The 57,146-nt window shown below is 71.3% G+C and carries 45 protein-coding genes and 1 pseudogene (1 of these 46 running past the window's edge); 25 read left to right on the top strand and 21 right to left on the bottom strand.

All coding sequences use genetic code 11. The annotated features are described in order from the left end of the window. On the bottom strand, nucleotides 1-398 hold the 5' portion of the coding sequence (locus ABH926_RS31365) for a TetR/AcrR family transcriptional regulator (protein ID WP_370369693.1). 163 nt of this gene lie to the left of the window's left edge; 398 of the gene's 561 nt are visible here — the first part of the coding sequence; its start codon is at nucleotides 396-398; the stop codon falls past the left edge of the window. A 120-nt stretch (nucleotides 399-518) separates the two neighbouring features. Here ABH926_RS31365 and ABH926_RS31360 point away from each other — a divergent pair, with 120 nt between their 5' ends. Continuing rightward, nucleotides 519-1,040 carry a hypothetical protein gene (locus tag ABH926_RS31360; protein WP_370369501.1) on the top strand — a complete coding sequence of 174 codons (522 nt, stop codon included), beginning with the start codon at nucleotides 519-521 and terminating at the stop codon, nucleotides 1,038-1,040. Nucleotides 1,041-1,061: 21 nt separating this feature from the next. Here ABH926_RS31360 and ABH926_RS31355 read toward each other — a convergent pair whose 3' ends face one another. From ABH926_RS31355 to ABH926_RS31340, 4 genes are all read right to left on the bottom strand, one after another. Further along, the gene (locus ABH926_RS31355) at nucleotides 1,062-1,562 is read right to left on the bottom strand and encodes an N-acetyltransferase family protein (protein ID WP_370369500.1); all 501 of its coding nucleotides are present in this window, start codon (nucleotides 1,560-1,562) and stop codon (nucleotides 1,062-1,064) included. A 5-nt stretch (nucleotides 1,563-1,567) separates the two neighbouring features. Further along, nucleotides 1,568-2,254 carry a class I SAM-dependent methyltransferase gene (locus ABH926_RS31350; RefSeq protein ID WP_370369499.1) on the bottom strand — a complete coding sequence of 229 codons (687 nt, stop codon included), beginning with the start codon at nucleotides 2,252-2,254 and terminating at the stop codon, nucleotides 1,568-1,570. Nucleotides 2,255-2,322: 68 nt separating this feature from the next. Further along, on the bottom strand, nucleotides 2,323-2,568 hold the full coding sequence (locus ABH926_RS31345) for a Smr/MutS family protein (protein ID WP_370369498.1): 246 nt from the start codon (nucleotides 2,566-2,568) through the stop codon (nucleotides 2,323-2,325). 104 nt (nucleotides 2,569-2,672) lie between these two features. Continuing rightward, the gene (locus ABH926_RS31340) at nucleotides 2,673-2,828 is read right to left on the bottom strand and encodes a hypothetical protein (RefSeq protein WP_370369497.1); all 156 of its coding nucleotides are present in this window, start codon (nucleotides 2,826-2,828) and stop codon (nucleotides 2,673-2,675) included. A gap of 319 nt (nucleotides 2,829-3,147) precedes the next feature. On the opposite strand from ABH926_RS31340, the gene ABH926_RS31335 reads away from it, so the two are divergent. Further along, a complete protein-coding gene (locus ABH926_RS31335; protein WP_370369496.1) occupies nucleotides 3,148-4,179 on the top strand; it encodes a glycosyl hydrolase family 18 protein in 1,032 nt (343 codons plus the stop codon). 116 nt (nucleotides 4,180-4,295) lie between these two features. Beyond that, complete coding sequence (locus ABH926_RS31330; protein WP_370369495.1) at nucleotides 4,296-4,991, top strand: type 1 glutamine amidotransferase domain-containing protein; 696 nt, start codon at nucleotides 4,296-4,298, stop codon at nucleotides 4,989-4,991. Nucleotides 4,992-5,036: 45 nt separating this feature from the next. Here the strand turns inward: ABH926_RS31330 and ABH926_RS31325 are convergent, their stop codons facing one another. The 4 genes from ABH926_RS31325 to ABH926_RS31310 all read right to left on the bottom strand — a co-directional run bounded on the left by ABH926_RS31325 (nucleotide 5,037) and on the right by ABH926_RS31310 (nucleotide 12,023). Next, nucleotides 5,037-8,063: a cell wall-binding repeat-containing protein gene (locus ABH926_RS31325; RefSeq protein WP_370369494.1), complete on the bottom strand. Its 3,027-nt coding sequence runs from the start codon at nucleotides 8,061-8,063 to the stop codon at nucleotides 5,037-5,039. Nucleotides 8,064-8,128: 65 nt separating this feature from the next. After that, complete coding sequence (locus ABH926_RS31320) at nucleotides 8,129-9,304, bottom strand: hypothetical protein (protein WP_370369493.1); 1,176 nt, start codon at nucleotides 9,302-9,304, stop codon at nucleotides 8,129-8,131. A gap of 111 nt (nucleotides 9,305-9,415) precedes the next feature. Further along, complete coding sequence (locus ABH926_RS31315) at nucleotides 9,416-9,640, bottom strand: hypothetical protein (protein WP_370369492.1); 225 nt, start codon at nucleotides 9,638-9,640, stop codon at nucleotides 9,416-9,418. A 34-nt stretch (nucleotides 9,641-9,674) separates the two neighbouring features. After that, a complete protein-coding gene (locus ABH926_RS31310; RefSeq protein ID WP_370369692.1) occupies nucleotides 9,675-12,023 on the bottom strand; it encodes an FdhF/YdeP family oxidoreductase in 2,349 nt (782 codons plus the stop codon). 189 nt (nucleotides 12,024-12,212) lie between these two features. Between ABH926_RS31310 and ABH926_RS31305 the strand changes: the two genes are divergently transcribed. Then, complete coding sequence (locus ABH926_RS31305) at nucleotides 12,213-13,556, top strand: DUF2254 domain-containing protein (protein WP_370369491.1); 1,344 nt, start codon at nucleotides 12,213-12,215, stop codon at nucleotides 13,554-13,556. A 73-nt stretch (nucleotides 13,557-13,629) separates the two neighbouring features. Here ABH926_RS31305 and ABH926_RS31300 read toward each other — a convergent pair whose 3' ends face one another. The 4 genes from ABH926_RS31300 to ABH926_RS31285 all read right to left on the bottom strand — a co-directional run bounded on the left by ABH926_RS31300 (nucleotide 13,630) and on the right by ABH926_RS31285 (nucleotide 18,967). Beyond that, nucleotides 13,630-15,924 (bottom strand): arabinofuranosidase catalytic domain-containing protein, encoded by a 2,295-nt coding sequence (locus ABH926_RS31300; protein ID WP_370369490.1) that lies wholly within the window; start codon nucleotides 15,922-15,924, stop codon nucleotides 13,630-13,632. 132 nt (nucleotides 15,925-16,056) lie between these two features. Continuing rightward, nucleotides 16,057-16,947, bottom strand: a complete 891-nt coding sequence (locus tag ABH926_RS31295) for a YwqG family protein (protein ID WP_370369489.1) — start codon at nucleotides 16,945-16,947, stop codon at nucleotides 16,057-16,059. 89 nt (nucleotides 16,948-17,036) lie between these two features. Then, on the bottom strand, nucleotides 17,037-17,786 hold the full coding sequence (locus ABH926_RS31290) for a response regulator (RefSeq protein ID WP_370369488.1): 750 nt from the start codon (nucleotides 17,784-17,786) through the stop codon (nucleotides 17,037-17,039). After that, nucleotides 17,783-18,967, bottom strand: coding sequence for a sensor histidine kinase (locus tag ABH926_RS31285; RefSeq protein ID WP_370369487.1), 1,185 nt, complete (start codon nucleotides 18,965-18,967; stop codon nucleotides 17,783-17,785). The genes ABH926_RS31290 and ABH926_RS31285 overlap by 4 nt, the downstream gene beginning before the upstream one ends. A gap of 156 nt (nucleotides 18,968-19,123) precedes the next feature. Here ABH926_RS31285 and ABH926_RS31280 point away from each other — a divergent pair, with 156 nt between their 5' ends. The 3 genes from ABH926_RS31280 (at nucleotide 19,124) to ABH926_RS31270 (ending at nucleotide 21,965) form a co-directional block, all read left to right on the top strand. After that, complete coding sequence (locus tag ABH926_RS31280) at nucleotides 19,124-19,474, top strand: DUF952 domain-containing protein (protein WP_370369486.1); 351 nt, start codon at nucleotides 19,124-19,126, stop codon at nucleotides 19,472-19,474. A 149-nt stretch (nucleotides 19,475-19,623) separates the two neighbouring features. Continuing rightward, a complete protein-coding gene (locus tag ABH926_RS31275) occupies nucleotides 19,624-20,694 on the top strand; it encodes a mannose-1-phosphate guanylyltransferase (protein ID WP_370369690.1) in 1,071 nt (356 codons plus the stop codon). A 41-nt stretch (nucleotides 20,695-20,735) separates the two neighbouring features. Then, entirely contained in the window at nucleotides 20,736-21,965 is a 1,230-nt protein-coding gene (locus ABH926_RS31270) for a cytochrome P450 (RefSeq protein ID WP_370369485.1), read from the top strand. A 25-nt stretch (nucleotides 21,966-21,990) separates the two neighbouring features. Here the strand turns inward: ABH926_RS31270 and ABH926_RS31265 are convergent, their stop codons facing one another. After that, entirely contained in the window at nucleotides 21,991-22,791 is an 801-nt protein-coding gene (locus ABH926_RS31265; protein WP_370369484.1) for an FHA domain-containing protein, read from the bottom strand. Nucleotides 22,792-22,929: 138 nt separating this feature from the next. On the opposite strand from ABH926_RS31265, the gene ABH926_RS31260 reads away from it, so the two are divergent. The 3 genes from ABH926_RS31260 (at nucleotide 22,930) to ABH926_RS31250 (ending at nucleotide 25,444) form a co-directional block, all read left to right on the top strand. Then, nucleotides 22,930-23,052 (top strand): hypothetical protein, encoded by a 123-nt coding sequence (locus ABH926_RS31260; protein WP_370369483.1) that lies wholly within the window; start codon nucleotides 22,930-22,932, stop codon nucleotides 23,050-23,052. 592 nt (nucleotides 23,053-23,644) lie between these two features. Continuing rightward, nucleotides 23,645-24,499: a C40 family peptidase gene (locus ABH926_RS31255; RefSeq protein WP_370369481.1), complete on the top strand. Its 855-nt coding sequence runs from the start codon at nucleotides 23,645-23,647 to the stop codon at nucleotides 24,497-24,499. Nucleotides 24,500-24,643: 144 nt separating this feature from the next. Continuing rightward, complete coding sequence (locus ABH926_RS31250) at nucleotides 24,644-25,444, top strand: class I SAM-dependent methyltransferase (RefSeq protein WP_370369480.1); 801 nt, start codon at nucleotides 24,644-24,646, stop codon at nucleotides 25,442-25,444. Here the strand turns inward: ABH926_RS31250 and ABH926_RS31245 are convergent. The 3 genes from ABH926_RS31245 to ABH926_RS31235 all read right to left on the bottom strand — a co-directional run bounded on the left by ABH926_RS31245 (nucleotide 25,428) and on the right by ABH926_RS31235 (nucleotide 27,874). Further along, the gene (locus ABH926_RS31245; protein WP_370369479.1) at nucleotides 25,428-26,279 is read right to left on the bottom strand and encodes a family 1 encapsulin nanocompartment shell protein; all 852 of its coding nucleotides are present in this window, start codon (nucleotides 26,277-26,279) and stop codon (nucleotides 25,428-25,430) included. The genes ABH926_RS31250 and ABH926_RS31245 overlap by 17 nt on opposite strands. A gap of 3 nt (nucleotides 26,280-26,282) precedes the next feature. After that, nucleotides 26,283-27,353, bottom strand: a complete 1,071-nt coding sequence (locus ABH926_RS31240; protein ID WP_370369478.1) for a Dyp-type peroxidase — start codon at nucleotides 27,351-27,353, stop codon at nucleotides 26,283-26,285. Between the two features lie 113 nt (nucleotides 27,354-27,466). Further along, nucleotides 27,467-27,874, bottom strand: a complete 408-nt coding sequence (locus ABH926_RS31235; protein WP_370369477.1) for a DUF4232 domain-containing protein — start codon at nucleotides 27,872-27,874, stop codon at nucleotides 27,467-27,469. On the opposite strand from ABH926_RS31235, the gene ABH926_RS31230 reads away from it, so the two are divergent. The 5 genes from ABH926_RS31230 (at nucleotide 27,873) to ABH926_RS31210 (ending at nucleotide 31,745) form a co-directional block, all read left to right on the top strand. Beyond that, nucleotides 27,873-28,277, top strand: coding sequence for a hypothetical protein (locus ABH926_RS31230; protein WP_370369476.1), 405 nt, complete (start codon nucleotides 27,873-27,875; stop codon nucleotides 28,275-28,277). The genes ABH926_RS31235 and ABH926_RS31230 overlap by 2 nt on opposite strands. A gap of 46 nt (nucleotides 28,278-28,323) precedes the next feature. Next, nucleotides 28,324-29,427, top strand: a complete 1,104-nt coding sequence (gene bioB / locus ABH926_RS31225) for a biotin synthase BioB (protein WP_370369475.1) — start codon at nucleotides 28,324-28,326, stop codon at nucleotides 29,425-29,427. Between the two features lie 97 nt (nucleotides 29,428-29,524). Beyond that, the gene (locus ABH926_RS31220) at nucleotides 29,525-29,746 is read left to right on the top strand and encodes a hypothetical protein (protein ID WP_370369474.1); all 222 of its coding nucleotides are present in this window, start codon (nucleotides 29,525-29,527) and stop codon (nucleotides 29,744-29,746) included. A gap of 181 nt (nucleotides 29,747-29,927) precedes the next feature. Beyond that, nucleotides 29,928-30,794 carry an LLM class F420-dependent oxidoreductase gene (locus ABH926_RS31215; protein ID WP_370369472.1) on the top strand — a complete coding sequence of 289 codons (867 nt, stop codon included), beginning with the start codon at nucleotides 29,928-29,930 and terminating at the stop codon, nucleotides 30,792-30,794. A 159-nt stretch (nucleotides 30,795-30,953) separates the two neighbouring features. Further along, a complete protein-coding gene (locus ABH926_RS31210; RefSeq protein WP_370369689.1) occupies nucleotides 30,954-31,745 on the top strand; it encodes a class I SAM-dependent methyltransferase in 792 nt (263 codons plus the stop codon). Nucleotides 31,746-32,165: 420 nt separating this feature from the next. On the opposite strand, the gene ABH926_RS31205 is transcribed toward ABH926_RS31210, so the two are convergent. Next, nucleotides 32,166-32,912 carry an ArsR/SmtB family transcription factor gene (locus tag ABH926_RS31205; protein WP_370369471.1) on the bottom strand — a complete coding sequence of 249 codons (747 nt, stop codon included), beginning with the start codon at nucleotides 32,910-32,912 and terminating at the stop codon, nucleotides 32,166-32,168. A gap of 101 nt (nucleotides 32,913-33,013) precedes the next feature. Between ABH926_RS31205 and ABH926_RS31200 the strand changes: the two genes are divergently transcribed. The 3 genes from ABH926_RS31200 (at nucleotide 33,014) to ABH926_RS31190 (ending at nucleotide 38,916) form a co-directional block, all read left to right on the top strand. After that, complete coding sequence (locus tag ABH926_RS31200) at nucleotides 33,014-33,280, top strand: hypothetical protein (RefSeq protein ID WP_370369470.1); 267 nt, start codon at nucleotides 33,014-33,016, stop codon at nucleotides 33,278-33,280. 390 nt (nucleotides 33,281-33,670) lie between these two features. Next, nucleotides 33,671-37,579, top strand: a complete 3,909-nt coding sequence (locus ABH926_RS31195) for a Pls/PosA family non-ribosomal peptide synthetase (protein WP_370369469.1) — start codon at nucleotides 33,671-33,673, stop codon at nucleotides 37,577-37,579. After that, nucleotides 37,576-38,916, top strand: a complete 1,341-nt coding sequence (locus ABH926_RS31190) for a M1 family metallopeptidase (RefSeq protein ID WP_370369468.1) — start codon at nucleotides 37,576-37,578, stop codon at nucleotides 38,914-38,916. Before ABH926_RS31195 ends, ABH926_RS31190 begins: the two co-directional genes overlap by 4 nt. 71 nt (nucleotides 38,917-38,987) lie before the next feature. On the opposite strand, the gene ABH926_RS31185 is transcribed toward ABH926_RS31190, so the two are convergent. After that, complete coding sequence (locus tag ABH926_RS31185) at nucleotides 38,988-39,839, bottom strand: hypothetical protein (protein WP_370369467.1); 852 nt, start codon at nucleotides 39,837-39,839, stop codon at nucleotides 38,988-38,990. A gap of 89 nt (nucleotides 39,840-39,928) precedes the next feature. Further along, complete coding sequence (locus ABH926_RS31180; protein ID WP_370369688.1) at nucleotides 39,929-41,026, bottom strand: class I SAM-dependent methyltransferase; 1,098 nt, start codon at nucleotides 41,024-41,026, stop codon at nucleotides 39,929-39,931. A gap of 228 nt (nucleotides 41,027-41,254) precedes the next feature. On the opposite strand from ABH926_RS31180, the gene ABH926_RS31175 reads away from it, so the two are divergent. The 5 genes from ABH926_RS31175 (at nucleotide 41,255) to ABH926_RS31155 (ending at nucleotide 55,302) form a co-directional block, all read left to right on the top strand. Next, nucleotides 41,255-48,334, top strand: a complete 7,080-nt coding sequence (locus ABH926_RS31175; RefSeq protein WP_370369465.1) for an SDR family NAD(P)-dependent oxidoreductase — start codon at nucleotides 41,255-41,257, stop codon at nucleotides 48,332-48,334. After that, on the top strand, nucleotides 48,328-52,851 hold the full coding sequence (locus ABH926_RS31170) for a beta-ketoacyl synthase N-terminal-like domain-containing protein (RefSeq protein WP_370369464.1): 4,524 nt from the start codon (nucleotides 48,328-48,330) through the stop codon (nucleotides 52,849-52,851). The genes ABH926_RS31175 and ABH926_RS31170 overlap by 7 nt, the downstream gene beginning before the upstream one ends. Nucleotides 52,852-52,865: 14 nt before the next feature. Further along, complete coding sequence (locus tag ABH926_RS31165) at nucleotides 52,866-53,177, top strand: acyl carrier protein (RefSeq protein ID WP_370369463.1); 312 nt, start codon at nucleotides 52,866-52,868, stop codon at nucleotides 53,175-53,177. 5 nt (nucleotides 53,178-53,182) lie between these two features. Further along, nucleotides 53,183-53,986: an alpha/beta fold hydrolase gene (locus tag ABH926_RS31160; RefSeq protein WP_370369462.1), complete on the top strand. Its 804-nt coding sequence runs from the start codon at nucleotides 53,183-53,185 to the stop codon at nucleotides 53,984-53,986. A gap of 77 nt (nucleotides 53,987-54,063) precedes the next feature. Beyond that, nucleotides 54,064-55,302 carry a glycosyltransferase gene (locus ABH926_RS31155; RefSeq protein WP_370369687.1) on the top strand — a complete coding sequence of 413 codons (1,239 nt, stop codon included), beginning with the start codon at nucleotides 54,064-54,066 and terminating at the stop codon, nucleotides 55,300-55,302. A gap of 67 nt (nucleotides 55,303-55,369) precedes the next feature. Here ABH926_RS31155 and ABH926_RS31150 read toward each other — a convergent pair whose 3' ends face one another. Then, nucleotides 55,370-56,050, bottom strand: a complete 681-nt coding sequence (locus ABH926_RS31150) for an HU family DNA-binding protein (protein WP_370369461.1) — start codon at nucleotides 56,048-56,050, stop codon at nucleotides 55,370-55,372. Nucleotides 56,051-56,234: 184 nt separating this feature from the next. On the opposite strand from ABH926_RS31150, the gene ABH926_RS31145 reads away from it, so the two are divergent. Continuing rightward, the gene (locus ABH926_RS31145; protein ID WP_370369459.1) at nucleotides 56,235-56,750 is read left to right on the top strand and encodes a pyridoxamine 5'-phosphate oxidase family protein; all 516 of its coding nucleotides are present in this window, start codon (nucleotides 56,235-56,237) and stop codon (nucleotides 56,748-56,750) included. Between the two features lie 216 nt (nucleotides 56,751-56,966). Then, nucleotides 56,967-57,146 (top strand): annotated as a pseudogene (locus tag ABH926_RS31140) (pirin family protein); the annotation flags it as partial.

Raw genomic sequence — 57,146 nt, 5'->3', positions numbered from 1 at the left:
CCGGTCGTCCCCGCGACCAGCTCCCACATCCCGGCGAAGCTCTCGCGCACCGCGTCGCGCACCTCCGGCTCGCTGGCCGCCGCGAACCCCTGCAACTGCAGCAGCAGCGCGGTGCGGTCGGCGAGCAGCGCGTCATAGGTCTGGCCCATCGCCGAGAGCGCAGCCAGGCCCGTGCTCTGTCCGGCGGCGTCGCGCATGGCCCCGGTGAGCTGTTCGAACGCTGATCGCACGACCTGGATGAAAAGGTTCTTCTTCGACCCGAACAGCCGGAAGACATACGCCTGCGTGATCCCGGCCCGCCGCGCGATCGTCTCGGTCGAGGTGCCGTGCAGGCCCCCGAGTGCGAACTCCTGCGCGGCGATCGCCAGGATCTGGGCGCGGCGCTCGTCGGCGGTCATCTTCGGCGGTGATGAGGGTGCCATGCAGGCATGTTACTACTCACTAACAAGTAACCACCAGGATGTGCGAAGCGGCGCGGGCGGGCGGAGGATGGGAGGTGGGACAAGCGGGGTGAGGCTATGCGAGCCCGGGTCATCGCACTGATCGCGGCGGTGGGATTCGCTGCCGCGGGGTGTGCCTCGTCGACGACCGGCACCGCCAGTCAGCCGAGTGCGCCGGCCTCGCCGTCGCCGACGTCGACGCAGTCCGCCGCACCGACGACGACGATCACCAAGATCGTGACACCCTCGACGGCGACCACCACGACCTCCGCGGCACCGGGCGTCACGCCCGCGGCCCAGGACCCGGCCTCGGTCGTCTCGGCGTTCTACGCGGCGATCAATGCGCAGGACTACGCCACAGCCTGGAAGCTGGGTGGCGACAACTTGGGCTCCAGCTACAGCGCGTTCGCGGCGGGCTTCGCGGGAACGGCACATGACTCCCTGACCATCACCGGTGTGCAAGGCGGCACGGTAGACGTCCACCTCGAAGCGCTCCAGATAGATGGTTCGACAAAGGTCTACGACGGCTTCTACCTGGTCAGCAACGGTCAGATCACCGAGGGGAGGCTGACGCAGACCGCGACTATCCCCGCCGCCTGACGACGGGGCGGGCCGACTCAGCTAGCCGAGCGCCTTGTGCATGACGATGCTCGGCCGCGCATGCGCGATATCGGCGCGCCGGTCGATCTCCTGCCAGCCGAGCGCGCTCCAGAACGCCAGCGCCGACGGGTTGTTCTCCAGCACCGCCAGCCGCAGCCCCTCGCGGCCCGCCGCGCGGTAGCGCTCCTCGACCAGGGCGGCCAGGCGGCGGCCGAGGCCCTGGCGGTGGCGCGCGCCGTGGACCAGCAGCAGGCCGATCCAGGGGTGGCCGTCGGTCGGGTGGCGGTCCAGCAGGCACAGGACGCCGACCGCCTCGCCGGACTCGTCGCGGGCGATCAGGACCTCGCTGCCGGCCGTGCCGACCTCGTCGCGCAGGTCGGCTTCGACCTCGGAGGCGAGGATGTGGTCGGGGTCGTAGTCGCCGGCCGCCCGGAAGTAGACCGGGTTGGTCCGGTAGACGGCGACGATCTCGGCCAGCTCGCCGGGGGTGAAGGTGAAGCCGGTGAGTGTCAGGGCCAGCATGCGCGTCATCCTAGCGGCGGGTGATCCACTGTGAGGTGCCGGGTCGCGGCGGTGTAGCCCTGCCGCAGTTCGATGGGGGCCCGGCCGGGCGCCGTCCACTCGATCAGGTAGCGCAGTTGCAGTGTCCTGTGCCAGCGCGCGCCGGGCAGTGCCTGCAGCGCGGTGTGCTTGGACTGGGACCAGGACGGAATGGCGTCGAAGCTCATCGGCATGCCGTCCGGGCCCGACTTGCCGCCGTGGGCGAGCCGGATGGTGTTCACCAGCGGGACCTGTGCGGCGGCGATCAGCCAGTCCACGGCCGAGCGGCTCATCGCCAGCCCGGCCACCACCAGCCGGCCTCCGGGCTCCAGCAGGGAGGCCATGGCCCGCAGCGCCTCCTCCGGGTCCATGTGGTGCAGGGCGGCGACGGAGGTGACGAAGCTGAACGAGTGCGGGGGGAGCACACCGTCGCGGACCGCGGCCAGGAAGTCGGCCTCGACCACCTCGACGTCCAGGCCGGCGGTGCGCAGGCGGGCCTGCTCGGCCATCGTCGGCGAGGCGTCCAGGGCCACGACCCACTTCGCGCGCGCGGTCAGCTTGCGCGCGAGCAGGCCGTCGCCGCAGCCGACGTCCAGCGCCGAGCGGCAGTTCGGCGGCATCGCGCGCACGATGCGGGCGTGGTGCGCGACGTTGTGGTTCCAGTAGTCCGTCACAACTGGTCAGACGCCGTGCGGCGGGGGAGCGGTTCGAGTTGTCGTGTAACAACCTGTAACAGCCGCCGTCACCGGAAGTGCACCAGAATCCGACCGGCGTTGTCCGGGTCTTCCTCGACCCGCGCGTAGAGGCGTCGCAGTTGCCGCTGTTCCAGGAAGGCCATGACCCGGTGCTTCAGGGTGCCCGAGCCGCGCCCGGGGATGATCTGCAGGACGTCGACGCCGGTCGCGGAGCAGCGGAACAGGGCCTGCTGGACTGTGCGGTAGATGGCGCGGTCGTCTCGGAAGACGCCATGCAGGTCGAGGGTCTCCATGCGGTGGCCTTCCTGGTGGTCGGTGCTCGCCGGGCGACCCCATCATCTCGCGACCGCTAGTCGTCGAGGACAGTGACGGACCAGACGGACTTCGGCGGAGTCGTTCAAGTACCTGTGGGAGAAGTGGGTGCAGGGTCGGTGCAGTCGCCGTCCGGAACGAAGATCATGGCCCCGCCCACGGTTCCCTGCACGGTCACCGTCTTGCCGCCCAGCGTGTGGCGGAAGCAGGCTTCGCCACGTCCGGTCGTCTGGTTCTCCATCGGGGCAGCTCGTCGGGCTGGACGATCGAGGTCAGCAGCTCCATCGGAACCGGCCGCCGCTCGCGCATCGCCGCCAGCCGGATCAGGGCTTTGCGGCCGGCGCCGATGGCGGCGTGGATCTCCTTGTCCCGGTCGGCCTCGCTGAACCTGCCGAGCCAACCCGCCGGCGGCGTCCGACGATACTGATTTCACACCCTCACCCTCAGGTCGAGCCTGACCCTGAAGCCGGACTTGAACCAGGGCCTTGACCTGGGGGCCTCGCGCGCCCTACTGTCCCGCATCAGTTAGTAATCCTTACTGACGAAAAAGCGGAGGGCCCGTGAAGCGCATCCGAACCACCCTCGCGACCGCCGTGGTCGCGCTGGCCACCGCCGCGTCGCTGACCGGCGCCACGGCGTCGGCCGACTGCCGGCAGCTGCCCAAGCACATCTTCGCGCCCTACTTCGAGGGCTACACCGCCGACAGCCCGGCCGCGCTGGCCGCCGCCTCCGGCAACAAGTATCTGACCCTGGCGTTCATCCAGACCCCGGCACCGGGCTCGTGCGACATCGACTGGAACGGGGACGCCGCCGCGCCGATCGCCTGGTCGCACTACGGGGCCGACATCGCGCGGATCCGGGCGGCCGGGGGAGACGTCGTGCCCTCCTTCGGCGGCTACAACGCCGACCACGGGCAGGAGGAGATCGCCGACAGCTGCACCGACGTGAACAAGATCGCGCAGGACTACGAGTCGGTCGTCACCACCTACGGCGTCACGCGCCTGGACTTCGACGTCGAGGACTACTCCGAGACCAACGCGGCCGGGGTGGACCGGCGGAACAAGGCGATCAAGATCGTCGAGGACTGGGCCGCGCGGACCGGGCGGCGGGTGCAGTTCGTCTACACGGTCGGCACCAACATGACCGGGCTGAACGTGCCGACCGGTGTCGGCGTGCTCCAGAACGCGGTCGCGAACCACGCGCGGATCGACATCGTCAACATCATGACCTTCGACTACTACGACGACCAGCCGCACGAGATGGCCGCCGACACCGCCACGGCCGCCGCCGCGGTAGTGCGGCAGCTGCGCGGCGTCTATCCGCACGAGTCCGACGCAGAGCTCTACCACCACCTCGGCGTCACCGAGATGATCGGCATCGACGACTTCGGCCCGCCGGAGGTCACCACCACCGCCGACGCCGTCGCCATCGAACGCTGGGCGGCGGACAAGGGGCTGGCGGAGCTGTCGTTCTGGGCCCTGGAGCGGGACAACGGCGGCTGCGTGGGGACGGCCGGCAGCGACAGCTGCTCGGGGATCGCGCAGAACACGTGGCAGTTCAGCAACACCTTCGAGGCGTTCACGAAGCGGTAGGCGGACACCGGCAGCCGGATCCGGGCAGGCACCGACACTGCCGGACGCCGGCGAGCGCGCTCACGCGGACGGCGCCGTGGAGTTGCCCACGGCGCCCCGCCTGCGAGCCTGGATCCATGTCCGAACAAGCTGCCGCCGCCGGCCGTCCCCGGGTCCTGTTCATCGTCAGCGCCGCGCACCAGCTGACGATGAAGGACGCCACCTTGCACACCACCGGCTTCTGGGCCGAGGAACTGCTCGTCCCCTACAAGGCGTTCACCGAGGCCGGGTTCGACGTCAAGTTCGCCACGCCGGTGGGCATGGTGCCGCAGGCGGACCCGCGCAGCCTGAACGCCCACGACGCCGCCGAACTCGACCACATCCCCGACCTGCGCACGCCGCTGGTCCTGGACGACGTCGAGGGCGGCGGCTACGAGGCGGTCTTCGTCCCCGGCGGCCACGCCCCGCTGGAGGACCTGGCCACCGACGAGGTCGCCGGCCGGCTGCTCACCGAGGCCCTGGCGGCCGGCAAGCCGGTCGGCGCCGTCTGCCACGGTCCGGCCGCGTTCCTGGCCGCCCGCCGCGACGACGGCACCCCGACCGTCGCCGGCTACCGCCTCACCGCCTTCACCGACTCCGAGGAGCGCCAGGGCGGCCTCGCCGACAACATGCGCTACCTGCTGGAGGACACGCTCGTCGCGCTCGGCGCCGACTTCGTCGAGGGGCCGGCGTTCCAGGCGCACACCGAGACCGACCGGAATCTGCACACCGGGCAGAATCCGCAGTCTTCGGCGCAGATCGCCGCGGACATGCTGGAGGCTTTGGGGAGGTAGGTGCCCGGCTGCCCGTCGCGGAGCAGCCGGGCCGGGCCGCGCTCCTCAGCTCACACGGTGCCCGTGGACCGTCTCCACCACCTGGTTCTCGACCGCGGTCGAGACCGCGTTCGGGCCGCCGAACAAGGTGATGCTCCGCAGCTGCGGCGCCAGCGCGGACAGCCGGGCGGCGATCACGGCGGGCAGCGTCTGCGGGTCGGTCAGCAGCAGCGGCTCGCCGGCATTGGCGGCGTACGCGCCGCCGGTGAGCGCGTCGGGGAAGTTCACGCCGCTGGCCATGGCCGCACCCGTCGGGGCGGGCTTGGCGATGGAGGCCAGGAAACCCGCGACATTGTTGGAGGTCTCATACCTGTTCAACCCGGACAGGGGCGTGATGCTCCGGCTCGGGATCTTGGCGTCCTGCTCCACGGCGTCCACGGCCTGGCCCCCGACTGCCTCGATCGCGGAGTGCCCGCTCACGAAGGCCGCGGTGTCCGCGTCCATGACCTTGTTGTCGGACAGCACGATCGGGGCGTCCTCGACCGCGCCGAGCGGACCGGCCGACAGCGCGTCGGCGAAGTCGGCGCCGGTCGCGACGATCACGTGCCTGGTCGGACCGAAGCTTTCGGCGACCTGGAGCGCGGTGGCGTAGCGGTCGGTGCCGCCGTAGCGGGTGATCTTGTAGCCCAGTCGCTGCACCGCCTGCTGGACACCGGGGCTGACCGCGCTGGTCCCGCCCATGATGTAGACGGTCTTGGAGTGGTCGGGGCCCAGGACGCGCTGGATCTCGGCGGAGACCTGCGGGTCCAGGGACGTCCCGTCGGTCAGCAGCAGCGGCCCGTGGTGGTGCGCGGCCAGCGGGACCCCGGACAGGGCGTCCGGGAAGTTCCCGCCCTTGGCCAGGACCACCGCGTCGGCCTTGCCGGCGGGCCACTGGCTCAGGGAGACGTTCACGCCGGTGCCGTACCGGTCCCCGCCGAAGATGCGCCCGACGGCCGGACCGCCGGCGCCCGGGTCCGGCGGAGGCGGCGGGGTCCCGCCACCGGACGGCGGCGGGTTCCCACCGCCCGGCGGGGGTGGGGTCACGACGGCGGCCTGCGGGACGGAGACGTACTTCGCGTCCTCGGTGATGATCGCCCCGGTGCCGTCGACCAGTCTGACCTCGACGGCATAGGTGCCCGGCGCGGTGTAGACGTGCCGGGCGGTGGCGGCGGTCTGGGTCGCCGTCGCCGAACCGTCTCCGAACTCGAACTGGTACGAGGCACCCGCGGGGAGGGTGGTGGCGTGACCGGTGACGTCGACCCCCAGCGTCTGGCCGGTTACCCCGACGGTGGAGAGCTGGACGTAGGTGCCTGCGTTACCGCCCACCGAGTAGAACTGGTACATGCCCTGGCTCGACTGATGCCCGGCCTTGTCGATGGCGATGACCGACACGTACTGACTGCCCCAACTGGTGCCCGCGACGATCAGGTCCGCGTTGCCGTTGGCGTCCGCGGGGACCACCGTGGTGCCCAGGCCGCCGAACGACTGGCTGTCGACGATGAATTCAAAGCAGACGACGCCGCCGGTCCCTCCGGTGCTGTGCGCGTGGATCACGCCGGGGGTGCCCTGGAAGAGGTTGTGTCCGTTGCCGGCGGCGATGGGCGGCAGGTCGGTGGAGGTCAGCACCGGCCCGTTCGGGTTCCCCGCGGCCGGGTCGGACGGCACGGCCGCGACGCCGCAGTCGGTGTGCGGCAGGACCGGCGGCGCGGAGGCCGGGTCCGGCCTGGTCCCGGGCGTCGAGCCGGACTCCTTGGCGCCGCGGTCGTCGTAGGAGCGGACGCCGAGCCCGGTGTTCGTGGTCGCGGGGTCGTCGGTGCGCGCGCCGCCGTCGATGTCCTGGGCCTGCTCGCCGTCGGCGCCGGAGTCCGCCGAGTCGATGGCCGGCGAGCCGGCCTTCAGCGTGCCGTCGGGGTTCAGCCCCGGGGTGGCGGTGATGTCGTGGGCGCCCTTGCCAGCCTGCTGTAGTGCCGCGGCGGTCTGGTAGGAGGCGTTGCCGTTGGTGTAGGCGGTCCCGCCGGGGACGTCGACGATGTTGCTCTCGATCGTCGTGCTCGACCAGCTCGCCGCGTCGGTCTGGATCCCGGCCGACGGCGCGGCCGCCACTGTGCCGGAGTAGGAGGCCATGGTGTTGTCGTGCGACGCGACGATGTTGTTCCGGACGAAGACCGGACCGTGGCCCGAGGGCTGGTCGCTGACGCTGATCTGGGCCCCGTTGTTGCCTACGACGGTGTTCGACGTGACGTAGTCCGTGATCCCGGTGGCGATCGAGATGCCCGGTCCGCCGTTCGCCCAGACCATGTTGTTCACGATCCGCTCGGCGCCGTAGCCGCCCAGGTAGGCGTTGCTGGAGATGCCGGTCGTGTCGTTGCCGTGGACCCGGTTGTCGGAGACCTCGACGTTGGGGCCGAAGATGCCGATGGCCTTGCCGCCGGCGGCCACTCCGGAGACGTCGTTGCCTTCCACGACGTTCGGCTTGGTGTACTCGCCCGAGCTGTTGGTCTGGCCGCCGTTGACCAGGATGCCGTTGGCATAGGGGCCGGCGACGGTGTTCCCGGCCACGGTCGTGGCGCCGCTGACGGCCGCGCCGGGAGTCGGCGTGTCCGCGGTGAAGGTGTTGTGGAGCACCGAGATGTTGTGCGACCCGACGAACCCGGAGACACCGCCGTCCGTGAAGTCGAAGCCCTGAACGGTCACGTTGTCGACGTTCTGGAACTGGAAGCCGGCGCGGATCTTCACGTGCCCGCCGACCCCGGTGATCACGATCGGCGCCGAGTTCGGGTCCGGGGCGGCGTTGAGCTGCAGGCCCCAGGTGTAGCCGTGGCCGGGCGCCACCAGCACCGTGGTCCCGGGCTGGACCGAGTACAGCGTGCTCAAGCCGCAGTACGGATCGGCTTGCGTGCCCGAGCCGGTGGCGTTGCCGACGCAGTTCGGGTTGGAGCTGTCGACGTAGATCGTGTTCGTTGTCGAGTCCGCGTGGGCGGCAGCCGGCACCAGCCCGACGGCGGCGCCGAACGTGGTGAGCGCGGCGAAGGTGACGCGGCGTGCGCGCATGGACTGAGGACCCCCCTCGGTTCGCCCGACCGTCGGGCGCGCTCAGCATAATGCTTCAGTCATCCTCAATACCGCAGTACCGCCGCCACTCCCGCCGAGTCCGCCAGCGTCCCGTCCGGCACGAACAACACCAGCGCCCCGCTCTCGACGGCGTTCTCCACCAACTGCTCCACGATGTCGGTGACCAGGCCCGGCTCCGGCCGCTCGAGGTCCTCCTTCGGCTGCGGCAGCGTCACCGGCTCCGGGTAGGGCACGGTCGTCAGCTGGCGGCCGTCGGCGTCGGTCGTGCCGGCGATCAGCAGGCCCTCCTCGACGATCAGCCGCTGCACCCGCTTGTCGGCGATCGCCGTCCACACCTCGGCCGGGCCGCCGGCATAGCGGTTCTGGGAGCGCGAGTCCTCCAGCTCCCGCACCGCCTCGGCGACCTGCTCGGCGCGGTACGCCTCGACCGCCGGGGCCACGCGCTTGGCCAGGTCGGTGGGGGAGTCCTTGTCCATGCCGGTCAGCGGCAGGGTGTCGGCGACCAGGTCGCGGTAGTTGGTGAGGTCCAGGTAGGCCGCGAGGATCTTGTCGCCGCCGATGACGAACAGCGGCAGGCCGTTGTGGGCCTTCAGCGCGCGGCCCAGGTTCTTGTCGACGGTGCGCAGGTACTGCTTGACGTATTCCTCGTGCGCCTCGTACGGCTGCGCGCGCGGGATCGGCCCCGGGACCGCGTCCTCCGGCGACGGGATGGCCGGCGGTTCGGGGAAGCCGTGCTCCTTCACCTCGCGCAGCCGCGAGGCCGAGCCCCGGTAGAGCCGGCACATCTCCTGGTCCAGCACCAGTACCAGGTACGGCCACGAGCGCTGCTCGGCGGCGGCCAGGTAGCGGGTCAGGTACCGGTCGGCGAACTCCACCCGGGGCTGGACCTCGGCGTCTGTGGGCACCTGCCAGACCTGCGCCGGTTCGGTGGCGCTGAGGTAGACGACCAGCTCGCCGGCCGGGACCCCCGGGTCGACCAGCTCGGCGACGGTGTCCGGGGAGAGCTTGCCGTCGCGCAGCGCCAGCCGCACGTCGCGCTCGACGTCCTGGTCCTCGGCCAGCTGGCGCTGCGCCTCGGTGCACAGGCCGCGCAGCAGGATGCGGTCCTTCTCGCTGAAGGGCGCCTTGGGGTCCACCGGCATGACCATCGTGACCGCCGGATAGGGACGCGGGGTGCGCAGCGTGGCCAGGGTTTCGGGCGTCAGTTCGGAGATGTCCACCCCGCCACTGTGGCCCCGGCGGGCGGGCGCGGACCTGTCGCCTAATCCATTCGTGTGGTCGGCCGCGGGGTCGGCCGCGGGTCGGCCCCGGGTTGGCTGCGGGTGCGCCGCTCAGTCGGCTGCCGCGCTCTTCTCCAGGAGGTACTTGGTCATCTGCCACTCGAACACCTCGGTGGACCCGGTCGTCGGGATCCCCAGATCGTGCCGGACCGCGGCGTAGAAACCACGCCTGGCCTGGCTGCTGGCCTCGATGGCCGCGATCCAGGTCAGGTAGGTCGCGCCCGCGCCGAACAGGACGCCGAGCAGCGCGGGCAGCGCCTGCAGGAACGCGTGCATGCCTCAGTTCCCCCCCCGTGGTCGAACATCCCGCCTATTGTGCCGTGACGCTCGCCCGCGGCGCACGGGCCGTCACAGTTTTCGACTGCGGCCCGGCGCCGGCCTTCGACCGCTTGATCGTCACCTTCAGGTTCTTCATCAGCGGCTGGTCGCTCTGCCGGCTGTAGTCCTTGATGCCGACCAGCACGTTCATCTCCGGCATGTAGCCAGCGGCGCAGCCGCGCGGGAGGGCGTACTCGACGGCCGAGAAACCGTTCAGCGCACGCTGCGAGCCGTCCTTGGAGGTCGCCACGATGTCCACCGGGTCGAACTGTGCGATGCCACGCTCGCGCATGTCCTTCTTGTTCATCAACACCAGGGTCCGCAGGTTCTTGATGCCGCGGTAGCGGTCGTCGTCGCTGTAGATGGTGGTGTTCCACTGGTCGTGCGAGCGCATCGTGCCCAGCAGGAGCGTGCCGGGCGCCGGGACGGTGTTCGGCAGCGGCGCGGTGGAGAACTCGGCCTTGCCCGAGGGGGTCAGGAACACCAGCTCGCGGGCCGGCTGCTTGATGCGGAAGCCCAGGGGGAGCCGGACGCGCCGATTGAAGTCCTCGAAGCCCTCCAGCACCTTGGCCATGGTGTCGCGGATGCGGTCGTAGTCCTGGACGTACCAGTCCCACGGCGTCTTGGTCCGCGGCAGCGCCGCCTTGGCGATCCCGGCGATGATCGCCGGCTCCGACAGCAGGTACGGCGAGGCCGGCTTCTTCATTCCGAGGCTCAGGTGCACCATGCTCATGGAGTCCTCGACCGACATCTGCTGCACGCCGCCGCGCTGGTGGTCCTTCTCGGTGCGGCCCAGGCACGGCAGGATCAGCGCCTTCTTGCCGTGCACCAGGTGGCTGCGGTTCAGCTTGGTGCTGACGTGGAAGGTCAGCTCGCAGTTCCGCAGCGCCTCGTAGGTGTAGCGGGTGTCCGGGGCGGCCAGGGCGAAGTTGCCGCCCATGCCGCAGAACACCTTCACCTCGCCCCTGTGCATGGCCTGCACGGTGCGGACCGTGTCCAGGCCGAACTCGCGCGGCGGATCGATCCGGCACACCTGGGCCAGCCGGTCCAGGAACTCCGCGCCGGGCCGGTGATCGATGCCGCAGGTGCGGTTGCCCTGCACGTTGCTGTGCCCGCGCACGGGGGACGGGCCGGCGCCCTCGCGGCCGATGTTGCCGCGCAGCAGCAGGAGGTTGACGATCTCCCGGATGGTGTCGACGCCGTGCTCGTGCTGGGTGATCCCCAGGCACCAGCAGACGACGCTGCGGTCGGCGTCGCGGTAGACCTGCGCGGCCTTGACGATGTCCTGGCGGCCGACCGCCGACTGCCGCTCGATCTCGTCCCAGCTCGTGGCCTCGACGAGGGCGCGGTACTCCTCGTAGCCCTGGGTGTGCCGGTCGATGAACTCCTCGTCCAGTGCCTTGGGGTCGCCCTGGGCCCACTCCAGCACCGCCTTGGCCATGCCGCGGATCAGGGCCATGTCGCCGCCGATGCGCGGCTGGATGTTCAGGGTGCTGGTCTTCGTGGCCTTGTCCATCGCCATCTGCGCGAACTCGTGCGGCACGATCGTGCGGGTGGCGGCGGCCTCGACGAGCGGGTTGATGTGCACGATCTGCGCGCCGCGCCGGTAGGCCTCGGCCAGCGCGGTCAGCATGCGCGGGGCGTTGGAGGCGGCGTTGACGCCCAGGATGAACAGGGCGTCGGTGCTCTCCCAGTCCTTCAGGTCACAGGTGCCCTTGGCGGTGCCCAGCGCCGCGGTCAGGGCCCGGCCGCTGGCCTCGTGGCACATGTTGGAGCAGTCCGGCAGGTTGTTCGTGCCCAGCTCGCGGGCCATCAGCTGGTACAGGAACGTGGCCTCGTTGCCCAGCCGGCCCGAGGTGTAGTAGGCGGCCTGGTTCGGGCTGTCGAGCCCGCGCAGGGTGCTGCCGATCAGCTCGAAAGCGTCCTTCCAGGCGATCGGCACGTAATGGTCGGTCTCGGCGTCGTAGACCAGCGGCTCGGTGAGCCGGCCCTGGTCCTCCAGCTTGAAGTCCGACCATTCTTCGAGCTCGGAGACGGTGTGCGCGGCGAAGAACTCCCGGCCGACGCGCTTGCGCGTCATCTCCCAGGTGACATGCTTGATCCCGTTCTCGCAGATGTCCAGGTGGATGCCCTTGAGGGAGTCCGGCCAGGCGCATCCCGGGCAGTCGAAGCCGCCGTTCTCGTGGTTCATCTTCAGGATCGCCCGCGTGCCCTCGCGCAGCTCGCCCTGCTCCAGCAGGACGCGGGTGACGCTCTTGGCGGCGCCCCAGCCGGCGGCCGGATGGCGGTAGGGGTGCGAGCCGGCCGGTGCGTGCGGGACGGCTCCGACCGAGGGTTCCAGCGGAGGCTCGGGCTGTTTGGCGGCGTCCCGCGAGGAGTTCACGGTGCCGACTTTCCGCCCGCCGACGGCGCCGGCGCTACCCGGATGGCCCATTCAGGGCGTCAGATCCGTACCCGGGGAGATCCACCAGACGAGAATTGCTGTACTTGCGCTCACTTCGGGACCGCTCACTTCGGGACAGGAGCCGCGTTGACGCACGTCGAGCTGCGGCCCGGCTGGCGCCGGGAGGCGCTGCGCACCAGCCTGTGGTGGGTGCCCACGCTGGAGGTCGGCGCGGCGTTCCTGCTGTTCTGGGGCTGCAACCTGCTGGACCGGGCGGCCTACAACGGCTCGGTGAAGCTGCCGTCCTGGGTGATCAGCGGCACCGCGGACGCCTCCCGGCAGATCCTGGCCGCGCTGGCCGCCGCCATCATCACCGTCATCGGCGTGGTGTTCTCGGTGATCCTGGTGGCCCTGACGCTGGCCGCGAACCAGCTCGGGCCGCGGATGCTGCGCAACTTCATGCGCGACCGCGGGACGCAGTGGACGCTGGGCACCTTCGTCGGCACCTTCACCTTCGCGATCCTGGTGCTGATCTCCATCGGCCCCGGCAAGCACGGCGACTTCGTCCCGCACGCCTCGATCAGCGCGGTGCTGTTCCTGTCGCTGCTGGACGTCTTCATCCTGATCTACTTCATCCACCACATCGCGGTGCAGATCCAGCTGCCCTACGTCATCGCCTCCATCGCCGGGGACGTGGTCAAGGCGATCGAGGACGAGGCCAACCCGCCGGCCGGCGGCCCGCGGGTGGGGCCCTCGCCGCTGGAGATCCTGGCCGCGATGGACGCCGAACACGGCGTCGTGACCGCCTCGGAGAGCGGATACCTGCAGTACGTCTCGCACTCCAAGCTGGTCCGCATCGCCACCGACGCCGACGCGGTGATCCACCTGCTCTACCGCCCCGGGCACTTCATCGTCGCCGGCCGGCTCCTGGCCACCGTGACCCCGCCGGAAGCGGCGCCGCACGTCAAGGAGTCACTGCGGCGCGCGCACCTGAGCGGGCCGTACCGCTCCCTGACACAGGACATCTCGTTCGGCATCGACCAGCTGGTGGAGATCGCCGTCCGGGCGCTGTCCCCGGCAGTGAACGACCCGTTCACCGCGCTGACCTGCATCGACTGGCTCGGCGACAGCCTGCGCCAGGTCGCGCTGCACTGGAACCCGCAGGTGGTGCACCGGGACCGGGCCGGGCATGTGCGGCTGATCCGGACCCAGGCCTCCTACGACCGGCTGGTCCGGCGCGGCTTCGAGAAGGTGCGCCAGACCAGCCGCGGGATGCCCTCGGTGATGATCCGGGAGCTGCAGGCGCTGAAGGAGATCATGGCGCAGGCGCCGCGGGTGGAGCAGTACGCGGTGCTGCGGGAGCAGGCGGACATGATCAGGATCTCGGCGGAGCAGACGATTCCGGAGACGCGGGACCTGGCCGACGTGATGAGCGCGTACAACGCGGTGGTGGCGCTGCATGAGCGGTTGTTGGGGGAGACGGGGGACTAGGGACGAGGTCCGCCGCCCCCCGTCTCCCGCAGCCGCCCCCCCGTCTCCCGCAACCGGTTATGCCGGCGGTGTGCTACATCTGGCCGAGGAACACCGGCGGCGTCCCGAGCGCCAGCTCCCAGCCGAACCAGGTGTGGTTGACCAGGTAGTTCTCGTATTCCTTGCCGTCAGAGCCCAGCACGTAGGTGACGTTCGTGCCGTTCTTGTCCTTCAAGGAGTTCGGCATCCCCATGAACGTGACGCCGGCCGGCATCGGGGAGTTGGTGTAGGTGTGCCAGCCGGTCCACGGTGCGGCGCGCGGGCTCTGCTGGTACGTCTCCTGCAAGTTGCCGCTGGAGTCCAGGGCGGTCACGACCATCTTGCCGACCGAGTCCGCGAAGCCGCTGGGTGAGCTGACGAAGGATTCGCCGCCGCGGCCCAGGTTGAGGTTGAGTTCCCAGCCCGACCAGTTGCCGGTGGCCCGGGTGAAGAAGTCCTCGTAGACGTTGCCGTCGGTCCCGGTCACCCAGGTGACGTTGACGTTGTTGTCGTCGTGGGTGGAGAACGGCGTGCCGATGAACCTGACGCCGGCCGGGAGCGGGGAGTTGTTGTAGGTGTGCCAGCCGGACCACGGCGCCGTACCGGGGTTGACTTGGTAGTTCTCGAGCACGTTCCCCGAGCTGTCGATGGCCGTCACGACCACATGGCCCGTGCCGTCGACGAACACGCTCGGAGGGCTGACGATCTCCCATTCGTGGGCGCGGTCGGCGTCGGTGAGGGCGGTCTCCCAGCCCGACCAGGTGCCCTTCGACCGGGTGAAGAAGTCCTCGTAGACGTTGCCGTCGGTCCCGGTGGCGTAGGTGACGTTGACTCCGCTCGCGTCGTGGGTGGCGTACGGCGTGCCGATGAACCTGACGCCGGCCGGCAGCGCGGAGTGGTTGTAGTAATGCCAGCCGGACCACGGTGCGGCCGCGGGAACCGTCTGGTAGTCCTCTTCGACATTGCCGGTGGTGTCGATGGCGGTCACGACCGTATGGCCGGCGCTGTCCACGAACACGCTGGGTGCGCTGACGAAGGGGGCGAGCGGGCCGTTCGGCTGGTTGAGGTAGAGCTCCCAGCCCTTCCAGCCGCCGCCACCGGGGACGGTCTGGTAGTTCTCGTCGATGTTGCCGTCGGCGCCCAGGGCGTAGGTGACCGTGGCGCCGTTGTGGTCCAGGATCGTCGCGGTCGCGCCGGACTGGATGCTGTGCGGGTTGTTCGGGATGGCGGTCTGTCCCGAGTACCCGACGGAGGTGATGTTCGCCTGGACGGCGTTGTCGGCCGCGTCGGTCGGGTAGCCGGCGGTCATCACGCCCTCGAAGAACGTGCCCGTGGAGTAGTCGCTGTTGTCGCCGCCGATGCCCAGGATGATGCCGCCTTCCTGGCTCATGGGCTGGTAGACGCCTTTGCCCATTTGTTCCTGGAGGACCGGCACTGGAAGGTTCCCGTTGTAGTAGGTCGTCAGGCCGCCGCCTTGGGCGTTTCCTCCCTTCAGCGCGTATGTGGTCTGCCCGTTGTTCTTGAGCATCGCCGTGACATAGGAGCTGGCATTGCCGGTGTTGGCGGCGTTGGCGCCGTTGTCGCCCAGGAACATCCCGTTCTCCATGTCGGCCTCGACCCAGGGACCCTGGCCGGTGCACGGGGCGATGACGGAGAAGAAGCACGTGGTGGCGATGCTGACCGCGTCCATGTGGCCGTTGCCCGTGTCCGCGGGCGCCGCCTCGGCGTTGCCGTAGTCAAAACAGCATGTATTAGCGGTGTGCGTCCCACTGGCCACCATGTAAACGCCCTCGGGCTGCCCGTTCACCGCCACGCCGTTGGCCGCGCCGGTGAAGCGGTAACCGGAGCCCTGCGTGATCCAGATCCCGTATGCCTTGTGCCCGGCCACGGTGATGGCCAGCGTGTTGGCGTCGGCGCCGTGGCTGGCGCCGACGCCCTCCTGCGTCCCTGCCGGGGCCAGCGACAGGTCGTTGTGGCGGGAGGTCTGGTCGTAGATCTTCGTGATGGTGCAGCTCACGGCGCCGCAGAAGGCGTCTTGCTCGGCCGCGTTGACATAGCCGCCGGGGGACAGCAGGCCGATGTCCTGCGTCGCGCCGTTGGTGTTCCTTCTGACCTGGTAGAGGGGGCCGTTGTATCCGGATATCAGTGCGCGCACGCTGCTGTGCGCCGCCACGCACGGGGTTCCGGCCGCGCCGTAGATGTCGCAGGGCAGCGAGGAGTCGGCCCGGGCGGCGGTCGGTGCGGCGATGAGCGCCGTGAGGGCCGTGAGGGCGATGAGGAGTGCGCCGAGCAGGGCCGGCAGCCGATGTGGCAGGGCACGCCGCGGCGGATGTGCAGATGTAATGATCATTACGGCAGCGTCTCACGACCCTGATTCACTGGGCAATGCGATTCAGAGTTCTGAGACAACGCGAGCGGCGCCGTCCATCGAGGACGGCGCCGCTCACGGGTGCGGACCGGCGCGCGCGCCGGCGGTCGATCGCTACTCGCTCTGCCAGGTGAACGTGGCTTTGTCGAAGGCGCGGGCGGCCAGGTCCTCGCGGCGGATCATCCAGTACAGCCGGCCGGTGTCGCCCCACTCCATGGCCGCGCGGCCGTCGCTGTCGACCTGCAGCAGCATCACCAGCTCGGGCAGCAGCTCCTTGCGGGCGGCCTTGGCGGCCTCGTCGTCGCCGGGGGCCAGGACGTGTGCGACCTCCTTGGTGACCGAGCCGGCCTTGGGCAGGGCGTAGCCGCCGACGCGGTGGTGCGGGGAGTGGTCGCGGCGGAAGGTGGTCAGGGCGTCGTAGAAGCCGTCGCCGTCGTCGTCGCCGACCGTCGGGTACTCGGTGTAGTCGTCGTCGGCGGCCGGGTCCTCGCCCGGCCCGCCGAACGCCGCGACCAGGGCAGCGTTCTCGTTGTCGGGGGCGGTCGCTATCAACTCGCCGGTGAGCATCACCCGCGGGAAGGCCTCCAGGCCCTCCGGCGCCGAGCGCGGGGCCACGTTCTCGGTGCCCTCGGGCACGTAGATCACCCGGGTGCCGCCCTTGACGCTGTCCGGGTCCAGGTACTGCACGGCGTCCTCGCCGATGCCGTTGAAGTAGAAGAAGAACAGCATGCCGGAGTCCGGCACGGGGATGTCCAGTTCCGCCACCGGGAACTCGTCGCAGTCCACTGCCGCCACGAACGACAGCGGCCCGTGGCCCTCCCACTGCGGCCACTCGACGTCGGCCGGCAGCAGCGGCTCCCCGCCGAGATAGCCGACCAGCGGCTCACCTTCGTTCTGCTCGCGCAGGTGGAACCCCGGGCGCAACAGCTCGATCCACGTCTTGGCGTTCTCCGGGCTGAAGAAACGCCGGCCGGCCTCGGCCAGCGGTGACTCACTGATCTCCATGCGCGGAATGCTTTCAGGTGTCCGCCCGTCGGACAACCCGTTGCGGGATGTTTGTGGCGGGTGCCCGACAGTTCTGTCGGGCGCGACAGCTAGCCGGTGATCCCGGCCTCGTAGGCCAGGATGACCAGCTGGATCCGGTCGCGCGCGGCCAGCTTGGTCAACAGGTTCGCGACGTGCGTCTTGGCCGTGGCCACGCTGATCACCAGCTCGGCGGCGATCTCGCTGTTGGCCAGGCCGCGGGCGACCAGGGTCAGGACTTCGTGTTCGCGCTCTGTGATGCCGGCTGGCAGGGCGCGGTCCGGGTGCGGCCGTCGGTCGGCGCGCGGGTCCCGGTCGGCTCGCCGCTCCCGCTCCGGCGCACCGCCCCGGTCGGCGAAGTCCGCGATCAGGCGCCGGGTCACGCTCGGCGCGATCAGCGCGTCGCCGGCGGCCACCACCCGCACCGCGGCCAGGATGTCGTCCAGGGCCATGTCCTTGAGCAGGAAGCCGCTGGCCCCGGCGCGCAGCGCGCCGTAGACGTTCTCGTCGTCGTCGAACGTGGTGAGCATCAGCACCTTGGTCGCCGGTGCCTCGGCCCTGATGCGGGCGGTGGCCGCGATGCCGTCCAGGCCGGGCATCCGGATGTCCATCACCACCACGTCCGGGCGCAGGTCGTGCACCAGGCGCAGGGCCTCGGCGCCGCTGCCGGCCTGGCCGACCACCTCGATGTCCGGGGCGTCGGTGATCACCATCACCAGCCCGGCGCGGATCAGCGGCTGGTCGTCGGCGAGCAGGACCCTGATCGCGCCGGCGGTGCCGGTGCCGGAGCCGGTGTGGGTGCCGGTGGGCGTGCCGGTCATGCCGGGATCCGCGCCCGCACCCGGAACCCGCCCTCCGGCAGCGGCCCGGCGTCGAAGGACCCGTGCAGCAGCGACACCCGCTCGCGCATCCCGGCCAGCCCGAACCCGCCGGCCCGCGGGGCCTCGGCGAGCGCGCCGCGGCCCTGGTCGGTCACCTCGATCACCACGTCCCGCGGCTGGAACGCGATCGCCACCCGGCACCGCCGGGTGCCGGCGTGCCGCACCACGTTCGTCACCGACTCCTGCACGATCCGATACACCGACAGATCCACCTCCGCCGGCAGCACCCGGCGCTCGCCGTCGAAGCGCATCTGGACCGCGACCCCGGCCTTCGCGGCGTTGTCGGCCAGCGCCGGCAGGTCGTCCAGCCCCGGCGTCGGCGCCAGGCCGTCGCGGTCGGCCTCGGCCTTGCGCAGCGCGACCAGCATGTGCCGCAGCCCGGTCAGAGTCTCGCGGCTGGTGGTCTCGATGACGTCCAGCGCCTGCGCGGCCAGCACCGGCTGCGTCTGGATGCAGCGCTTGGCCGCCCCGGCCTGGATCGCCACGATCCCGATGCTGTGCGCCACCATGTCGTGCAGCTCGCGGGCGATCCGCAGCCGCTCGGCGGTCACGGCGCTGGTCGCGACCTGCTCCCGCAGGGCCCTGCCGTGCTCGCGCCGCTCCCGGACCAGCACCCCGCCGGTGAACGCGACGGCCACCAGCAGCAAGGCGTTGCCGAGCCGGCCGTAGGGGGTGGTCCCGGACGGCGTGGTCGCCTCCTTCAGCAGCGCCCAGGCCGCGAACGTCCCGACCGCGGCCGCCACCCCGACCCACCGCGGCCGGGCGGCGGCGACGACGGCGACCAGCACGGTCGCGCCGAGCACCGACATGGCACTGGCCTCGCCGACCGCCGCGAGCACCACCGCCCCGGCCAACACCCCGGCCAGCGCGGTCATCGGCCGGCGGCGGCACACCAGGATCGGCACGGCCGACAGCACAGCGAGCTCCATCCGCTGCACACCCCCGAAGTGCACGGTGACCGGGCCGAAGAACAGCGGCTGGGGGCCGCTGGGCATGGTGTCGAACACCATCCCCGCGAACAGGATCGCCCCGCCCCGGACGAACGTGTCGAACCAGGCGGCCGGCACCCGCCACGCGGCGAGCTGTCGGAGGCCACGGAGAAGGGGCGCCAGAACGTTCACGTCGGTCAGGCTAGCCATCGCCGGCCGCCGGCCGCATCGGTCGGCAGGCCTAGTCCGGGCGGCCAATGGTGCCGCGACACGATGGGGCTGTGACACGACCAAGCTGTGACACGACCAGGCTGTGACACCGGCGGTCGGCTCGGGCCAGACTGGAGCATGACGATCTACCACATCGCCCTGCGCACCGACTGGGCCGACGCCCAGGCTGCCGGGCAGTACCACGTCTCCACCCGCGGCGTGACCGTCGAGCAGGAGGGCTTCATCCACGCCTCCACCGCCGGCCAGGTCGAGGGCGTCGCGAACAGGTACTACGCCGACGTGGCCGCCGAGGACCTGGTGCTGCTGGTCATCGACCCCGAGCGGCTGACCGCGCCGCTGAAGTACGACCCGGTGCCCGGCGCGGCCGAGCCGTTCCCGCACATCTACGGGCCGCTGAACGTCGACGCCGTCACCGGCACCGTCGAGCTGCGGCGCGATGCCGGCGGCCGCTACGTGTTCGAGGGCTGAATGTCGATCGAGTACCGCGGAATCCTGCCATAGGAGGCACAGCGGACGATCCGGGGTGCGCCGGTCGGAAGACCGGGGAATGTATCAGGGAGCTTGTCCCCTCCTCGGAACCCGTCCCCCTCCTCGGAAGGTGTCCTCGCGTGTACTCGATGATCCTGGCCGGCGGCAGCGGAACCCGGTTGTGGCCCCTGTCCCGGGCCGCGAATCCGAAGTTCCTGCACCGTCTCGGCGGAACCGAACAGACACTGCTGCAGGCGACCGCGGCCCGGGTGTCCGCGTTGTCGCAGCCGGACCAGGTGTACGTCGTGACCGGTGTCGCGCACGCCGCGGCGGTGGCCCGCCAGCTGCCGGCGGTGCCCGAGGACAACATCCTGGTGGAGCCGGCGCCGCGGGACTCGCTGGCGGCGATCGCGCTGGCCGCCGCGGTGATCGCCCGGCGCGATCCGGACGCGGTGGTGGCCGTGTACTCCGCCGACCACCTCATAGGGCGGCAGGAGCGGTTCGAGGAGCTGATCCGGCTGGCCGCCGCCGCGGCCGGGACCGGGGCGCTGGTGACCGTGGGGATCCGGCCGACGCGCGCCGAGACCGGCTTCGGCTACCTGCGCCTGGCCGAGCCGCTCTCGCCCGGCGTGCACCGGGTCGCGGAGTTCCGCGAGAAGCCCTCGGCCGAGGTCGCCGCCGGCTACCTGGCGTCGGGGGACTACCTGTGGAACGCCGGGATGTTCGTCTTCCAGGTCCGGGCCTTCCTGGCCGAGCTGGAGCGGCAGCGTCCGCGGCTGCGGGCCGGCATCGACGCCATCGTCGAGGCCTGGGACGGCCCGGATCACGAGACCGTGTTCGGCGGCGTGTGGGACGACCTGGAGAAGATCTCGGTGGACTACGGCGTGATGGAGGGCGCCGCCGCGGCCGGCCGGGTGGCCACCGTCCCGGCCGACTTCCCCTGGAGCGACATCGGCGACTTCCACTCGCTGGGGGAGTCGCTGGACGGCGACGCCGACGGCAACGTGGTCCTCACCGACGCCGCGGTCCCGACGCTGCGCGGGGTCGAGGACTCGGTGGTGGTGTCCACGACCGGCCGGGTGGTGGCGGTGGTGGGCCTGCGCGACGTGGTGGTCGTGGACACCGAGGACGCGCTGCTGGTGTGCCCGCGCGATCGGGCGCACGAGGTGAAGCAGGTCGTGGACGGGCTGCGGGCGGACGGCCACGACGCGCGGGTGTGAAGGGCTACCCAACAGGGTCCTGATTTGTCATGGTGATCCTCATGCCTTCGACCGACGCCGCAGACAGTACACACATAGACGATTTCCCCTTTTCCGCCGGACTGTTCGGCGGCCCCTCCCCGGCCTTCGACGAGCTGCGCGCCGCCTGCCCGGTGTCCCGGCTGCGCGCGCCGAGCGGCGCGGTGGTGAACGTCGCGACCACGTACCAGGACGCGGAGTTCGTCCACCGGGCGCTGTCCCGGCGCGCGACGCTGGACGTCGGGGTGGAGTTCGTGGCCGGCGACAACCACAACGGCGAGTACTCGATCTCCGCGATGGACCCGCCGCAGCACACCCGCCTGCGCGGCCTGATCAGCCCGGCGCTGGCCCCGCGCAAGGTCGCCGCCTGGGAGCCGCTGGTCCGGCGGATCGCCGAGGACGTCGTGGCCGGCATGCGGGCCGGCGACCTGGCCGGCGACCTGGCCGACGTGTTCTGCCTGGAGCTGCCGGTGCGGGTGGTCTGCGAGCTGCTGGGGGTGGCGCGCGCCGACATCCCGCAGTTCCGGCGCTGGACCAACGCCGTCATCGCCAACACCGGCATGCCGGTGGACGAGCGCCTGGCGCTGATCACCGAGTTCCGCGAGCACCTCGGGGCCCTGGTGGCCGGCCGGCTCGCCGATCCCGGGGCCGGCCTGGTCGGCGACCTGATCCGGGCCCGGGCCGACGACGGCGACCGGCTGGCCGAGCAGGAGCTGGTCAGCATGGTGTTCGCGCTGATCATCGGCGGCTATGAGACCACGTCCACGGTGCTGGCCCGCGGCACGCTGACCCTGCTGCGGCACCCCGAGGTCCTGGCCGAGCTGCGCGCCGATCCGGTGCTGTGGGCCGACGCGGTGGAGGAGATCCTGCGCTACGACTCCACCTCCACCGGCGGGCTGCTGCGCGTCGCCGTCGAGGACACGGTGCTGCCCTCGGGCACGACGGTCGAGGCCGGCCAGGCGTGCATCGGCCAGATCTCGGCGGCGAACTTCGACCCGGCCCGCTTCCCGGAGCCGCACACGTTCGACATCCACCGGCCCGACCGCCGGCACATGTCCTTCGGTCAGGGCCCGCACTTCTGCGCCGGGGCGCCGCTGGCGCGGCTGGAGCTGCGGATCGGGCTGTCGACGCTGTTCGGCGCGTTCCCGGAGCTGCGGCTGACCGTGCCCGCCGAGGAGCTCCAGTGGACGGTCGGGACGCGGGTGCGGGCTCTGACCGCGCTGCCGGTGGCGTGGGGGCCGCGGGAGGCGTAGCCCGCCTCAGTCTCAGAGATCAGCCTCAGACGTTGTCGCCGAGCGCGTACAAGTCCTCCGGCACCAGCGTCGCGTTGCGCAGCAGGGCCCGGATCAGGTTGTCGTTCAGCGTGTTGCCGAGCGGCTCGACCATGCCGGGCTCCTTCACGATGCCGCGGATCGCGCCGGGCCCGGTGGACAGGCGGGCGCGCAGTTCGGAGATGCGGCGCTCCACGGCCTTGGCGGTCCAGGGGTGCACCGGGTTGGGCTGGGCCTCGTTCAGGTCGTCGGCGGCCTGCTTCCAGGTCACCGGCGCCGGGTAGGGCTCGCGGCGCAGGTAGCGCTGGCCCAGGGCGATCAGCATCAGCCGCTCGACCGGCGACAGGTCGGTGACGTCCGAGGTCAGGGTGCGGGCCTGGCCGATGTCGCGGGGCGGGCGGCTCGGGTTGCCGACGATGTGCACCTCCAGCAGGTGGGTGCGGCGGTTCGGGGTCTCGATGGTCAGCGGCGTGTAGCCGGGGCCGACGGAGACCTCGTGGTGCCGCAGCACCGGCTCGGCGCCGGGCACCAGGATCGGCCGGCGGCCCTCGTTGCGCAGCCACCACTCGTCGCCGTCGCAGGTGAAGATCCCCGCCAGGCGGCTGACGAACTCGTCGTCGCCGCCGATCACCACGTGCACGTCCGCCTCGGCCCGGCCGAAGTGCAGCGTGAACTTGCGCGGCGGCACCGCGAAGCCGCTGGGGCCGGCCTTGACGAAGATCGTCCCGGCCGGGGCGGGCGGCACGCCGCCGGCCAGGCTCGGCAGGTTCTGCGGCAGGACTTGGGGGATGAAGTCCCGTATTTGCATGGTGGCCCATTTCCTCGACCGCGCCGGCGGGCCCGGCGGCGGCTGATTCTCCTCTGGCGGCATACGTGGTGCCCGACGAGCAGCGTACTTCGGATCGGCGGGGAGGGGTCCCGCCCTGTCGGTGCTCCCATAGTTCCCATGGTGAACACGGATTTCGTCCAGGAAGACAACGTCGACAGCGAAGGTCCTTACCGGAGCTTCGGGCTGGGTCTGACGGCCCGGCCGCAAGCGCGGGTGAGCATGCGCCGCGAGCACCGATGACGCGGAGCTGAGTTTCCACCGCGCCGCCGCCGTACGGGGCGGCGGCGCGGCGGGAGGGGGAAGGGGGCTGTCTCACCGCCGGTCACGGGGCCGGTCGGCGAGGCGGATCGGGCCGCGGTGCCGGAAGGGGAAGCCGGCGCCGGCTGCCAGGGGGTGTCTGTCCGACGGTCACGGGGCCGTGCGGTCAGGCGCGAGGGGGAACGTCCCAGGGCCGGGGTCGGCGACGATGCCGATCCCGGCAGCAGGACAGGCGGGACAGGGGGGGGTGATGGCGCGGACCGGCCGGGGGGGCCGACCCGCACCGAACCAGGGCAGCGCGACACGCCGCCTCTCCGACGGTCACGGGGCCGTACGGCGGGGCGGTTTCGTCGTGTCCGGAGGTGGCCCGGCGGTCCGGTGGCCCGGCAGCTTGGCGGCCCCGCCCTCAGCCTCCTTCTTTGGTCACCCTTCCTTGCCCGTCCCGGCCAGGTGGCGCTTCAAGGCACTGCGCCGTCCGGGGGTGGTCAGGCATGGAGCCCTCGCACCGGCGGTAAGACGATCTTCGGATCATCACAGGAGCCTGTCCTGCGCCAGACCGAGGGAAGTGAACGGGATGCAATGTCATAAACGTGGGCACCGTGCTCCCGCACGGTGCGTTTCCGCACTGCTGGCAGCCGGTGCGCTGCTGGCCGCAGCCGCCGACAGCCTCGGCGGCTCCCCGGAACGGCCCGCTCTCCAGAACGCGGCGCTGGCGACGCCCTCGCCCCTGACCGCGGCCTCCGTCTCGGCGCTGCTCGCTGCGCGCAGCGAACGCGCCGCCGGGTCCGCGTTCATGGACCCGGCCGATACGTCGCCTCCGGCGGAAGAGCGTCCACAGCCGGAAGCGAGTCCACAGCCGGAAGAGCGAAAACGGCGCGCCACCAAGTGGAAATCCGGCAAATGGAAATCCGGCAAGTGGAAGTCCGGCAAGTCGAAGTCCGCCAAGTGGAAGTCCGGCAGGACCAAGGCCTCGGCCCGGTATCAGGGCACGTCGCACAACCGCTCGACCCACCGCTTCCGCACGGCCCGGCATGCCAACGGCTACCAGCTGGAGTACCTGCCCGAGGCCAAGAGCAAGAAGGCGGCCACGGCGGTCCACGAGGCGCTGTCCCTGCTCGGCGTCCCCTACCGCTGGGGCGGCACTACGCGCGCCGGATTCGACTGCTCCGGCTTCACCCAGCACGTCTGGGCGGCCGCCGGCGTCAAGATCCCGCGCACGGTGCGCGCGCAGGCGCGGGCCGGCACGCACATCTCGCTGAACAAGGCCGAGCCGGGCGACCTCGTGGTCTTCTATCCCACCCAGCACCACGTCGGGATCTACGTCGGCAACGGTCTGGTGATCGACTCGCCGCACACCGGCGCCTCGGTCCGCCCCGACCCGGTGCGCTCCATGCCGGTCTCGGTCGTGGTCCGGGTGCAGGAGGCCTGAGCGGGCGGGCCGTTCTCGGCGGCGGCAGCCCCGCCGCCGAGAACGCCCGCTGTCCGGAAGGCCGGCCGCCCGGAAGGCGCGCCGACCCGCCGACCCGCCGACCCGTTGACCCGTTGACCGCGCGCGGCCGCCATGATGAACCGCATGACTACCGCCGTGGACCGTGCCTACCGCGACCTGAGCCCGCTGGACGTCAGGATCCAGACCCACCGCCGCTACAGCGAGTTCGAGCACGACGTCGAAGCCGACGTGCTCCAAGCCGCCGCGGTCACCGCCGCCGACCGCCTGCTCGACGTCGGCCCCGGCACCGGCACCTTCCTGGCCCGGCTGGCCGCCGCCGGACACACCGCATCCCTGGCCGCCCTGGACTTCTCCGCCGAGGCCGCCGCCACCTGCGCCCGCATCCCCGGCGTGCACGCCGCCCGCGGCGACGCCCGGCACCTGCCGTTCGCCGACGGCGCCTTCGACATCGTCACCGCCCGCCATATGCTTTACCACCTCGACGACCCGGCCGGCGCCGTCGCCGAGGTGCGCCGCGTCCTGCGCCCCGGCGGCCGCTTCGCCGCGGTCGTGAACCGCGAAGCGCCCTACCCGCACCTGATGGCCGTGCTGCACGAGGTCCTGGCCGTCCACGGCATCACCGCGCCGCCCTCACCCGATGAGAACGTGCACGGCGGCAACCTCCCCGACCTGGTCGCCCACAGCTTCGACCCCGCCGGCCTGCGCGTGCTGCGGCGCGACAACGCCCTGCTGTTCACCGAGCCGGAGCCGGTCGTGGCGTATCTGGCCTCGATCCTGACGCTGCAAGGCGTTCCGGAGGAGCCGGCACTGCGCCAGGCCATCACCGCCGACCTCGACAAAGCGGCGCGCGCCAGATTCCGCACCCTGCCGGGCGGACTCTGGCGCGAGCCGAAGGGCTACGTGATCGTCACCGCGACCGCTTAGCCGCCCTGGACGGCTTGCCGCCGCGCCCGCCGTCGCCGCTGCCGCTCAGCGGCACCGCGGCCTCGGCGGTGTACGGCAGGAACGTGAACGACTGCGTGAAGTACAGCCGCACCTTCTCCGCGGTGTGCGACTCGTACCCGATCGACAGGTCCTGCCCCAGCTGCAGGCAGTAGTCGCCGCCGCGCCCGGACAGCAGCACGCCGCCGCTGATCGCCGGCGCCCAGATCACCTCGCCGTCGATCAGCCGCGCCACGTGCTCGGCGACCGGGTAGCCGTGGTCCACCGCGTCCGACAGCGTCTGGTAGGCGTCCGCGCCCAGCACCAGGTGGTAGGGCCCTTCGATACCGGCCAGCTTCAGCTGCGTGGCCATCCGCGCCACGGTCGTCGGGTAGTCGGCCGGGTCCTCGGGCTGCAGCATCGACGCGTTGCTGGCGAATGGCCGCAGCCCGGTGATGCCCGCCGCCGCGTAGCCGTCGGCGACCGCCCGGTCCTCGGTGAACGCCGCGATCTTCGCCGCGTCCTTCAGCGGCTGCCAGTCGCTGTCCTGCGCGCCGCGCTCCACGTCGTCGATGGCCGAGCGGTCCAGCTCGAACGGGATCCGCACCTCCACCAGCGGTTGGGCGCTGCGCAGCCGGGCCTGCACGCCGTCGTGCGGCGCGGCGATCGCCGCGGTGTGGCCGTCGCCGACCGCGCCGAGTTCCAGGCCCGCCGGGCCCGCCACGTCCACGACGCGCCGGAAGGCCAGGTACTGCAGCACCGTGCGGCGGGCCTCCTCCTCGATCTGCTCCCAGGCGGCATCGCCGATCGGGGCGAGGTCGCGGTGCAGGTTGTTCATAGGTCAGCTCCGTTTCAGGCTTCCGAGGCCCAACGATCCATCAGTGGGCCGAGGTCGTGCGGGCGGCGCGGACGCCGCAGCGGGTGGGTCGAAGGGAGACGCGTCGGGCGCCGGGGAGTCGTCGCCGGGAGCCGGCGGCGGATCGTCCAGGAAGTCCATGGCCGGCACGAAGAACAGCCCTCCGGTGATCGCGGTCGAGAAGTCCAGGATCCGGTCCGTGTTTCCCTCCTCGTCGCCGAGAAACATGTTCCGCAGCATCTGCTCGGTCACAGTGGGAGTGGCGCAGTACCCGATGAAGTAGGTGCCGGCCTCGCCCTCCCGGAACGAGCCGAAGGCCATGTTGTGCCGCAGGATGTCCTGCTCCTCGCCGTCCGGGCCGACGATCGTGTTCAGCGCCACGTGCGAGGTCTTCGGCTTCACCGCGTCCGACAGCTCCATGTTGTCGGTCTTGGTGCGGCCGACGACCAGCGCCTGCTCGGTGTCCGACAGCGTTCGCCACGCGGCCATGTCGTGCGTGTACTTCTGCACGATCACATAGCTGCCGCCGACGAACTCCGGATCCCGCTCGGCGTCCACCAGAGCCGCCTCGACCGCCTCGTGGCCCTCGGGGTTCTCGGTGCCGTCCACGAAACCCAGCAGGTCCCGGTTGTCGTGGTAGCGGAAGCCGTGGACCTCGTCCACGACCTTCACCGCACCGCCCAGGCGCGTCAGCACGTGCTCGACGAAGTCGTAGCACAGGTCCAGATGCTGGGCCCGGATGTGCAGCAGGATGTCCCCGGGGGTGGCCGGCGCCGAATGCCGCGGCCCGTCCAGCGCCGCGAACGGATGCAGTTCGGCCGGCCGCGGCCCGCCGAACAGCCGGTCCCACACCGCCGAGCCGAAACCGGTGACACAGGCCAGACCGCCGCGTGGATACCCGAACCCCACCGCACGCGCGTACGCGCTCAGATCGGGGACGACCTCCCGGACCGCGTCCTCGCCGCCGTCCTCGACGGTCAGCACCAGGAACATCGCCGCCGAGGTCAGGGGACTGACCACCGGCTGGGCGGCGTCGGCGGGGGAAAGCTTGGGCATCGGGCGGATCTCCTCGCGGCTCGGGCGTCGCAACCATCCCGACCGTAACAGGCGCCGGATGCCCCCGCCTGTCGGGCGATGATCGAATGTTCTTTCGGCGGACCCGGGCAGACCTAGTAGGTCGCGGTGGCGATGTCGCTCTCCCAATAGGTGACGACCGCCGAGCTGTCGACGTACTGCGCGTCGTGCGGCATCACCACCGAGGCCGGCCGGCCCACCCCGCCGGCTTCGGCGCTGCTCGCCTGCAACTGCAGGACCAGCGACGGGACGTTCCTGCCGTCCGTGCCCGAACCGTCCGCGGAGTTGGTCATCACACCGGCGTACGCCGTGGCGCCGGGCTGCAGCACCAGCGCGACCGCCGGCTTGGTCGCCTCGGCCACCGCGATCGGCGTCTGCTGCGCCTGGAAGGTGCGCAACAGCGGGTACTTGTTCAGATGGCACGGCAGCGGCGAGATGTTCTGCGCCGAGATCATCACGTGGTTGATCGGCTCGTGCAGCGACGCGATCGTGAACTTCAGCATGTCGGTCGAACAGTCGCGCGGCCCGCCCGGACCCGGGGTGGTCGGCTTCGGCGGCAGCGAGGAGGAGCCGGACCCGGCGACCGACGGGCTCGCACCGCCGTCCGCGACTCCCGCCGAGGACGACGACGAAGCCGATGCCGACGACGAAGCCGATGCCGACGACCCCGCGGCGCCGGTCGTCGCCGAGCCGGAGGACGTGCCCGCCGCCGCGGCGGACTTCGAACCGCCGCACCCCGCGGCCAGCGCCACCACCGCCAGCGAGGCGGCCAGCGCCACGGCCGGCCGTATGCCGCTCAGACTGCCCGGACCGCCGCGACCGCTCGAATCAGAGGTGTTCATCCCGAGCAGCATGCCATGGACCGCGGCGCGCGCCAGAACGAACCCCACAACGTTCACCCCTTGATCTTGTGGCAGCCGCCGATCACCGGCCGCCCGGGCGCCGCGCCACGATGAGGAGCATGACCCAGCCCCTCTCGCCCCACCACGCCCTCGACACTCTGCTCTCCGACCTGGTCGACGCCGCCCTGGAGCGCCGGGCGCCGACCCGCGAGCAGGCCCTGGCGCTGCTGGCCGGCTCCGATGCCGACGTGCTGGACGTCGTCGCGGCCGCCGGGCGCGTGCGGCGGGCCTTCTTCGGGAACCGGGTGAAGCTCAACTACCTGGTGAACATGAAGTCCGGACTGTGCCCCGAGGACTGCTTCTACTGCTCCCAGCGGCTCGGCAGCGAAGCCGAGATCCTGAAGTACTCCTGGATCAAGACCGACGAGGCCGCCGAACTGGCTGCCAAGGCCGTCGGCGCCGGGGCCAAGCGGGTCTGCCTGGTCGCCTCCGGCCGCGGACCGTCCGACCGCGACGTGGAGCGCGTCGCCGACACCGTGGCCGCGATCAAGGACGGCACCCCCGACGTCGAGGTCTGCGTCTGCCTCGGCCTGCTCAAGGACGGCCAGGCCGCACGGCTGGCCGCCGCCGGCGCCGACGCCTACAGCCACAACCTCAACACCGCCGAGGAGAAGTACGCGGACATCTGCACCACCCACACCTTCGCCGACCGCGTCAGCACCCTGCGCGACGCCGCCTCCGCCGGGCTGTCCCCGTGCTCCGGCGCCATCTTCGGCATGGGGGAGAGCGACGAGGACGTGGTCTCCGTCGCCTTCGCGCTGCGCGCCATGGACCCGGACTCGGTGCCGGTCAACTTCCTCATCCCGTTCGAGGGCACCCCGCTGGGCGGGCGCTGGGACCTCACCCCGGCCCGCTGCCTGCGGATCCTGGCGCTGTTCCGCTTCGTCTTTCCCGACGTGGAGGTCCGCCTGGCCGGCGGCCGCGAGATCCACCTGCGCACCCAGCAGCCGCTGGCCCTGCACCTGGCCAACGCGATCTTCCTCGGCGACTACCTGACCAGCGAGGGCGCCCCCGGCGCCGACGATCTCGCGATGATCGCCGACGCCGGCTTCAGCGTCGAGGGACGGCAGGAGAGCACGCTGCCAGCGGCGCGCGCCGAGCAGGTGGCGGTGCGGCGGCGCGGGGCCGGGACGCAGGTGCCGGCGAACACCTGAGGCGCGCGGTGCGGCGCGGGGCTGGTCGCGTTCGCGTCCGCGTTCCCGATCGGGTCGGGGGAGTGGCGCGATCGGCGTGTACGCCTAGGTTGGATATATGGAGACCAAATGGGGCATTACGGCGCTGATCGTCGGCGGCTATCTGGAGGCGTTCGGGATCGCCGGCATCAACGCCGCCTCCGGCGGGGTCGTCGCGATCTTCGCGGTGGTGCTGGTGCTCGGAGTGGTGGCCATGGGGTGGTCGATGGTTCTGCCCTGGGACGGCGGCAAGGCGCACCGGCCCGCGCACGCCGCGCCCGGGCCGGTGCCACGGCCTTGAGGATGCCGAGCCCCTGAAAATGCCGAGCCCCTGCCGGTGTCAAGACCCTGCGGGCGTTAACACCCTGACAGGGTTCGGCGGCGGCCCCGGCGCGTTGATGTCTGCGACTGACATCCGGGGCGTCGCGGGAGTAGCTTTCGTCTTCTGATGACCCTTTGAGTCCTTTGTGAGGAGCCACACCATGGAACTCGGGCTGCACATCCCCGACTTCACCTACCCCGGCGGGCCCGCCACGCTGGCCGACGACCTGACCCGGGTGGCCGTGACCGCCGAGCAGGCCGGCTTCACCCGCGTCAGCGTGATGGACCACCTGTTCCAGATCGGCAACGTCGGCCCGGCCGAGCACGACATGCTCGAGGCGTACACCGCCCTGGGCTTCCTGGCGGCCCGCACCGAGAAGGTGCAGCTGCTGGCCTGGGTCACGGCGGTGACGTACCGCGACCCGGGCCTGCTGGCCAAGGCCGTGAGCACCCTGGACGTGCTGTCCAAGGGCCGCGCCTGGCTCGGCATCGGCGCGGCCTGGAACGGCGAGGAGGCCGCGGGCCTGGGCCTGTTCTTCCCCAGCACCGCCGAGCGCTTCGAGCGCCTGGAGGAGGCCCTGCAGATCTGCCAGCAGATGTGGAGCGACAGCGAGGCCCCCTACGAGGGCAAGCACTACCACCTGGGCCGCACCCTGAACTCCCCGCAGCCGCTGCGCACCCCGCCGATCCTGATCGGCGGCGGCGGCGAGAAGAAGACCCTGCGCCTGGTCGCGAAGTACGCCCAGGCCTGCAACCTGTTTGCCACCCCCGAACTCGAGCACAAGCTCGACGTCCTGCGCGCCCACTGCGAAACCGAGGGTCGCGACTACGACAGCATCGAGAAGACGGTGATGATGCCCCTGAACATCGGCGAGAAGGGCGAGAACATCCCGGCGCTGATGGAGCAGATCCGCGGCTTCGCGGCGCTGGGGGTCGCCGAGGTGCACGGCTCGGTGCCGGACGTGTGGCAGACGGAGCGGCTGGAGCTGATCGGGCGGGAGATGATCCCGGCGATGGCGGAGTTGTAGGGCAGCGTTGCAGGGCAGCGTTGCAGGGCGGGGTTGCGGGTCGCCGGTCTCGGGGCGGCCCGCTAATTCTCGTTGATCCCGCACCGGTGATCGTGTTGGCTGACGGCACCACACCGGCAGTACCGCTGGTGTCCGCTCAGCTGTCGCAGGGAGTTCATGGTGCAGGACATCGTCGTCGACCCCGGCGCCCACAACCGGGCGGCCTGGGACAAGCTGGTCCGGGACGGCAACGAGTGGTCGAGGCCGGTGAGTACCGGCGATGTCGAGCGCGCCCGCGACGGCGACTGGTCGATCGTCCTCATGGGGCACGAGCCCCTCGACCGCTCCTGGCTGCCGGCGGACCTGACCGGCAAGGACGTACTGTGCCTGGCCTCCGGCGGCGGCCAGCAGGGCCCGATCCTGGCCGCCGCGGGGGCGCGGGTCACCGTGTTCGACAACTCGCCGGGCCAGCTCGGCCAGGACCGGATGGTGGCCGAGCGCGACGGACTGGAGCTGCGCACCGTCCTGGGCGACATGCGCGACCTCAGCGCGTTCGGCGACGCGGCGTTCGACGTGGTGTTCCACCCGGTCTCGAACTGCTTCGTCCCCGACCTGGCACCGGCGTGGCGTGGGTGCTTCCGCATCCTGCGACCGGGCGGAACCCTGCTCGCGGGGTTCATCAACCCTGATGCGTACTTGTTCGACCCCGACGCCCTCGACGAGCGCGGCGAGCTGGTCGTTGTGCACAAGCTGCCCTACAGCGACGTCACGCATTACACGGCCGAGGAGCGCGCCGCGAAGTTCGGCGCGGACGGCGCTCTCGAGTACGGTCACACCCTCACCGAGCAGATCGGCGGGCAACTCGCTGCGGGGTTCGTCCTCACCGGCTTCGCGGAGGCACCGCACCAGTCCGACGCGTCCGCCGAGTACATGTCGCACTATTTTGCGACGCTGGCGGTCAAGCCGGGCTGAACCCGGGAGAGGACAGGTGTCGATCGGTTCTGCGGATAACAGGCCCCAAGATGCCGCAGTGCGGTCTCTCGGGTGACAGCCAACCGGTTCAGCTCAGCTTCAACGGTGGCCAACTGCACGCCGAGGACGGCCCTGGCGCGGACGCGACGATCGCCCAGCCTGCCTACCTGGCCATCCCCGCCGAGTTCGAACGCGCCGACGGACCGCTTCGCGCCGGCCAGCTGTGCCAGGTCCTTGACGTGGGCAGGCACCGGGAACTCCACGCCGCTACCCACAGCGATACTTGACTCATCGTCCGTGATGAGTCTTACGCTAAGGCTGGATCGACGGCAGTCGCTCGCTCGGGGCAAACGTATGCTCGATCGATTGACTGCGGATCGTTGCCGCGTCCACGTCGTCGCTGACGCCCGCCTCCCGCTCTCAAACCCCGCCCGGCCTCAGCACCTGCTCCGTCAGCCCGAGCCACTCCCCGAACACCTCGCACCCGACCGGCGTCACCGCCACCGCCCGGGTACTTCCGATCCGCTTGAGCCAGCCCCGCTCCAGGGCGTGGTCGCACAGCGCGGCCGCGATCGTGCCGGCCAGGTGTGGGCGGCGCTCGGTCCAGTCCAGGCACGAGCGCAGGGCCGGGCGCTGCGTTCCGGCTGCGACCTCGATCTCCAGCTCGGCCAGTGACTGCTCGCCGGCCGGTGTCAGGCGCAGGCCGTGCTGCCAGTCGACCAGGTCGCGCTCGGTCATCGCTTCGGCGACGGCTACGCCGAGGCGGCCGGCGAGGTGGTCGTAGCAGGTGCGGCCGTGGGCCAGGGCGCGGCGGCGGTTGTCGGCCGACAGGGTCCGGGCGGTGGGGGAGGGGAGGGGCGGTGCGGCGGCGGCCAGGGTCTCGATCAGTTCGGCGATCTGCGGGTCGGCCAGGCGGACGTAGCGGTGCCGGCCGTGGCGCTCCTGCGTCAGCAGGCCGCCGGCCACCATCGCGTTCAGGTGCCCGGTGGCCGTCGACAGTGCGACGCCGGCGTGCCGGGCCAGCTCGGTCGGGGTCCAGTCGCGGCCGTCGATCAGGGCCAGACAGAACGTGGCGCGGGTGGTGTCGGCGAGCAGCCGGGCGATCGCGGCCAGTTCGGCTCCGGCGTGCAGCGGGATCTCGTCGGGCACCGGACGCGTCGTGCTCATACGACAATTATCGCGGGGTGACACTTCGGCGGACGACGACGACCGACCGGCAGCGCCGGCCGCGGCGATCGAACAAGCTGCAGCCCCGCAAAGCAGTCCTCGTGGAACTGTCCCAGAGCTTGGCGATCGTCCTGCGCCACCGGCAGCTACGGGTTCTGCTTCTGACCTTCGCTGTGGCCAACCTGTTCACTCTCGGGCTGATCGGCGTCGGCATCCCGTTGTTCGCCAAGGAAGTGTTGAAGGCCGGTCCGCAGATCCTGGGAACCCTGCTCTGTCATCGACTACCGCGAGGCTGGCAGCAGTCCCCGCAAGTCATCTTCGGCCTGTTCATGCTGAGCGACTGCCTGCTGACGAAGGAAGACAGATAACAGGCCCCTATCCTCTCTCCATACCTGGGTCACCACCACCTTCACCACAACCTTGCAAGGAGCCGCCTTCGGCGGCACTCTCCTAAAAGAACCAGGCCGATCACGGGATCGGTGCCTGCGCCGGGGGAGCACCTCCCAAAAAAAGAACACACGATCCAGACACCCGCCGGCCATCCCACCACCACGCCCGCGCCACACCGCCGATGCTTCGCTACGCTGTGATGACGCTGAGTTCGTCCTCTGTCCGCGCCGTCCCGGCACGGCGAGGGCGGCGCCCGAATGTAATCCCCGGGGCGCTGCCGGAATTCGCGTGATCATCTCTGTTGATATCCTGACATCGGCCAGGCCCGCGAACCGCGCGCGCCGCCCCGCCGACGCGAGGATGCCCGAATGGATCAGCCGGTGTCCGGTGTGGACGCCCCCGCGGTGTACGACGCGTCGGCGTCGGCGCCCGCGCCTCGAACGCTCATCGACCTTCTGCACGCTACGGCGCGTGCGCATCCCGACGCCACGGCGTTGGACGACGGCCGCCGGGCTTTGGACTACTCCGCGTTGCTGGTGGAGGCGGCGGCGATGGCCGCGCGCCTGGGCCGGGCCGGTGTGGGGGCCGGGGATCGGGTGGGGGTGCGGGTCCCGTCGGGGACCGTCGATCTCTACATCGCGATCCTCGGGGTGCTGACGGCCGGTGCCGCGTATGTGCCGGTGGACGCCGACGATCCGGACGAGCGGGCGCGGCTGGTGTTCGGTGAGGCCGAGGTGCGGGCGGTGATCGGTGAGGGGCTGCGGATCGCGGTCCAGCCGGTCCCGATCGCTGACGACGGTGCGCCGAGACTGGCTCCGGTCGTCGAGCCGAAGCCGTCGCGTCCGCCGACGCTGGCCGATGACGCCTGGATCATCTTCACGTCCGGCTCGACCGGTAAGCCGAAGGGTGTGGCGGTCACGCACCGCAACGCGGCGGCGTTCGTCGATGCCGAGGCCGGCCTGTTCCTGCGCCAGGCGCCGATCGGCACCTCCGACCGCGTGCTGGCGGGCCTGTCGGTGGCCTTCGACGCCTCCTGCGAGGAGATGTGGCTGGCCTGGCGCAACGGCGCGTGTCTGGTGCCGGCGCCGCGGGCGCTGGTGCGCAGCGGGGTGGATCTGGGGCCGTGGCTGGTGGAGAACGGCATCACGGTGGTGTCGACGGTGCCGACGCTGGCGTCGTTGTGGCCGGTCGAGGCGCTGGCCGACGTCAGGTTGTTGATCTTCGGAGGTGAGGCGTGTCCGCCGGAGCTGGCCGAGCGGTTGGCGGTGGCGGGGCGGGAGGTGTGGAACACCTATGGTCCGACCGAGGCGACGGTGGTGGCCAGTGCGGCGTTGCTGACCGGGCAGAGTCCGGTGCGGATCGGGCTGCCGCTGGACGGCTGGGAGCTGGTGGTCGTCGACGAGCTCGAGGAGCCGGTGGCGATGGGCGGCTCGGGGCAGCTGGTGATCGGCGGGGTGGGGCTGGCGCGGTATCTGGATCCGGAGAAGGACGCTGAGAAGTACGCGCCGCTGAAGTCGATGGACTGGGATCGGGCGTATCGCAGCGGAGACCTGGTGCGGGCCGATCCGGAGGGCCTGGTGTTCCTGGGCCGGGCCGATGAGCAGGTGAAGCTGGGCGGCCGGCGGATCGAGCTGGGCGAGGTGGACGCGGCGTTGCAGGCGCTGCCGGGGGTGGCCGGTGCGGCGGCGGCGGTGAAGAAGACGGCCGGCGGCGCGGAGATCCTGGTCGGGTACGTGGTGCCGGGCGGTTTCGGGTTCGAGCCGGGGCAGGCGCGGGCGGCGTTGGCCGAGAAGCTGCCGGCGGCGCTGGTGCCGCGGATCGCGGTGGTCGGGGATCTGCCGGTGCGCACGTCGGGCAAGGTGGATCGCGACGCGCTGCCGTGGCCGTTGCCGGGGGTGGAGGAGCCGGTCGAGGCGGCGGAGCTGACGGTCGCGGAGGACTGGCTGGCCGAGCGGTGGTCGGCGGTGCTGGGTGAGCGTCCGGTGCGCCCGGAGGTGGACTTCTTCGATTCCGGCGGCAGTTCGCTGGTGGCGGCGCGGTTCGTGTCGATTCTGCGGACGCGCTATCCCACGGTGACCGTCCGGGACGTGTATGACAATCCGACGCTGGGTGAGCTGGCGGCGCGGTTGCTGGCGATGGCCCCGGAGGCGGTCGACGACCAGGTCGCCGAGTCGCTGCCGGAGGTGGCGCCGGTCGGGCGCGGTGCGCAGGCGGTGCAGGTGGCGGCGATGGTGCCGTTGGCGACCATCGGTGCGCTGCGCTGGCTGACGCTGCTGGCGGCGTTGGGGAACCTGGTGGACGTGCCGTGGGCGCCGCGGGTGTCGTGGTGGTGGGTGGCGGCGGGGTTCGTGGTGTTCGTCTCGCCGCCGGGCCGGATCGCGATCGCGGCCTCGGGGGTGCGGTTGCTGGTGCGGGGCGTGCGCCCGGGTGAGTATCCGCGGGGCGGGTCGGTGCATCTGCGCTTGTGGGCCGCGGAGCAGTTGGCGTGGCGGGTCGGGGTGCTGACGACGGTGACGGGGCCGTGGAACACGCTGTACGCGCGGGCGTTGGGGGCGCGGCTGGGTCCGGATGTGGATCTGCATTCGCCGCCGCCGGTGACGGGGATGCTGCGGATGGACGCGGGCTCGTCGGTGGAGCCGGAGGTGGACCTGACGGGTTTCTGGGTCGACGGCGGCCGGGTGCGGGTCGGGGAGATGCGGATCGGCGCGGGGGCGTCGGTGGGTGCGCGGTCGGCGTTGCTGCCGGGGGCGCGGATCGGTGAGCGGGCGCGGATCGCGCCGGGGTCGTCGGTGGGCGGTGTGGTCCCGGCCGGCCAGGAGTGGGCGGGGTCGCCGGCGGTGCGGCTGCGCAAGGCCGAGCGGCTGCCGGGGCAGGCACAGCGCTCGAGGATCTGGACGCTGGTGTACGGCTCGACGGCTGTCGGGCTGGCCCTGTTCCCGCTGGTGGCGGCGATCCCGGCGTTGCTGATCGTGGCGGCGTTCGTGCATGACACGGCGACAGTGTGGCAGGGCTTCGGCTGGGCGTTGGTGGGTCTGCTTCCGGCGACGCCGGTGTTCGTGGTCTGCTACGCGCTGCTGACGCTGGTGTGTGTGCGGGCGCTGAGTGTGGGGATGGTCGCCGGCGATCATCCGCTGCACAGCCGGCGGGCCTGGCAGACCTGGGCGACGCTGCAGCTGATGGCGATGGCGCGGGTGTGGCTGTATCCGCTGTACGCCTCGATCCTGACGCCGTCGTGGCTGCGGGTGCTGGGGATGCGGGTCGGGCGCGGCGTGGAGATGTCGACGGTGTTGGCGGTGCCGGCGATGACGACGGTGAACGACGGGGCGTTCCTGGCCGACGACACGATGGTGGCGCCGTACGAGATGGCCGGCGGCTGGCTGCGGGTGGGGCACGCGCGGATCGGCAAGCGGGTGTTCGTGGGGAACTCCGGGATGGTGGCGCCGGGCCGCAAGCTGCCGAAGGAGAGCCTGGTCGGGGTGTTGTCGGCGGCTCCGCACAAGGCGAAGCGGGGCAAGTCGTATCTGGGGATGCCGCCGGAGCGGCTGCGGCGTCCGGGCCAGGACGTCGACGACGCGCTGACGTACAACCCGCCGCGGCGGCTGATGATCGCGCGCGCCGCGATCGAGCTGTGTCGGCTGGTGCCGATGATGGTGACGGTCGCGGTGGCGTTGGCCGCGGTGGCGGTGGTGACGCAGATCGCGCGTAGTTGGGGTGTGGCTGCGGGGGTGTTGTTGGGCGGTGTGGTGTTCTTGGCGGCCGGGGTGGTGGCCGGGTTGGTCGCGGTGGTGGCGAAGTGGGCTTTGGTGGGGCGGATCCGGGTATCGGATCAGCCGTTGTGGAGTTCTTTCGTGTGGCGCAACGAGTTGGCGGACAACTTCGTGGAGTTGGTGGCGGCGCCGTGGTTCGCGGAGACGTGGTTGGGGACGGCGCCGTTGAATCTGTGGCATCGGTTGATGGGTTCGCGGGTGGGGCGGGGTGTGTGGTGTGAGACGTATTGGCTGCCGGAGGCTGATCTGATCGTGTTGGAGGATGCGTCGACGGTGAATCGGGGTTGTGTGGTGCAGACGCATCTGTTCCATGATCGGGTGATGAGTATGGATGTGGTGCGGCTGGAGGCGGGGGCGACGTTGGGGCCGCAGGGGGTGATTCTGCCGGCGGCGCAGATCGGGGCGCAGGCGACGGTGGGTCCGGCGTCGTTGGTGATGCGGGGTGAGGCGGTGCCGGCGCATACGCGGTGGCAGGGTAATCCGATCGCGCCGTGGCCGGAGCAGGCGTGAGCGCCGGATATGGCGCGGCCTCAGGTGTGGCTGCCCCGTATTTTCCGCGGCGGGGCAATGACGGGTATGTGGTCGAGCATTACGAGTTGACGCTGGATTACCGGGTGGGTTCGAACCGGTTGTCGGCGGTGGCGGTGTTGACGGTGTGGGCGACGTCGGCGTTGTCGTCGATCGTGCTGGATTTCGCTGATCTGCGGGTGGATCGGGTGATTCTGCAGGATGGCCGGCGCCTGCGGTTCGAGCATCGCAAGGAGAAGTTGAAGGTGGTGCTTCCGGCGGTGGTGGCCGCTGGGGAGCAGGTGGTGTTGGAGATCGTGTATCGGGGTGCGCCGCGTCCGACGTCGTCGCGGTATGGGGGGTTGGGCTGGGAGCAGTTGGCGGACGGGATGTTGGTGGCGTCGCAGCCGACGGGGGCGCCGTCGTGGTTCCCGTGCAATGACCGGCCGGATCAGAAGGCGACGTATCGGATTCAGGTGACGACGGCGTCGCAGTACCGGGTGGTGGCGAACGGCCGGTTGGCGGGGGTGGCGCACAGCGGGTCGACGTCGACGTGGACGTTCGTGCAGGACGCGCCGATGGCGACGTATTTGGCGACGTTGCAGGTCGGGGTGTATCAGCGGGTGGAGTTGCCGGGGGTGGCCGGCGGGGTGCCGTTGGCGGTGGTGGCGCCGGCGCGGCGGTTGGCGGGCGCGCGGGAGGCGCTGGGGTCGCAGGATGCGATGGTGGCGTTGTTCGGGCGGTTGTTCGGGCCGTATCCGTTCGAGGCGTACACGGTGGTGGTGACGGAGGACCGTCTTGAGATCCCGGTGGAGGCTCAGGGTGTGTCGATGTTCGGTAGTAACCACATGGAGTTGGACTGGGAGGGGCAGCGGCTGATCGCGCATGAGTTGGCGCATCAGTGGTTCGGCAATTCGCTGACGTTGGGGGATTGGCGGGATATCTGGCTGCACGAGGGCTTCGCGTGTTATGCGGAGTGGTTGTGGTCGGAGGGTTCGGGGGGCCGGTCGGCGGATGAGTTGGCGCGGATGTGGCACGGACGGCTGGCGCGGTTGCCGCAGGACGTGGTGTTGGCCGATCCGGGCCCGGCGGACTTGTTCGATGATCGGGTTTACAAGCGGGGTGCGTTGACGTTGCACGCGCTGCGGCTGTCGGTGGGCGACGAGGTGTTCTTCGAGGTGCTGCGGACGTGGACGCGGCGGTTCCGGCACGCGACGGTATCGACGGCGGAGTTCGTGGCGGTGGTCTCGGCGGTGACGGGGCGGGACCTGGGTGCGTTCTTCGAGGCGTGGCTGTCCAAGCCGCCGCTGCCCTCACTCGATGCTGGTGGTCGTCGCTGAGCGCGGCCGCCTCCGACGCCGAGCGCGCGGGCCTGGACGATGTGATGGCGGTCGTCGACGTGCTGTACGCCCTACTCGCGGTGGAACACTATGTCGCAGGGGCTGTCGGGATCGATTTCCGCGCACAGGTAGTCGATCGATGAGGCCTGGTACACGGGCAGTTCCAGGAGACGGTCCTGAGACGGCCGAAGCTCGACCGAGTCCAGCTCGTGGGGTCCGGTGGTGCCCAAATCCCATTGCCCGGTCCCAGGGGGGTAGGCCTCGTTGTCCGACAAGTCCGCTGCCGTCAGGTCCGAGGCGCTGTAGGTGCCGTCGGGGCGGAGGGTGACTGTCATGCCGCCGGCGCGCCAGGTGCCGACGACCGTAGCGGCCGACGCCGCCGAGACCTGGTGCAGTCTTGCGGCGTGCGCCGACAGCCCCCAGGCCGATCCGGCGATGGCGACGGGTGCCGCGACCACGACGGCGGCGATCCGCACCCTGATCCCCACCCCGGTTCGGCGCCATCGCGCATTGGCCCGTGCAGGCTCCGGCCGGATCTGAGCGGCTGGCGAGGGGCGCCGAGGCCACAGGGCGAACGTCACCGCTGCCGCCGTGACCGGCACCGGCCAGAAGTAACCGAGCCATACCCCGGCCAGACACCACCCCACCCGCGCTGAGGACCCGGTCCCGCCGAAGCGCGTCGTCGCCTGACCGCCCCAGTGCAGGCCGAAGATCCCGATGCCGACACTCCACGCGGCCCCGACTACCAGGTACCAGTCCCACGCACGGTCTGCTGCCAGAAGGTCGGCGTCACCGGATGACTTCGCGGCGATGCAGGCCAGGCCCAGCAGCACGATGTGCACGACGATGCTGATGACCGCCAGGATCTTGAGCGGCAGCGGTATGAGGGGCTCGTCGTCATCGGCTTTCGCGGGAGTCGTCACGCCTCCAGGATGATCACGGCCCCGGCCCGGCCCTGAGTGCCGGGACCTGCTTTCACACATCCCTTACACCCAGGCGGGCGGACGGTCCGTCAGTCGCGCCGCGCGATGACCCGGTAGGCGTTGGAAAGCTCAAGTCGCCGGATCAAGAACCGGGGCATGACCCGGTCCAGCACCGTCGCCGCCAGCAGCGCCGGGATCCCCGCGATCACCACGGCAGCGCGCGCCGCTCGTTTGAGCTTTCCGGGTCGGCCTGCCAGCCAGGGTGCTTCTTCGCGGGGGGCCAGGGCGTCGAGGGTGAACCAGGTGGCGGCGAGTAGGTCGACGCGGTCGTGGGCTTCGAGGTGGTGTTCGGTCAGGACGGTGAAGCCGAGGGTGGTCAGTCGTTCTCGGAGGTTGGCTGCGGGGATGAAGTGCAGGTGTTGGGGTTGGAGCCAGGGGAGCCAGCGGCGGCCGAGGAGGCGGGAGTAGCGGCTGGCGGCGTCGGGGACTTCGATGAGCAGGTGTCCGCCTGGTCGTAGTGCCTGGTGGGCGGCTTGGAGTTCGAGCCAGGGCTGTTCGCTGTGTTCGAGGTAGTGGAACATGCTGACGACGTCGTAGTGGCCGGTGATGGTGGGTGCGATGTCGGGGAAGTTGCCGCGGTGGCCGTGGCGGACGCGTCCGGCTTTTTCGGCGAGTTCGGCGCCGTCGGTGAAGTCCAGGCCGTCGAAGGCGGTGTGGGGGTGGATGGTTTGTGCGGTGGCGCAGAAGTGGCCGTGGCCGGTGCCGACGTCGAGCCAGGTGGTGGGTCGGGGGTTGTGGGGGGTGAGGGCTTGGGCGCGGCGGCGGTAGGTGGTGGTGCGTCCGGCGAAGAGGTTGGCGGTGTTCTTTTCGCCGAGTCCGTCGTAGAAGTCGCGGTAGTAGAACGCGAGTCCTTCGGGGTTCAGGCGGGGGTTTTGGAAGATGTGTCCGCAGTCTTGGCAGCGGTCGAGGTGGAAGTCGCCGGGTTTGTGTTGGAGCAGGTCTTTGGTGTGCAGGTGTGGTTGTAGTCGGTGGGATTGGCACCAGGGGCATTGGTTTTGGCGGGGGTGGAAGAAGTGGTCGAGGCCGGCTTTGAGGTCGGCTTCGTAGGCGGGTCTTGCTTGGGCGATGGCTTCGGCGGTGGTTTGGGCGCGCCGTGGCGGCCGTTGTTTGGTGGGACCCACGCGGATTGATTAGCACATCTGTGACAAGGGCGCCAGGTCGGTCTTTGAGCTCAGGTCGGTCTTTGGGCTACAGATTTCGTGTCAGGGTCGGAACAGGCGGCTTGTGGACAACTTGTCGTTTCAGGTTTACGACCCGTTATCTTCCGACATCACGTTCGATGTGCCACACTCCCTACCCGTTGGTAACTGTGAGTCAGAGGCCTTACAGCCGCACCGCGCAGGATCGGAGCTGCCATGCCCGTGGCCCGGGATCGACGTGAACTGGTGGTCGGGATCGGTCCGGCCGGTGTGCCGAACGCCCGGCTGGCCGCGGCCGTCGGGCGCGGCGGCGGTGTCGGGGTGGTGGATCTGGGTTCGGGCGGGCGTGCCGCGCGCGAGGCGCTGGCCTCGGCTGCCGAGTGGTGTCCGGAGGGGTTCGGCGTCCGGTGCGCACCGGGCTGCGGCCTTGCCTCCGCCGAGCTCGCGGAGTTCGGCCGGGGCCGGATCGCTCTGGTGGTGCTGGCCGCGGGCGCGCCGTGGGATGCCGGGGAGTTGGCGGCGGCCGGCTACCGGGTCCTGGTCGAGGTGACGAGCGTGGCCGAGGCCCGCGCCGCGGCCGCCGCCGGTGCTCACGGTCTGGTCGCCCGGGGCGCGGAGTCCGGTGGCCGGGTCGGTGAGCTGAGTACGTTCGTGCTGGTGCAGGCCCTGCTGACGCAACCCGGTATGGATCTGCCGGTGTGGGCGGCCGGCGGTATCGGCGAGCACACGGCTGCGGCGGCGGTGATCGGCGGTGCGGCCGGTGTGGTCCTGGATGTGCAGTTGGCGCTGATGCCGGAGGCTGAGCTGCCGGAGCGGGTGTGCGCGGTGCTGCGTGTCATGGACGGCTCGGAGACGGTGCTCGTCGACGGCCACCGGGTCCTGCGTGGTTTCGGCGAGCCCGGCGGCGAGCCGGTCGGCATCGGCCAGGACGGGTTCCTGGCCGCACGCTTCCTCAAGCGCCATCACGACACCGCCGGTGCGGTGCGTGCCGTGGCCGCGGCGATGATCGAGGCGGTCTTGGACGGACACGGCGCCGATCCTCTGCTGCCGGACGCCCCGCTGGCTGCGGCCCTGGGGCTGCGGGTGCCGGTGGTTCAGGGCCCGATGACCCGGGTCAGCGACCAGGCGGCGTTCGCGGCGGCGGTGGCCGAGGACGGGGCGTTGCCGTTTCTGGCGTTGGCGCTGGCCGACGGCGATACGACCCGGGCGATGCTGGAGCAGACCTCGGCGGCGTTGGGGAGCCGTCCGTGGGGCGTGGGGATCTTGGGGTTCGCGCCGGAGCAGGTCCGGGCGGCGCAGCTGGAGGTGGTCCGGCAGGTGGCGCCGGCGTGTGCGATCGTCGCCGGGGGCCGCCCGTCCCAGGCGCGGGTGCTGGAGGACGCCGGGATCGCCACGTTCCTGCACGTGCCCTCGCCGGGGCTGCTGCGGCAGTTCCTGGCCGCCGGGGTGCGCAGGTTCGTGTTCGAAGGGTCGGAGTGCGGTGGTCACACCGGCCCGCGCGGCGGTTTCCCGCTGTGGGAGGCGCAGCTGGGGGTCATCGAAGACTGGATGGCCGAGCAGAACAGCGGCAGCGGCAGCAGCACCAGCAGCGGCAAAGCCAAGGAACCGGCCCCAGCCAAGACCGGGGCCGGTTCTCGTTCCGGTTCTAGTTCCGGTTCTAGTTCTAGTTCTGGTTCTGGTTCCGGTGCTGACACCGGAAGGCCGGCGGGCGCTGTGCAGGTGCTGTTCGCCGGCGGGATCCACGACGCCCGCTCGGCGGCGATGGTCGCCGCGATGGCCCGGCCGGTGGTCGCCGCCGGCGTCCAGGTGGGGGTGCTGATGGGCACCGCCTACCTGTTCACCGAGCAGGCGGTGCGCTGCGGCGCGATCCAGCCGCTGTTCCAGGCCCAGGCGCTGGCCGCACAGGCCACGGCGCTGCTGGAGACCGCACCCGGGCACACCACCCGCGGCCTGGTCAGCCCGTTCACCGCCGAGTTCGGCCGGCTGCGCGAGCAGCTGCACGCCGACGGGGTCCCGCAGCGGCAGGCCTGGGAGCGTCTGGAGCAGCTCAACGTCGGCCGGCTGCGCATCGCCAGCAAGGGCCTGCTGCGCCGGGGCGCCGAACTGATCGGCGTCGGCGAGGACCGGCAGCTGGACGAGGGCCTGTTCATGGCCGGGCAGGTCGCGGTGCTGCGCGACGCCGTCACCACCATCGCCGACCTGCACGCCGACGTCACCGAACAAGCCGGCGCGTTCTACACCGCCCACGCCCAGGCGGCCGCCGAAGCCCTGGCAGCGCGCGCCGACGCAGCCTCTGCAGAACCGGAGCCGCCGGCGCCGTTGGACATCGCGATCGTCGGTATGGCCTGTGTGTTTCCCGGGTCGCCGGATCTGGCGGCGTTCTGGGCGACGGTGCTGGATGGCGCGGACCGGATCGGTGAGGTTCCGGCGAGCCGGTGGGATCCGGAGGTGTTCTTCGATCCCGGGGCGGTCGGGTCCAGGGCGGGCGGGGGTGGGACGCCGTCGAAGTGGGGCGGGTTCGCGCCGTCGATCCCGTTCGATCCGTTGCGGTACGGGATTCCGCCGAAGGCGTTGGGCAGTATCGATCCGGCGCAGTTGTTGGCGTTGGAGGTGGCGCGGCGGGCGTTGGCCGATGCCGGGTTGGACCGGCCCGGTGTGGATCATGAGCGGACGTCGGTGGTGTTCGGTGCCGAGGCCGGCAGTGATCTGTCGAACGCTGGGGTGTTGCGGACGACGTTGCCGGCGTATCTGGGGGTGTTGCCGCCGGAGTTGGATGAGCAGTTGCCGATTCTTTCGGAGGATTCGTTCACCGGGGTGTTGGCGAACGTCATCGCCGGGCGGATCGCGAACCGGCTGGATCTGGGCGGTGCGAACTACACCGTGGATGCGGCGTGTGCTTCGTCGTTGGCGGCGGTGGACATCGCCTGCAAAGAGCTGACGTTGGGCACCAGTGATGTGGTGTTGTGCGGCGGTGTGGACCTGCACAACGGCATCAACGACTTCTTGATGTTCGCCTCGGTGCACGCGCTGTCCCCGACGGGGCGGTCCCGGGCGTTCGACGCCGATGCCGACGGGATCGCCCTGGGTGAGGGTGCGGCGTGTGTGGTGTTGAAGCGGCTCGCTGATGCCGAACGGGACGGCGACCGGGTGTACGCGGTCGTCAAGGGGGTCGGCAGTGCCAGTGACGGGCGTGCGCTGGGGTTGACGGCGCCGCGTCCGGAGGGTCAGCGGCGTGCGTTGCAGCGTTCGTACCGCTCGGCGGGAGTGTCGGCGGCGCGGATCGGGCTGGTGGAGGCGCACGGTACCGGCACCGTGGTGGGCGATCGCACTGAGTTGGGTACGTTGACGGCGCTGTTCTCCGAGGCCGGGGCCGTTCCCGGCGGGTGTGCGCTGGGGTCGGTGAAGTCGCAGATCGGCCACACCAAGTGCGCGGCGGGCCTGGCCGGGCTGGTGAAGACGGCGCTGGCGGTACACACCGGGGTGCGGCCGCCGACGGTCAACATCACGGCGCCCAATCCGGCGTGGTCGGCCGCCGACAGCCCGTTCGGGTTCCGGGCCGCGGCGGCTCCGTGGGCGGTTCCGGCCGGTGAGCGGCTGGCCGGGGTCAGCGCGTTCGGGTTCGGCGGCACCAACTTCCATGTGGTGCTGGCCGGTCACGACCGGGCTGTGGACGTGCGGCACGGCCGCGACGAGTGGCCGGCGGAGCTGTTCGTGTTCCGCGGCGCTGACCGGGCCGCCGCGCACCGCGCCGTCAACGGCCTGTTGGCGCGGATGGCGCCGAGCGCCGCGCAGATGCCGTGGCGGCTGCGTGATCTGGCGTTGGCGGCGGCGCGCGCCGCCGATACCGCCGCCGACACCGGTGCCGGTGCCGGTGCCGGCCGGGCTTGGGTGGCGCTGGTCGCCTCGGACCTGGAGCATCTGCGTGTGCTGGCGCAGCGTGCGCTGGCAGGGGAGCACGATCCTGCCGCCGGGCTGTATCAGCCTGACGATGACGGGTACTTCGGGCCTGGTGCCGTGCACGGTGGTGGTACGGCGTTGTTGTTTCCGGGGCAGGGCAGTCAGCGGCCGGGGATGCTCGCTGAGATGTTCGTGGCGTTCCCGGAGTTGCAGCGGTATGTGCGCTCAGCGCAGCAGTGGGACCAGGTGTTGAATCCGCCGAAGGCGTTCGATGCCGGCAGCGCCGCCGAGCAGGATCTGCGGATCCGTGACACGCGGGTCGCGCAGCCGCTGCTGGGTGTGGCGGGGCTGGCGATGGATCATCTGCTGCGCAAGCTCGCCGTCGTGCCGGATGCGGTCGGCGGCCACAGCTACGGCGAGCTGGTGGCGTTGGCCTCTGCCGGGGTGTTCGATGCCGAGGCGCTGCTGGCGGCCAGCTCTGCCCGGGCCGCGGCGATCCTGGACGCCGCCGGCGAGGATCCCGGTGCCATGGCCGCTGTCGCGGCTGGCGCCGATGAGATCGCGGCGGTGCTGGAGGCGCACGGTTTGGCCGGTGCGGTGGTGGCGGCGAACCAGAACTCGCCGAAGCAGGTGGTGATCTCCGGCGCCACCGAGGCGGTGCGGCAGGCGGTGGTGCGGCTGCGTGAGGCCGGGTACGGCGCCAAGCCCATCCCGGTGGCGTGCGCGTTCCACAGCCCGCTGGTCGCCGCGGCCGGTGAGGCGTTCGGGCGGGTGCTGGCGCGGATGCCGGTGCGTGCGCCGGAGGTGCCGGTGTGGGCGAACCGCACTGCCGCACCCTACGGGCCCGGCGCTGATGATGTGCGGGCCGAGTTGGCCGCGCAGATCGGTGCGCCGGTGCGGTTCGCCGACCAGATCGAGGCGATGTACGCCGCGGGGATCCGGGTGTTCGTCGAGGCCGGGCCCGGCAAGGTCCTGACCCGGCTGGTCGGCGCGATCTTGAAGGACCGCCCGCACCAGACGGTGGCCTGCGAGCCGGGCAGCGGCGCCGGGCTGGGCGGGTTCCTTGCCGCGGTGGCGCAGCTGGCCACGTCCGGGGTGGCGTTGCGCACCGGCTGGCTGGTGGAGGGCCGGGACGCCGTGGACGCCGCCACCGCCACGCCGCAGCCCAGACCCGGCTGGCTGCTCGACGGCCATCTCGTGCGCACCGCTGACGGACAGTGCCTGCCCGGCGGCCTGGCCCCGGCCCGCCGCATCCAGCTGAAGGGGACCACCGTGACGTCCGACCCCGTGACCGACCCCGTGACCGGCGCAGCGGCCGATGCGCTGCTCACCGAGTTCCTGAAGACCAACCGCGACATGATCGCCGCCCAGCGCGATGTCATGCTCGCCTACCTCGGCACCGCGCCGGCCGGCCCTCTGGTGTGGCAGGACAGCCCGGGCGCGGCGGCACCGCTGACGCTGCCGGCGTTGGCGGCGGCTCCGGAACCGGCACCAGTGGTGGTCGTCGCACCCGATACCCCCGCGTCGCCTGCGCCCGGCGACGCCGCCGATGTGCTCGGCACGATCCTGGCGACGATCAGCGCCCGCACCGGATACCCGCCGGACATGATCGAACCCGATCTCGACCTCGAGGCCGACCTGAGCATCGACTCGATCAAACGCACCGAGATCGCCGGGGAGCTGGCCGAGCGCCTGGGCCTTTCCACCACCGGCCTGGCCGAGGAGAAACTGGAGGACCTGGCCAAGGCCCGCACGGCGCGCGCCATCGCCGACTGGCTGGAAGAACACCTCGACACCGGCGCCGGCACCGGTACCGAAACGGAGCCGCAGCCCGGGTCTCTCGCCGACCCGGAGCCGCCGGAGCCTGCGAGCCCGCCCGAGAGTTCGACCGGCAGTCCGGCCGAGAGCCCGGGCCTGCTCAGTGCTCCGAAGCGGTTCCTCATGCAGGAACAAGACCACGCCTTCCCCCAAAGCCCTGATGTGAGCATCCTGTCCGGGACCCGCCTGGTGATCCTCGGCACGGACGGCGCCGAAGACCTCGCACAAGCCCTCGTGGCCGAACTCGGCGGCCTCGGCGCGGCCGTGCAGATCCGCCAGGACTGCGACAGCGGTGATGACAGCTCCGGCTCCGGCATCGACGGGATCGTGTATCTGGGAGCCCTGGGCGCGGGAGAAGACGACAAGCCGCGGCTGCTGCCGGCCGGATTCGCCACCATCAAGCAGGCGCTGAGCACGGCGCCGCGCTGGTTCATCGCCGCCACAGCCGGCCAGGACCGCGTCGGCGCCGCCGGGCTCGCCGGACTGTGGCGCAGCATCGGCCGGGAGTACCCGGCGATCAGCGCGCGCCTGGTCGGCATCGCCCCGGACGCCGCTGCCGAGGACGCGGCGACGCAGCTCGTCGAGGAGATCGTCGCGGTGGATCCCGAGCCGGTGGTGGTCCGCCGCGCCGGGCGGCGGTCGCGGATCGCCGCGGTGGAGGCGCCGCTGGGGGCGTTGGCCGCTGCCGGTGCCGGGCCTGCCGGGGACGGCGCCGCCGAAGCCGAGGCCCTGGGCCTGGACCGGCAGTCGGTGGTGGTGCTGGTCGGCGGCGCGCGCGGCATCACCGCGCACATCGCCGAAGCCCTGGCCGCGGCATGCCGGTGTCGGATCGAGCTGCTGGGCCGCACCCCGCTGCCGGAGGGCCCGGAACCGGCTGCGATCGCCGCGGCCGGTGATGCGGCGGCGATCCGGGCCGCGCTCATCGACACCGGGGTCAGTGCCCCGGCGCAGATCGAGAAGCAGACCGCGGCGATCCTGGCCGGCCGTGAGGTGGCCGCGACCCTGGCGCGGGTGCGGGCGCTGGGTGCGGCGGCGCGGTATCACAGCGTGGACGTGCGAGGCGGTGAGGCGCTGCCGCAGCTGTTGAAGGCCATCCACTCCGAACACGGCCGCCTGGACGCGGTCGTGTATGCCGCCGGTGTCATCGAGGACAAACTCATCGCCGACAAAGACCCCGAGTCCTTCGCGCGGGTGTTCGCCACCAAGACCGACGGTGCGCGTGCGCTGCTGGCGGGCCTGGACGATCTGCCGGAGCGGCCCCGGTACACGGTGCTGTTCGGCAGCATCGCCGCGGCGTTCGGCAACCGCGGCCAGGCCGACTACGCCGCCGCCAACGACGCCCTGCAAACCCTCGGCGCCGCCTGGTCGCAGCACACCGGCGCGCATTGCCTGACGGTGCACTGGGGTCCGTGGGCGCCGTCGGCCGAGCACGGCGGCATGGTCACGCCGCATCTGGCGCAGGCCTACCGCAGACGCGGCATCGAGTTGATCGACCCGGAGGAAGGGGCGTTGGCGCTGCTGCGGGAGCTGGCCTGGGGCCCGGGTGCGGGCTCGGTGCTGTACACGGCTTCGCGATGGTGAGCGTCCAGGCGGTGCCGGTCGCGATCGTGGGGATGGCGGTGCTGCTGCCCGGCGCCGCCGACCTGGACGGCTACTGGCGCACCCTGCGCGCCGGCACCGACTGCATCACCGAGGTCCCCGCCCACCGGTGGGACGCCGGCCTGTACGACCCGGACGCCGACTCCTCACGCCCGGACCGGATCTACTGCCGCCGCGGCGGGTTCGTCGACGCCCTGGCCGACTTCGATCCCCTGGACTTCGGGATCATGCCGGACTCGGTCGGCGGCGCCGAACCGGACCAGCTGATCGCCTTGCAGGTGGCGGCGCGCGCCATCGCCGATGCCGGGGGTCCGCGGCGGCTGCCGGAGCGGGACCGCATCGGGGTGATCCTGGGCCGTGGCGGCTACCTGACGCCTGGGCTGGTGCGTCTGGACCAGCGGGTCCGTACCGCCGGGCAGCTGCTGCACACTCTGCGGGAGCTGATGCCGCAGTTGGATGCGCGTCAGGGTGAGGCGATCCGGCGGGCGTTCACCGAGGCGTTGGGCCCGAACCGTCCTGAGGCGGCGATCGGGCTGGTGCCGAACCTGGCGGCGTCGCGCATCGCCAACCGTCTGGATCTGCGCGGCCCGGCGTACACCGTCGACGCCGCCTGCGCGTCGTCGCTGGTCGCGGTCGATCAGGCGGTGGCCGAACTGATGTCGGGACGCTGCGACGCGGTGCTGGCCGGCGGGGTGCATCACTGTCACGACATCACGTTGTGGAGTGTGTTCAACCAGCTGGGGGCGCTGTCGCGGTCCGGGCGGATCCGGCCGTTCCACCGTGGCGCCGACGGCATCCTCATCGGTGAGGGCACCGGCGTCGTGGTGCTCAAACGGCTGCCCGACGCCCGTGCGGCCGGTGACCGGGTCTATGCGGTGATCCGCGGCACCGGTGTGGCCAGCGACGGCAAAGCCGCGAGCCTGGTGAACCCGGAGCCGGCCGGGCAGATCCGGGCCGTGCGCGCCGCCTGGGCCGCTGCCGGGCTGGATCCGCGCGCCGCCGACTCGGTGGGCCTGCTGGAGGCACACGGCACCGCCACCCCCGCCGGAGACCGGGCCGAGTTGGCCACCATCGCAGAAACCTTCGGCCCGCCCGGTGGCGGCACCGACGCCGGGGCCGGGGCCGCGCCGGTGCTGGGGTCGGTGAAATCGATGATCGGGCACACCATGCCCGCCGCCGGAGTCGCCGGCCTGGTCAAAGCCGCGCTGGCCGTGCACCATGGCGTGCTGTTGCCGACGCTGCACTGCGAGGATCCGCACCCGGAGCTGAAGAACACCCGGTTCCGGACCCTTTCGGCCTGCGAGCCGTGGCCGCAGACCTCGACACCGCGGCGGGCCGGCGTCAACGCGTTCGGATTCGGCGGGATCAACGCGCACGTCGTCCTGGAGGCGGCACCGCCGCAGCCACGGCGCCACCACAGCACAACCGGCACCACAACCGGCGGCAGCACACCAGGCACCGGGGCAGCGGTGGCGGAGCGGGAAGTGCGGCTGGCGGCCGCCGACCCGGACACCCTGGCCCGGATGCTCGACGCCGCCGAAGCCGCCCCCGATCTCGACCCCGGATCCGTCACCGGCCACCTCGTGCCGCGCGGCAGCGGCCGATACCGGCTGGCGATGGTCGCCCCCACACCGCGGGCGTTCAAACTGGCGCGGCGTGTCATCGCCCAAGACCGGCCCTGGCGAGGCCGCGGCGACGTGTGGTTCACCGGACGGCCGCTGCTCGCCGACACCGACGGCGGCCGGCGCATCGCGTTCATCTTCCCCGGCCTGGAAGTCGGCTTCGCCCCGCGCGTCGAGGACATCGCCGAACAACTCGGCACCGAACACGGCACCGGCAGCGTCGGCTCCCACGGACTCGGCGTGTTCCTCCTCGGGCGGCTCCTGGAACAAACACTGCGGCGCATCGGCATCCAGCCCGCCGCAGTAGCCGGACACAGCGTCGGAGAATGGACCGCGATGGCCGCCGCCGGCATGTTCGCCGGAGGCGCCGTCGATGAGTTCATCGCCGGTTTCGACCCGGACTCCATGCGTGTACCCGGACTGGCCTTCGGCGCCATCGGAGCCGGCGCCGACCGCGTCACCGCACTGCTGCCGCGCTACTGCGGCATCGAACTGTCCCACGACAACGCACCCAACCAATGCGTGGTGTGCGGGCCGGAAGAACCCATGACGCGGCTGCTGGCTGAACTGCGGCACTCCGGCGTGCTGTGCCAGGTGCTGCCGTTCCGCTCCGGCTTCCACACCCCGATGCTGCAGCCGTACCTCGACCCGATCCTCACCGCGTTCGAAGGCTTCGACCTGCAGCCGCCGACCGTTCCGGTGTGGTCGGCCACCACCGCCGCACCGTTCCCGAACGACCCCGAGCAGGTACGCCAGCTGTTCATCCGGCACCTGCTGGAACCCGTCCGGTTCCGGCACATGATCGACGCGATGCACGCAGACGGGATCCGCGCGTTCATCCAAGTCGGCACCGGAGCCCTGGCCACCCTCATCAGCGACATCCTCGGCGAGCGCGACCACCTGGCCATCGCCGCCAACACCCCCAACCGCGACGGCATGGCCCAGCTGCGGCGCGTCACCGCCGCCCTGTGGGCCGAAGGATTCACCACCGGCGAACTCCACGGCACACCCGAACCCGCCCCGGCACGCGCCGGCACCACCATCCGCCTCGACCTCGGCACACCCCTGATCAGCCTCGGCGACAAAGCCGCGACGCTCGCGCTCGCGCCGGCCACCGCCGAGTTGGCCCAGCTGGACAACATCGCCGACCAGCACCCCGTAGCCGGGCAGGTCGCGCAGCTGCTGCGGGAAACAGCGGCCAGCACCAGCGCCGTGCTGGCCGCACGCCAGCAGCAGCACAACGGCGCGCGCCGACCCGAACCCGGCGCCACACCGGTGCCGACAGCAGCACCGGCGCCGTCGCCGCTGCGGGAAGTTGCCGGTGCCGGTGTGGCTGAGCGGCGGATCAGGCTGGCTGTGGACACCGTGTCGATGCCGTATCTGCTCGACCACTGCTTCTACCCGCAGCGCGACGACTGGCCCGATGTCACCGACCGGTTCCCGGTCGTACCGGCCACCACGGTCATCGCGCACATGATGGACGCCGCCGGCCCCGCGGCGATCGCGGTCCGCGACGCCCGGTTCGACCAGTGGACCGCTGCCGCGCCGCCGATCACCGTCGAGGTCACTTCCCGGCCGCGCCCGGACGGCGCCGTCGATGTCGAATTCGGCCGCTACGCCCGCGCCGTCGTGGAAACCGGCCCCGCATACCCGGCGCCGCCGGCGCCGTGGCCCGTCGAGGCCGCAAGTGAGCGTGCGCCGTCGATCGCCGCGCGGGTGCTGTATGAGGACCGGTGGATGTTCCACGGGCCGCTGTTCCAGGGCGTGCAGGAGCTGACCGCGATCGGGGATCGGCATGTGCGGGGGGTGATCGCCGCGCTGCCGACGCCCGGTGCCGTGCTGGACTGTGTCGGGCAGCTTCTCGGGTACTGGGTGATGGACACGCTGCCGGAGCGGACCGTGGTGTTCCCGATGGGGATGAAACACATCGTGTTCCACGGCCCGGCACCGGCAGGGCCCGTGCAGTGCCACATCCGGATCCGGGACGTGCACGAGGCCACCGTCGTCGCCGACGCCCAACTCGTGGCGGCCGGGCGGGTGTGGGCGCGGATCGTCGGCTGGACCGACCGCCGGTTCGGCAGCCACCCCGACACCCGGGCCGTCGAGCACGACCCCGGTGGTGCGCTGCTGGCGCAGCCGCAGCCCGGCGGCTGGTTCGCCGTGTTCGACCGGTGGAGCGATCCGGCCTCGCAGCAGCTGCGGATGCGCGGCTACCTCGGCGCCGCCGAACGTGAGGTGTTCGGCGCGCGGCCGCCGCGGGGACGGCGGCAGTGGCTGCTGGGGCGCATCGCCGTGAAAGACGCCGTCCGGCGCGCGATGTGGGACGCCGGGGCGCCGCCGAAGGTGTTCCCGGCGCAGATCAGCGTCGGCAACGACGACGCCGGGCGGCCGTTTGTCGCCGGCATGCACGGCACGGTGCTGCCGCCGCTGGCGGTGTCGGTGGCGCACACCGGCGACGTCGGCGTCGCCATCGCCCGCCCCGGCACAGGCACAGGCACTGGCGGTGATGTGCTGGTCGGGATCGATGTGGAGCAGGTCGTGCCGCGTGATGAGGCGACCGTGGACTTCGCGCTGTCGGAGGCGGAGAAGACGATGCTGCACCGACTCGCCGACAGCGGCGCCGATGGTGGCGGCGACGGCGGCGCCGATGTGTGGTTCGCGCGGCTGTGGACCGCCAAAGAAGCCGTCGGCAAAGCCCTGGGCACCGGCCTGGCCGGCGACCCGCGGCGCTTCACCGTCGCCGAGTGCACCGCCACCGGCGCCGTCGTCACCGTCCGCGGCGACGCGCGCCGTTTCCCGGTGCGCCTGTACCAGCTGGCCAACCCCGACGACCTTCCCGCCAGGACCTACATCGTTGCCGTCACCGACAACCCTTAAAAGGAGAGCTACCCGTGAGCACCCAGACCCCGCACACCGGCGCGCCCACGGTGTTCGCCGAAATCGCCGCCATGCTCGCGGCGATCCTGGACGAGTACGGCCTCGACGACATCCTCATCGCCCCCGACAGCCGCTTCCACGACGACCTGGAGCTGGAAAGCATCGACCTGGTCGCGCTGGCCGGCAATCTCGCCGAACGGTACGGCGAACGCGTCAACCTCGCCGAGTTCATCGCCGACCTCGGCCTGGAGGAGATCATCGACCTGACCGTCGGGCAACTCGTCGACTACGTCACCGCGGCGCTGGCCGCGGCCGAAGTGAACTGACCGCGATGCCCGCCACCATCGCCAACGGGATCCGCCAGAACCACGAGGTGCTGCTGCCGCGGGAAGGCGCCGAAGACCCGCCGACCATCGTGTGTGTCCACGGCATCCTCATCGACAGCCTCGCCAGCTACTACTTCACCATCGCCGCCGCGCTGCGCGACGCCGGATTCCGGGTCGTGCTGTACGACCTGCGTGGACACGGCAAAACCGAACAGCCGCCGTCCGGATACCGGCTGGACGACTTCGTCGAGGACCTGGCCGGGCTGCTGGACGCCCTGGGTATCCGGCAGGCGTGCCTGCTCGGGAACTCCTTCGGCGGCACCGTCGCCTACGGCCTGGCCGCCCGCCACCCGCACCGCGTCACCGGCATCACCGCCATCGAATCCGAACCGGCGACCCCGGCCTGGTCGGTCAAGATGGCCGGCAACCTGCACAAGGCAGCCACCCGGCTGGGCACGTTCGAAGCCACCGCCTGGATCACCGCACGCTACGGCCGCGACCTGGCCCGCCGCGCCAAACGCGCCGCACGGCTGCTGGCGGCCAGCACCTTGGAGAAGGACCTGCCCCAGGGAGCGGTGCTGGCCCCGGCCGACATCGCCGCCATCGCCTGCCCCACGCTGGCGCTGTACGGGTCGAAAAGCGACCTGGCGGACCAGGTGGGGTATCTGCGGGCGCTGATGCCGCGCTACGAGGCGGTGGTGCTGCCGGGGCTGGAGCATTCGGTGCTGGTGGAGGCACCGGATCGGGTGCTGGACCTGATTCTGGGGTGGCTCAAGGAGCAGCGGCTCGGCGAACAGGGATCGCTGTGAGCGGCGCAGAGACAGTCGGCACGGAGACAGTCGGCACAGCGGCAGCCGGCGAGGACCCGGCCGGGGCGGCAGCGCGAATGGCCGGGCTCGCCGCAGCGGGGGCCGGGCGGCCGGGGCGGTTCCTCATCGTCGTACCCCCGCTGGTCGGCCACATCAACCCGGCCGTCGGCGTCGCCCGCGCACTGGCCGCCCGCGGCCACCACGTCGCCTGGGCCGGACACCCCGAGACCATCACCGGCCTGGCAGGACCCGATGCCACCGTGGTTGCCTGCGCACTGCCCGGCCGCAACGGCGCCCCGGTGCAGCGCCCCGCCGACCTGCGAGGACCGGCGGCGTTGAAGTTCCTGTGGGAGACGTTCCTCATCCCGCTGGCCGAAGCGATGATCCCCGGCGTGTCGGCGGCGGTGGAGGCGTTCGAACCCGACGTCATGCTCGTCGACCAGCAGGCCGTCGCCGGCGCCGTCGTGGCCATGCGGGCCGGCATCACCTGGGCCACCTCGGCCACCACCGCCGCGGAGTTGGCCAACCCGCTGGCGGCCATGCCGAAAGTCGACGCCTGGGTCAGGGAACTGCTGCTCGACCTGGAGATCCGCAACGGACTGGCCACCACCGCCGACCACCAGCGGTACCAGAACACCTACGGCGACCTGCGCTTCTCACCACAGCTGGTGCTGGCATACAGCACCGCCACACTGTCCGGCGACGTCGAAGCACTGCACGACAGGCTCCGCTACGTCGGCCCGTCGATCACCACCCGCCCCACCGACCCGGCGTTCCCCTGGCACCGCCTGCCCACCGACCGCCGCCTGATCTTCGCCGGCGTCGGAACCGCGAACGCCGACGCCGGCGGCGCATTCCTCACCGCCTGCGCCGAAGCGATCGGCGCCCGACCCCACCTGTTCGGCATCATCGCCGACCCCGCCGAGGCCCTGACCACACCACCGGACAACGTGCTCGCCATAGCGCACGTGCCGCAGCTGGACGTGCTGGCGCGCGCCGCCGCCGCGATCTGCCACGCCGGACAGAACACCGTGTGCGAGGCGCTGTATCACGGAGTACCGCTGGTCCTGGCGCCGATCCGCGACGACCAGCCGGTGGTCGCACAGCAGGTCGCGAACGCCGGAGCCGGGGTGAGGATCCGGTTCGCACGCGCCGGCGCGGCACAGGTCGGCGCCGCGCTGGATCAGGTCCTCGACGAGGCGCGCTTCGCGGCCGCGGCCCGGCGGGTCGCCGATTCGTTCCGGGCAGCCGGGGGAGCCGGGGCGGCGGCAAGTTATCTGGAGTCGCTGCTGCCGGCGTGGCAGGTGGTTGGCTGACGGCCGGGGGAGTCCGCGCTGCCGGCCTGGTTGTGCGGCGCGCGCCTCATCAGGCAGGGGCTCGGTGCTACTTCTTGCCGGCCTTGGCTGTCTTCGCCGACTTCTTCGCAGCCTTGGCGGTCTTCGCAACCTTCGCAACCTTCGCTGACTTGGCTACCTTGGCCGGCTCGGCTGTCTTCGCTGGCTTCGCCGCTTTCGATGCCTTCGATGCCTTGGCCGACTCGGCCGGCTTCGCAGCCTTGGCCTGCTTGGCAGGCTTCTCCTTCGCCGGGGCCGCCATTTCCTTGGCCGCCGCCTTCGAAATCTTCTTCTTCGCGGCCTTGACCGGCTTCTGCGCCACTTCCTCGACCGGCTTTTCAGCGGCGGCCTTGGCAGCCTTCTTCTCCGCAGCCTTGTCCTTCTTCACCTTCGCCGGCTTCACCGCATCCTGCGCGGCCGGCTCGGCCGACTCGGCCACCGGGCTCGGCGTGCCGTCGCTCACCTGGGACCGGAACGTCTGCCCGGCGTGGAACCGCGGCGCGACACCGGCCGGTACCTGGATCGCCGCGCCGGTGCGCGGGTTGCGTCCGATCCTCGCGGCGCGCGCCACGGTGTCGAAGGTGCCGAAGCCGAGGATCTGCACGCGGTCGCCGGCGGCGACGTGGCTCATGATGACGTCGAACACTGCGTCGACGTACTGGCGGGCGTCGGCGTCGGCGCCGTTCAGTCGGGCGGCCACCTCGGCGGCCACGTCGGCCTTGTTCACCATGGATTCCCCTCCGGTTTCACTGAAGTCCATCTGTGGTTCGGCACCGTAGCAGGCGAAAGTGTCCAGAAGGTGCCGTGCCGTGTCGTGGTGCCCGCTTCGCGGGTGTGGTGGGCATTCGATGTCTTACGATGTCCGAGGATTCTGGTTCGTTTCGGACCCCACGCCTTCGACAGGAGCCGCTCCCATGGCCGAGCCGGTCACCACCCTCGTTTCGCGGTTCAGTGCCCCGCAGGCCACGGCCACCGACTGGGCCATCACCCGGCAGGCGGTGGAAGGCTCCGAGCTGTTCTGGCTCACCACCGTGCGGGCCGACGGCCGGCCGCATGTGACGCCGGTCGTCGCGGTCTGGTTCGACGACGCGCTGTGGTTCTGCACCGGCGCGCACGAGCAGAAGTTCGCCAACCTCGGCGGCAACGAGCACGTGGTGCTCACCACCGGCTGCAACGGCTGGGACGGCGGACTGGACGTGGTCGTCGAGGGCCAGGCGGTGCAGGTCGGCGACGAGACGGTCCTGAAGGCGGTCGCCGAGGCGTACACGTCACGGTGGGACGGGCGCTGGCAGTACAGCGTCGCCGAGGGCCGGTTCCACAACCCGCAGGCCGGCGGCGGTGAGGCGCTGGTGTTCCGGGTGGCGCCGGTGAAGGTGTTCGCCTACGCCAAGGGCGATCCGTTCGGCGCCACCCGCCATCTGTTCGGCTGAGAAGGCGCGGCTTCGCCCCCGGCGCGCGCGCCGACTGATTTCTTCGGGTACATGCGCTGCTGCTCCGTGCCCAGTGGCGGATCGGTGTGTTCCTGGCAGGGTAGGCACTGTCAGCACTCGGCACCTGGCACCCGTGTGGACGGAATATTGAAGTTTCAACTACCGTTGGAGCCAGGTGACCGTGACTCGGCCCCGATCCGACCCCTGGAGGCTGCCGTGCCTGCTGTGACCGTAGAGAACCCGCTGGCGCTGCCCCGCATCGCCGCTGTCGCCCCGGACGCGCTGCCCCGGCCGGTCCATACCGTGGCGACCGCGCCGTCCGGCTTCGAGGGTGAGGGCTTCCCCGTGCACCGGGCATTCGCCGGGATCCGCAGCGAGTACCTGGACCCGTTCATC

It is taken from the genome of Catenulispora sp. GP43, assembly GCF_041260665.1.
Classification (GTDB): domain Bacteria; phylum Actinomycetota; class Actinomycetes; order Streptomycetales; family Catenulisporaceae; genus Catenulispora.
This window is presented reverse-complemented; position numbering and strand designations above follow the sequence as displayed.

What these genes read in the sequence shown, in the direction of transcription:
- ABH926_RS31360 (WP_370369501.1), top strand. Translation starts at nt 519, where the DNA reads ATGCGAGCCCGGGTCATCGCACTGATCGCGGCGGTGGGATTCGCTGCC.
- ABH926_RS31355 (WP_370369500.1), bottom strand. Translation starts at nt 1,562, where the DNA reads ATGCTGGCCCTGACACTCACCGGCTTCACCTTCACCCCCGGCGAGCTG.
- ABH926_RS31345 (WP_370369498.1), bottom strand. Translation starts at nt 2,568, where the DNA reads ATGGAGACCCTCGACCTGCATGGCGTCTTCCGAGACGACCGCGCCATC.
- ABH926_RS31340 (WP_370369497.1), bottom strand. Translation starts at nt 2,828, where the DNA reads ATGGAGAACCAGACGACCGGACGTGGCGAAGCCTGCTTCCGCCACACG.
- ABH926_RS31330 (WP_370369495.1), top strand. Translation starts at nt 4,296, where the DNA reads ATGTCCGAACAAGCTGCCGCCGCCGGCCGTCCCCGGGTCCTGTTCATC.
- ABH926_RS31325 (WP_370369494.1), bottom strand. Translation starts at nt 8,063, where the DNA reads ATGCGCGCACGCCGCGTCACCTTCGCCGCGCTCACCACGTTCGGCGCC.
- ABH926_RS31315 (WP_370369492.1), bottom strand. Translation starts at nt 9,640, where the DNA reads ATGCACGCGTTCCTGCAGGCGCTGCCCGCGCTGCTCGGCGTCCTGTTC.
- ABH926_RS31300 (WP_370369490.1), bottom strand. Translation starts at nt 15,924, where the DNA reads ATGATCATTACATCTGCACATCCGCCGCGGCGTGCCCTGCCACATCGG.
- ABH926_RS31295 (WP_370369489.1), bottom strand. Translation starts at nt 16,947, where the DNA reads ATGGAGATCAGTGAGTCACCGCTGGCCGAGGCCGGCCGGCGTTTCTTC.
- ABH926_RS31290 (WP_370369488.1), bottom strand. Translation starts at nt 17,786, where the DNA reads ATGACCGGCACGCCCACCGGCACCCACACCGGCTCCGGCACCGGCACC.
- ABH926_RS31280 (WP_370369486.1), top strand. Translation starts at nt 19,124, where the DNA reads ATGACGATCTACCACATCGCCCTGCGCACCGACTGGGCCGACGCCCAG.
- ABH926_RS31275 (WP_370369690.1), top strand. Translation starts at nt 19,624, where the DNA reads ATGATCCTGGCCGGCGGCAGCGGAACCCGGTTGTGGCCCCTGTCCCGG.
- ABH926_RS31270 (WP_370369485.1), top strand. Translation starts at nt 20,736, where the DNA reads ATGCCTTCGACCGACGCCGCAGACAGTACACACATAGACGATTTCCCC.
- ABH926_RS31265 (WP_370369484.1), bottom strand. Translation starts at nt 22,791, where the DNA reads ATGCAAATACGGGACTTCATCCCCCAAGTCCTGCCGCAGAACCTGCCG.
- ABH926_RS31260 (WP_370369483.1), top strand. Translation starts at nt 22,930, where the DNA reads ATGGTGAACACGGATTTCGTCCAGGAAGACAACGTCGACAGCGAAGGT.
- ABH926_RS31255 (WP_370369481.1), top strand. Translation starts at nt 23,645, where the DNA reads ATGCAATGTCATAAACGTGGGCACCGTGCTCCCGCACGGTGCGTTTCC.
- ABH926_RS31250 (WP_370369480.1), top strand. Translation starts at nt 24,644, where the DNA reads ATGACTACCGCCGTGGACCGTGCCTACCGCGACCTGAGCCCGCTGGAC.
- ABH926_RS31245 (WP_370369479.1), bottom strand. Translation starts at nt 26,279, where the DNA reads ATGAACAACCTGCACCGCGACCTCGCCCCGATCGGCGATGCCGCCTGG.
- ABH926_RS31240 (WP_370369478.1), bottom strand. Translation starts at nt 27,353, where the DNA reads ATGCCCAAGCTTTCCCCCGCCGACGCCGCCCAGCCGGTGGTCAGTCCC.
- ABH926_RS31230 (WP_370369476.1), top strand. Translation starts at nt 27,873, where the DNA reads ATGTCGGTCGAACAGTCGCGCGGCCCGCCCGGACCCGGGGTGGTCGGC.
- ABH926_RS31235 (WP_370369477.1), bottom strand. Translation starts at nt 27,874, where the DNA reads ATGCTGAAGTTCACGATCGCGTCGCTGCACGAGCCGATCAACCACGTG.
- bioB (WP_370369475.1), top strand. Translation starts at nt 28,324, where the DNA reads ATGAGGAGCATGACCCAGCCCCTCTCGCCCCACCACGCCCTCGACACT.
- ABH926_RS31220 (WP_370369474.1), top strand. Translation starts at nt 29,525, where the DNA reads ATGGAGACCAAATGGGGCATTACGGCGCTGATCGTCGGCGGCTATCTG.
- ABH926_RS31215 (WP_370369472.1), top strand. Translation starts at nt 29,928, where the DNA reads ATGGAACTCGGGCTGCACATCCCCGACTTCACCTACCCCGGCGGGCCC.
- ABH926_RS31205 (WP_370369471.1), bottom strand. Translation starts at nt 32,912, where the DNA reads ATGAGCACGACGCGTCCGGTGCCCGACGAGATCCCGCTGCACGCCGGA.
- ABH926_RS31195 (WP_370369469.1), top strand. Translation starts at nt 33,671, where the DNA reads ATGGATCAGCCGGTGTCCGGTGTGGACGCCCCCGCGGTGTACGACGCG.
- ABH926_RS31175 (WP_370369465.1), top strand. Translation starts at nt 41,255, where the DNA reads ATGCCCGTGGCCCGGGATCGACGTGAACTGGTGGTCGGGATCGGTCCG.
- ABH926_RS31170 (WP_370369464.1), top strand. Translation starts at nt 48,328, where the DNA reads ATGGTGAGCGTCCAGGCGGTGCCGGTCGCGATCGTGGGGATGGCGGTG.
- ABH926_RS31160 (WP_370369462.1), top strand. Translation starts at nt 53,183, where the DNA reads ATGCCCGCCACCATCGCCAACGGGATCCGCCAGAACCACGAGGTGCTG.
- ABH926_RS31155 (WP_370369687.1), top strand. Translation starts at nt 54,064, where the DNA reads ATGGCCGGGCTCGCCGCAGCGGGGGCCGGGCGGCCGGGGCGGTTCCTC.
- ABH926_RS31150 (WP_370369461.1), bottom strand. Translation starts at nt 56,050, where the DNA reads ATGGTGAACAAGGCCGACGTGGCCGCCGAGGTGGCCGCCCGACTGAAC.
- ABH926_RS31145 (WP_370369459.1), top strand. Translation starts at nt 56,235, where the DNA reads ATGGCCGAGCCGGTCACCACCCTCGTTTCGCGGTTCAGTGCCCCGCAG.